Consider the following 57,671-nt stretch of genomic DNA (forward strand, 5'->3'; position numbering starts at 1 on the left):
TTGACCATCCACAAAAGCGGATGATCGCACCAAATAATTGGCACTGACATTCATCGGCACACTGTTGAGTTCTCAAAGAACACGCACACACCATCGCGTTCCAGACTGTGTCTGACCCGCTCCGGGGCAACCGTTCCAATCTATCACCTTCGACCGGCGGACCGCAACTCGTGCGTTCCTCGATCTTCGGCTGTTCTGAGTGACGTTCAGGACACCACTGAACTCCGAACCTCTCGGTCCGGGGCGGTGTCCCTGTCGCTCGAACGAGGACTAAGTTACGCCCACGCTTCCGGGCCGTCAAATCGCCTGGTCAACGGCCCGGAAGCGAGTCAGAACCTTCGCGGTCAGCTGCGGTGCACGCGAACGCCGGCGAAATTACGCTTCCCCCGGCGGATCACGAGCCAGTGCCCGTGCAGGAGCTCTGCGTCGGACGGTGTCCACTCCTCCGACGAGACGCGGACGTTGTTGACCGACGCGCCGCCCTCCTTGACCGTGCGGCGCGCAGCGCCCTTGCTCTCGCACAGACCGGTCGAGACGAGCAGGTCGACGATGGTGTCGGGCTCCCCCGGACGCAGGTCCATCACCGAGGCCTCCGTGAGCGCCGCCGCAAGGGTGGGCTCGTCGAGGTCCGCGAGTTCCCCGCGCCCGAAGAGAGCGCGACTCGCCAATTCCACGGCTGCGGTGTTCGCAGCGCCGTGGACGAGCGTGGTCATCTCCGCCGCGAGCCGCTTCTGGGCCTCGCGTGCATGGGGACGCTCGGCCGTCGCGGTTTCGAGTTCGGCCAGTTCCTCGCGGTCGAGGAACGTGAACCACCGCAGGTACTTGACGACATCGGCGTCCGCGGCATTCACGAAGTACTGGTACCAGGCGTACGGACTGGTCATCTCCGGGTCGAGCCACAGGCTTCCCCCGCCCGTGGACTTCCCGAACTTCTTGCCGTCCGAGGAGGTCACGAGTGGGACCGTCAGCGCGTGGACCGATGCTCCGTCGGTCCGTCGGTTCAGTTCGACGCCGGCGATGATGTTGCCCCACTGATCCGAGCCACCGACCTGGAGCGCGCACCCGTAGTCGCGGCGAAGCTGCACGTAGTCGTTCGCCTGCAGCAGCATGTAGCTGAATTCGGTGTACGAGATGCCGTCGCCTTCGAGCCGCCGCTTGACGGTGTCGCGTGCCAGCATCACGTTCACCGAGAAGTGCTTGCCGATGTCGCGCAGGAAGTCGACCGCCGTCAGGCGCCCCGTCCAGTCCAGGTTGTTCGCGACGACGGCACCGGTCGGCGAATCGTCGAAGTCCACGAAGCGTTCGAGTTGTCCCCGGATCCGATCCGCCCAGTCGGCGACGGTATCGGCGGAGTTCATCGTGCGCTCCCCCACGTCCCGAGGATCGCCGATCAAGCCGGTCGCTCCGCCGGCGAGGACGATCGGACGGTGGCCCGCGCGCTGGAATCGCTTGAGTGCGAGAAGCGGCACGAGGTGACCGGCGTGCAGGCTCGGTCCGGTCGGATCGAAGCCTGCATACAGGGTGATCGGACCTGCGTCGAGATCGCGTCGGAGTGCATCGAGATCGGTCGATTGGGCAATGAGCCCGCGCCAGGTCAGTTCGTCGAGAATGTGCTCAGTCACCGCTCGATCATCCCATTCGTGTTCGGAGTGCCGGCGCCCGTGGGCTCCGTCGATACGCCGAGACCCCCGGAGAGCCCGGAATCCACAGACGCCACGGCCGGTCTGCAGCGACGCTGATACCCACACGCGGGCCGGAGGCGACATCGACGTCGTCCCGTCGCTCGGGTAGTTCGAGGCGAACCCGCGACTGTGGGGAGAATATGTCGAGACCGTTGTCGGAGATATCCAATCCCAGTGCCGCGGCGAGGTTTCCGGGTCCGCGTGCAAGCTTGTCGGACGGCATCCCCGGGGTCCGTCGCCGGCTCGCGCACTGTTCGCCGTCCACGATCTCGCCGCCGCGCAGCAACACGGCGGCGGCCACGCCGTCGGGTCCGACCGAGATGTTGGCGCACAGATGCAGGCCGTAGCTGCGGTAGACGTACAGATGGCCGGCGGGCCCGAACATCACGGCGTTGCGTGCGCTCGGACCCCGATACGAATGAGCGGAGGGGTCGGGCCACGGACCGTCCTCCGGTCCGCCGTACGCCTCGACCTCGGTGAGCCGAATGGCGACATCGCCTACCCGGACCACAGCACCGAGCAGCGCACGAGCCGCCTCGACAGGGTCGAGGGATTCGAGGTACTGCGCGCTCATCGCGGCGGGGTCGGTCAGTCTCGGGTCCAGCCGGGAACACCCCGCGTGACGTAATCCTCGTGCTCTGCGTCACCGACGGCCACGGCCTCGTCGATCAGGAGCACCGGGATGCCGTTCTCGATCGGGTAGGCGCGGCGCAGCCGAGGGTTGTAGAGGACCGTGTCGTCGACGAGAAGCAGCGGCCCCTTGTCCTCGGGGCAGGCAAGAATGTTCAACAGCGTGGGATCGACGGCCACGGGGGTCCTTCCGACTTCGTACACAACGGAACGGGTTCAGCCTACCGGGCGGCGGGCGTGGCTCCCGCCGTGCCCGTTGCCCATTTCGTGGCGACCGCCTTGGTGAACCGCTTGTAGGTGCCGGTGTCCCGGTCCGCGTACCACGAGCGAACGGTCGGGGTCGGCAGGCCGTGTTCGCGCAGCTTGTCGGCGGCGGGACGGTAGGACGGCCCGATCGGGATGGACGGGACGATGTGCACCAGATCGGGGCGCTCCGCTTCGGGAACGACGTCGAGAGCGGCCGTGATCTCCGCTGCCGTCGGGGCCTTCTTACCGCGCAACGTACACGCGGCCACCGCGATATCGCTGTCCCCCAGAGTGATTCCGTACGAGACTGCAAGATCGATACGCGGAATCATCCCGAGCATGTCGATCACCGGCTGCGAGTACACCGGTCCGTGCGCGGTGACGACCACCCCGCGTTTGTTGTCGAGAAGCCAGTAGTCACCGTCCGCGTCACGGCGGAACAGGTTTTCGGTGGCGATCCACACGTCACCCGGTTCGAACACACCGCGCATGACGTCGCCGAGCGCTTCGTTGGACGCACCAGGTTTGCCGAGGAGAAGTCCGACCTCGCCGTCGGCGCACGAGCGTACGAAGCCGCGGTCGTCTTCGATGAGCCGTCCGGTGAGCGGGTCGTAGGCCGCGAGACCGACCGCAGCGCTGCCGGGGAGCGGGCGTCCCTTGGATCCCACTTTCGACCCCGACACGTTGGCGAGGATCACGTCACCTTCGGTGGACGCGTAGAACTCGACCACCCGCGCGGGAGCAAAACGTTCGAGGGTGCGCCACCACAGCCCGGGCGGCATGCCGGAGCCGATGAACAATCGGATGGGGTGGCTGGCGTCGATGTGCAGGGAAGGGCTGTCGAGCACCTCTCGCATCATCGACCACGTGTACGTGACCACCGTGACGCCGTAGCGATGGACTTCCTCCCCGAACTTCGCCGGGTCCAGTCCGTTCGACAAGGCGATCCGCGCTCCACCCGCCAATGCACCGCCGAAGCTCACGAGCAGGCCCGACGAGTGATGCAGCGGTGCCAGGCAATACATCGTGTCGCGTCGCCCGAGCGACGCAGCGGTCGCCGTACCGAACGCCGACAGCGCCCAGCGATAGTTGGTGACCCGCTTGGTTTCGAGTGTCGGACCACTCCCCACGAAGAGGACGAACGCCAATTCGCGGGCGAGGCCCGGATCCGGGACGTACCAGCCCGGCAGGTGCACCCCGGAGATGTCGGTCCGCTCGAGATCGACGACGTCGGCGCCGGGCTCGACGTCGAGGTCGCGGACGTCGCCTCCACCCAGCACGAGAACCGGCAGGCCCGTGCCGATAGCGAGGTCGAGGTTTTCCGGGTCGGAGACGAGTTTTTCCACACCGCCGAGTCGGGCGGCGGCGGCCGCGTCCGGTCCAGGGGGGATCAGGACCGATACCGCGCCGAGACGGGAGACGGCGGCCACCGCCGCCATGGCGCTGGGCCGGACGTTCATGAGCACACCGACACGCATCGCCGGCCGGACGCCGTTGTCGACCAGACCGAGAACGATGTTGTCGATGCGGCGGTTGACCGCTTGGTAGGTGTAGACCCGGTCCTCGAAGATGAAGCACTCGCGCTGAGGCCCTCTCCTTCCCTGTTCTGCGAGGAGGCTGCCGACGGAGACACGGGTGCGGGGCTGGATCTGTCCCAGGCGGGCGAGACGCGGAAGTGCTCGCGCGGCTTCGCCCGACAGGTCGCGGGCACCGCGCACCGCGCCGGCCGCGACCTCGGCGATCCCCTTCCCGATATCGGCGCCGACATCGGCGAGCGTGGCGACCGTGTGCGCCACCCGGCTACTGATGGAGACGCCGGTCGCGCCCTCGTCGCTCGGCTCCGGCGCGGTCATGGGACTGACCCCGACGGGCCGGTCCCCGATTCCCTCCCGCCACTGCACCCATTCGCTCGTCGCAGGCCACGTCTGTTGCGCTGCAACGGATCCGACGACGAGACCGAAATGGCCCGCGCGGAGCGAATATTCGTAGACCTCGGCGCGCGGCGACGCTCTGCGAATTCCGCGTACTGCGAGAGGCTGGCCGATGTCGTCGACTTCTCCGAGGAACGCGAGGATGGGGCAGGTGATCTCCGCGAGCGTCACGGGCTTGTCGTTGATCACGAAGCCCCCGCTGACCATGCGGTTGTGCGCGACGAACTGGCGCAGCAGGTCGGCAACCGCGGGTCCGGACCACGCGACCCAGCCCTCGGTGTCGAGGAACCTGCGCTGGGGCTCCCGCGGAAGGAGAGCTTCGCGGTCGTGGAGCTGCCGGAGGAAGTCGATACGCGACCGCACCGTCTTGACCGGGTCGAGGAACTGGAATCCGGTGCGAGCCATCCAGCCTGTGATCGCGAGACGGTTGAAGACGTGATCGGCCAGGAAATCGGCCGAGAGTGTCGCCACAGGGCCGGGGATGCCGAAGGGCAGTGCGGCGAGGGTATCGACGGGACTGCCGAAGGTGATGAGGCTGGCGATGTTGCGGCTGCGGCGGTAGGCGGCAGCCTGGTAGCAGAACATGCCGCCCTGCGAGTAGCCCCCGAGGTGGACGTCGCGTCCGGTGTACGCGTGAATCCGGTCGACGATTTCGTCGAGAGCGAGGATGTGGTCGGTGAGGGTGCGGTCCCACCCGCCTTCCTCTTGGTCGGGCGAGCCGAAGTCCACCACCCAGGGATCGAGTCCCGCGGCGTGCAGGACACCGACCGCACCGCTGTCGCGGGTGACGTCGTAAACGTCCGCGGACATCATCATCGGCGGCACCAACACCACGGGTGGACCGGACGCGGCGGTGTCCGAGTCGGGGAAATAGCGCCGGAGACGGTACATCCCGCACCGTTCGACGACCTGATACGGAGACGACGAGGTGCCCGGTTCGAGCCCCCCGAAGCGGATGACTTCGAGACCGTTCTGCGCCGTCGCGATGAGCCGACGCATCGGTCCGGTCACCGCTCTACCGTCCAGTCCCACGATCGCTTCCCTCCACGATGCCCATGACCCCGGTACATGACGGGTGTACGCGTAAGCCTGCCATATCCGTGATCCGGTCCCGGGCAATTCGGACGCCGCCCGGTCCCGGGCTATTCGGATGCCGCCCGGGACCGGAAGAGGAACAGACGCAGCGCGGCGCCCGCCTACGCGAGGGGCGTCAGGCCCGCACCCAGGCCCGCAGCGCCGCCGCGGTCTCGCGCACCCTGCCGAGTTGCTCGGCAACGCGGACTCCCGCGGTGCCGCCGCGAGCGTTCCGCGACGCGATGGAGCCCTCGACCGTGAGAACTTCACGCACCTGAGGGGTGAGCGCGGGATCGACTGCCGCTAGTTCGGCGTCGGTGAGGTCTTCGAGCCCCACCCCGCGCGTCTCCGCTGCCCGGACGCAGGCGCCGGCAGCTTCGTGGGCCACGCGGAACGGGACGCCCTGGCGCACCATCCACTCGGCGATGTCGGTCGCCAAGGTGAATCCGGCGGGCGCGAGTTCGGCCATCCGTTCGGTGTGGAACGTCAGCGTCGACACGAGCCCGGTGATCGCCGGAAGCAGAAGCTCGAGCTGGGCGACCGAATCGAAGACCGGTTCCTTGTCTTCCTGGAGGTCCCGGTTGTAGGCCAGCGGCTGTGCCTTGAGCGTCGCGAGCAGGCCCGTGAGGTTTCCGATGAGCCTGCCCGCCTTGCCGCGGGTGAGTTCGGAGACGTCGGGATTCTTCTTCTGCGGCATGATCGACGATCCGGTGGACCATGCGTCGGCGAGGGTGATGTACCCGAACTCCGGTGTGCTCCAGAGGATCACCTCCTCCGCCATCCGCGAGAGGTCGACCGCGATCTGAGCGAAGACGAACGCTGCTTCTGCGGCGAAGTCGCGCGCACTGGTCGCGTCGATGGAATTGTCGGCGGCAGCGTCGAATCCCAGATCGGCGGCGATTGCCTCGGGGTCGAGCCCGAGGGACGAGCCCGCGAGCGCGCCCGACCCGTACGGCGAGACAGCCGTGCGCCGGTCGAAGTCACGCAGACGATCGACATCACGCAGCAAGGGATGCGCGTGCGCGAGCAGATGGTGCGCGAGCAACACCGGCTGCGCCGCCTGCAGGTGGGTCTTGCCCGGCATCACGGCGTCGGGGTGCGCGGCGGCCTGGCCTGCGATGGCCTCGACGACATCGAGCACACCGTCGCCGATACGCCGCGCGCTGTCGCGCAACCACATGCGGAACAGCGTCGCGACCTGATCGTTGCGGGAGCGCCCGGCGCGCAGACGTCCGCCCACCTCGGGGCCGACCCGCTCGATGAGACCGCGCTCGAGTGCGCCGTGCACGTCCTCGTCGGAATCCGACGGGACGAACGCGCCCGATGCGACATCGGCGGCGAGGCCCTCGAGCCCGTCGAGCATGGTCGCGAGGTCGTCGTCACTCAGTAGCCCGGCCCGATGCAGGATCTTGGCGTGCGCCTGGGACGCCCGCACGTCGTAGGGCGCAAGCACCCAGTCGAAGTGGGTCGACTTGCTCAATGCCGCCATGGCGGCGGCCGGTCCGGATTCGAACCGGCCGCCCCACAGCGCACCTTCGTTGGTGCCGTGGGTGGCCATGACTACAGGCCCAGATCGCGCTTCGCGGCGACCTTCGACGACAGGCCGTGGATCTGGACGAAGCCCTTGGCGTTGGACTGATCGAAGCTGTCGCCCTCGTCATAGGTGGCGAGGTTGAAGTCGTACAGCGATTCGGGGCTGCGGCGTCCGTTGACGGTGATGTGCCCGCCGTGCATGGCCATCCGGATGTCGCCGGTGACGCGTTCCTGCGTGTTCTGGATGAACGCGTCGAGCGCGTACTTGAGCGGAGAGAACCAGAGGCCGTCGTAGACCAGCTCGCTCCACCGCTCTTCGACACGGCGCTTGTAGCGGCCGAGCTCACGCTCGAGGGTGACGTGCTCGAGTTCCTGGTGCGCGGTGATCAGCGCGATCGCGCCGGGCGCCTCGTAGATCTCGCGGCTCTTGATGCCGACGAGGCGGTCCTCGACCATGTCGAGCCGGCCGACACCCTGTGCGCCGGCGCGCTTGTTGAGTTCCTGGATCGCCTCGAGCACGGAGACGGGCTTGCCGTCGATCGCGACGGGACGGCCCGCTTCGAAGGAGACGATGAGCTCGTCGGGGGCCTGCCAGTTGAGGGTGGGGTCCTCGGTGTAGTCGTAGACGTCCTTGGTGGGGGCGTTCCACAGGTCCTCGAGGAAGCCGGTCTCGACGGCGCGTCCCCACACGTTCTGGTCGATGGAGAACGGGGACTTCTTGGTGACGTTGATCGGCAGGTTGTGCTCGGCGGCGAAGGCGATGGCCTTCTCGCGGGTCCAGGCGTAGTCGCGCACGGGTGCGATGACCTGCAGGTCGGGAGCGAGGGCGCCGAAGCCGACCTCGAAGCGCACCTGGTCGTTGCCCTTGCCGGTGCAGCCGTGCGAGACGATGGTGCCGCCGTACTCCCGGGCCGCCTTCACGATGTGCTTCACGATCAGCGGACGGCTGATCGCGGAGACCAGCGGGTAGCGGTCCATGTAGAGCGCGTTCGCCTGCACGGTGGGCAGGCAGTACTCGTCGGCGAACTCGTCCTTGGCGTCGACGACGACGGACTCGACGGCGCCGCAGTCGAGCGCACGCTGACGCACCACTTCCATGTCCTCGCCGCCCTGACCGAGATCTATGGCGACGGCGACGACCTCCTTGCCGGTCTCCTTGCCGATCCAGCTGATGGCAACGGAGGTGTCCAGCCCGCCCGAGTAGGCGAGTACGACGCGATCGGCCATTGTCTTGTGCTCCTTCTTTTCTTTCGTGTACGTCTCTCGACGCGATGGTTCAGGCCAGTGATTCGAACAGGGCGGCCAGTTGGGCCCCTGTCATCGGTTCCCGGGCGATCACCGCAATGGTGTCGTCCCCGGCGATCGTGCCGACCACCTCCGGTAATGATGCCCGATCGAGTGCGCTGGCTAGATAGTGCGCTGCCCCCGGTGGCGTCCGGAGGACCGCGATGTTGCCGCTGGCGTCGGTGGAGACGAGCAGTTCACCGAGTAGCCGAGATAGCCGATCCGTGCCGCCGGACACTCCGCGGACGGGGCTGCCGTCCTCGGGCACGATGTACACGCCCGCTCCCCCGTCTGCGCCGCGCAGCTTGACGGCACCGAGTTCTTCGAGGTCACGGGAGAGGGTGGCGGTGGAGACCTCGATGCCTTCGGCCGCGAGGAGTGCCGCGAGTTCGGTGTGGCTGCGCACCGCGCGGGTTGCCAGGAGCGCGGTGATACGCGCCTGCCGCGCGGCCCGAGTCGGGGCGGCGCTGCCGGCCCGTTCGACGGCTCCCTCCGCGGTGTTCACGTTCAGCTCCTGCGCTGCTCGAGCAGCCACACGAGCAGGGCCTTCTGTGCGTGAAGCCGGTTCTCGGCCTCGTCCCAGACGACGGAGCGGGGTCCGTCGATGACCTCTTCCGTGATCTCCTTTCCGCGGTACGCGGGCAGGCAGTGCAGCACGATCGACGCGGGATCGGACAGTGCCAGCAGCGTGTCGTCGAGCTGGTACGGCCGGAAGGGGGCCTCGCGGTCCTTGCCGTCGACTTCCTGCCCCATCGACACCCAGGTGTCGGTGACGAGGACGTCGGCGCCGGTCGCCGCCGCATGGGGATCGTCGGTGACGGTGACGCTGCCGCCCGTCTCCTCGGCCCGCGCGCGGGCTGCCGCGACCACTTCCGGGTCGGGGGTGAAGCCCGTCGGGGACGCGATGGTGACGTGGAGGCCGGCGGTGACGCCTCCCAGCATCAGCGAGTTGGCCATGTTGTTCGCGCCGTCACCGAAGTAGGTGAGTTTCAGCCCGTGGGTTCGGCCCTTGTGTTCGCGGATGGTCTGGAGGTCGGCGAGCACCTGACACGGGTGGAAGGTGTCGGTCAGCGCGTTGACCACGGGCACGGTGGAGTGCGCCGCGAGGGTCTCGATGCGGTCCTGGCCGAAGGTGCGCCACACGACCGCTTCGGCGAACCGGGAGAAGACGCGCGCGGTGTCCTCGAGCGTTTCGCCTTTGCCGATCTGCGTGGAGCCGGCGTCCACGACGATCGCGTGACCGCCGAGCTGGGCGATGCCCGCGTCGAACGAGAACCGGGTGCGGGTGGAGGGCTTGTCGAACAACACCGCCACGCTGTAGGGGCCCTCGAGCGGACGCCGCGACAGCGGGGCTTTCTTGAGTTCCGCTGCCAGATCGAGGATTTCGTTCTGTTCGGCGGGAGTCAGGTCGTCGTCACGCAGAAGATGTCTCAGCACGGTGCTTCAGTTCCCTTCCCGGTCGGCGTTGTCGAGGATGGCGGGTAGCGCCGCGACGAAGCTTTCGGCCTGGCGCTCGGTGAGGATGAGCGGCGGCGCGAGCCGGATGACGTCGGGCGCCGGGGCGTTGACGAGGAACCCGGCCTCGCGCGCGGCGGCTTCGACCGCTGCGGACTTCGTGTCGGTGAGGACCACACCGAGAAGCAGGCCGGAGCCCCGCACGTGCGACACGAGGGGGTGCCCGAGGGACTCGATGCCGGTGCTCAGTGTCTTGCCGACGGCGTTGACGTGGTCGAGCAGGTTCTGCTCGTCGATGGTGCGGAGGACGGCGAGGGCCGCGGCGGCGCACACCGGGTTCCCACCGAACGTGGTTCCGTGCTTGCCCGGCTGGAAGAGGTCCGCGGCCGGCCCGGTCGCGAGGACCGCACCGATGGGCAGACCGCCGCCGAGACCCTTGGCGAGGGTCATCACGTCGGGCACGACTCCGGCTGCCTGGTGGGCGAAGAAGGTGCCGGTGCGGGCGATGCCGGTCTGGACTTCGTCGAGCACGAGCAGCGCGCCGCGCTCACGGGTGATGCGGCGGGCTTCCGCGAGGTAGCCCTCCGGCGGCACGACGACCCCGGACTCCCCCATGATGGGTTCGAGGAACACGGCGGCGGTGTTCTCGTCCACCGCGGCGTCGAGCGCGGCGATGTCGCCGTAGGGAACGAACTCGACGCCGGGGGGCATCGGCTCGAACGGTGCCCGTTTGTCGGGCTGACCGGTCAGCGCGAGGGCACCCATGGTGCGGCCGTGGAACGCCTTCTCACAGGCGATGATCTTCGGCCGGCCGGTGAGGCGGGCGATCTTGAACGCCGCTTCGTTGGCTTCGGTGCCGGAGTTGCAGAAGAAGGCTCGCCCGGGGTGTCCGAAGTGCCCGAGGAGTTGTTCGGCGAGTTCCACTACCGGTGCGGAGGCATAGAGGTTGGACACGTGGCCGAGCTGCCCGAGCTGAGCTGTGACGGCCTCGAGGATCGCGGGATGCCGGTGGCCGAGGCTGTTGACCGCGATGCCCCCGAGCAGATCCAGGTATTGCATGCCGTCGGCGTCGGTGACGACCGCGCCGTCGCCGGCGACGAGCGCCAGCTTGGGGACGCCGTAATTGTTCATGAGCGAGCCTGCCCAGCGTTGCTGCAGCTCGGACGTGCCGGTCATGCGTTTCCTTCCGTGACGGGGAGCACCGTCGGGCTGTGCGTGCCGGTGCCCCGGGCAGGGGTGACCATGGTGCCGATGCCTTCCTCGGTGAACAGTTCGAGCAGCACCGAATGCGCCTGGCGACCGTCGATCACGTGAGCGGTCGGTACCCCGCCCTGGACGGCGCGCAGGCACGCCTCCATCTTGGGGACCATGCCGGAGTCGAGGGAAGGCAGCAGTTCGGCGAGCGTGTCCACGTCGATGGACGAGGTCAGCGACGAGCGGTCGGGCCAGTTCGTGTAGAGCCCCTCCACGTCGGTGAGTACCACCAGTTTCTCGGCGCCGAGGGCCTCGGCGAGCGCGGCCGCGGCCGTGTCGGCGTTGATGTTGTGGACGACGCCGTCGATGTCGGGCGCAACGGTCGACACCACGGGGATGCGACCGGCGGCGATCAGGTCGAGGACGGCGGCGGGGTCGACGGTGGTGACGTCACCGACGAGCCCGATGTCGGTGTCCGTGCCCTCCACGACGACGGTGCGACGGGTTGCGGTGAACAGCCGCGCGTCTTCGCCCGAGATCCCCACGGCGTAGGGGCCGTGCGCGTTGATGAGGCCGACGAGTTCGCGTCCGACCTGGCCGAAGAGCACCATCCGCACGATGTCCATCACCTCGGGGGTGGTGACGCGGAATCCGCCGCGGAATTCGCCTTCCAGCCCGAGCCGCCGCAGCATGGCGTTGATCTGGGGTCCGCCACCGTGCACCACGACGGGGTGGATGCCGACGGTGCGCAGGAACGCCATATCGGCCGCGAACGCCGTTTTGAGGTCGTCGTCGATCATGGCGTTGCCGCCGTACTTCACCACGACGATCTTGTCGCGGAACTTCTGCAGCCACGGCAACGCTTCGGCGAGGACGAATGCTTTCTGCTGTGCGGACAGGTTCGCGATGAGGTCTGCGGCCATGTCGGCTCCGGTCACGTGCGCGGTCACGACGAGTAAGCCGAGTTCTCTTCGACGTACGCGTGCGACAGGTCGGTGGTGCGGATCGACACCTCGGCGTCGCCGAGCCCGAGATCGATGTCGAGCGCGATATCGATACCGGACAGGTCCACCTCGCGGGCACCGGGGGCGCCGACGCCGCCGATGCACACGGGCTGCCCGTTGAACGTGACGGTGATCGTGTTCGGGTCGAGTTCGATCGGGGCGATCCCGATGGCGGCGAGCACCCGTCCCCAGTTGGGGTCGGAGCCGAACAGCGCGGTTTTCACGAGGCTGTCACGGGCTACGGTCCGGGCGCCGATGAGCGCGTCGTCTTCGCTCGCGGCACCGCGCACGGTGACGGTGACGCGTTTGGTGACACCTTCCGCGTCGGCCATCATCTGGTCGGCGAGACTGTCGCAGACGGCGAGGACCGCGGCGTCGAGTTCGTCCTGTGTGGGGCTGACCCCGCTGGCGCCGGAGGCGAGCAGCAAGACGGTGTCGTTGGTGGAGGTCGCACCGTCGATGTCGAGTCGGTCGAACGTCTTCCGGCTGGCGTGGCGCAGCGCCGCGTCGAGTTGTTCCGGGGTGGCGACGGCATCGGTCGTGAGCACGCAGAGCATGGTGGCGAGCGCCGGGGCGAGCATGCCCGCGCCTTTGGCCATGCCGCCGACGTTCCAGTTCGCCGCGTGGTGGAGCGCCGCCTGCTTCGGGACGGTGTCGGTCGTCATGATCGCGTGGGCGGCGTCGGTGCCGCCGGAGATTCCTCCGGCGAGTTCGTGGACGATCTCCTGCACGCCGGTGAGGACCTTGTCCATGGGCAGCCGGTCGCCGATGAGCCCGGTCGAGCACACGGCGATCTCACCCGCGCCGGTCTCGGTGCCCCAGTTGCTCAGTGCGTCGGCCAGCGTTTCGGCCGTGGTGTGGGTGTCCTGGAATCCGCCGGGTCCGGTGCATGCGTTGGCACCGCCGGAATTGAGGATCACCGCGCGCAATGCACCGGTGGTGAGGACCTGCTGGGACCACAGGACCGGAGCGGCTTTGACCTTGTTGGTGGTGAAGACGCCTGCTGCGGCGAGCTCGGGTCCCTCGTTGAGGACGAGCGCGAGATCGGCGTTGCCGTTGGCTTTGATCCCGGCCCGGATGCCGGCGGCGCGGAACCCTGCCGGGGCGGTCACGCCCTGGGTGCGGATGAGCCGTCCTCCGGCGATCTCCTCGGCGTGTGCGTACGCGGCGTCCACGCTGTCCTCCGTGGTGGTGCTGTCGGTCAGATCGGTCACGGCGCCACTCCTACGGTGGACAGGCCGGCGGCCTCGGGCAGCCCGAGCGCCAGGTTCATGGACTGGACCGCAGCTCCGGCGGTGCCCTTGGTCAGGTTGTCGAGCGCGGCGATCACGATCAGCAGGCCCGCGTCAAGGTCGACGGTGACGGCGAGCTGAACGGCGTTGGACCCGATCACCGAGCCGGTGGCGGGCAGCACCCCGTCCGGTAGCAGGTGCACGAATGTTTCGTCCCCGTAGGCCTTTTCGTAGACGGCGCGCGCTTCCTCGGCGGTAGCCGTGGTCGGCGCCGTGCAGGTGGCGAGGATGCCCCGGGGCATGGGTGCGAGAACGGGGGTGAACGAGACGGAGACGTCGGTGCCGGCGAGCACTGAGAGATTCTGCTTGATCTCGGGGGTGTGGCGGTGGGCGCCGCCGATGCCGTAGGCCCGCACCGATCCCATCACTTCGGAGCCGAGCAGGTCGACTCTCGGCGACTTGCCCGCGCCGGAGGCACCGGACACCGCGACGATCTGCACGGACGGTTCCACGATGCCGGCTGCGACCGCCGGAGCGAGAGCGAGCGACGCGGAGGTGGGATAGCAGCCGGGTACGGCGATGCGGGTCGCGCCGATGAGCTTGTCGCGCGCGCCGGGCAGTTCCGGCATGCCGTACGGCCAGGTGCCCGCGTGGTCGGTGCCGTACCAGCGCGTCCAGTCATCGGAGGAGGTCAGCCGGAAGTCGGCGCCGCAGTCGATGACGACGGTGGTCTCGGGCAGTTGCTCGGCGATGACCGCGGAGTGGCCGTGCGGCAGGCCGAGGAAGACGACGTCGTGCCCGGCGAGGCTGTCGAGGTCGGTGGGTGCGAGAACCCGGTCGGCGAGCGGCAGCAGATGCGAATGGAATTCGCGGAGGGTGGCTCCGGCGTTGCTCCCGGCGGTGAGTGCACCGATGACGAGTGATCCGTCCTGGTACGCGGGATGGCCGAGAAGGAGGCGCAGGATCTCGCCGCCCGCGTAACCGCTCGCTCCCGCGACGGCCACCCGGAGCGGCGCCTGCGGCGTCGCCGTGAATACCGGTGAATTACCCATACGACTGATTATGCACGATGATGCAAACTATTTCATCCAGCTCTGGGTCACACCCAGTTCCGGGTCATTCCGAACGCAACGACCGCCGGATCTCCGCGAGCTTGTCGGCCGCGGCTGCCTGCCGCGCCTCGTACTCGTCGTCGAGGGTGCGCCCGGACACGCTTTCCCTCGCCAGTTCCTCTGCGCCGATCGCTGTCGCCGAACGGTGCTCGATCTTCTCTCGCACCGAGTCCAGCGTGGGCACGCCGTCGCGGGTGTACCCGGTGATCTCCTCGATCGTCGGCGCCCGCGTCCCCGAACCGACGGGGCCGGGATCGGTGGCCGGTTCGGGCTCGGCGGGCGGCACGTCCGGGATGTCCGGCGACGGCGGCACGTCGGGCACCGTGGGAGTCGCGGGTTCGGCCGGTGTGACGTCGGGCGCAGGCTCGTCCGGCGTCTCGGGCTCCGGTATCCGGCCGTGGTTCCGTTCGTCGCTACTCATACATCCAGGTTACGTCGGACGGACCGAGAGCGGGGGCGCCGAGCCGTGACCCGGCGCGCCCCCGCCGAGGACAACGTCAGCGACGCATCTCGGCACCCACGGAGGCAGCAGCCGCAGCGACCGCAGCGTCACGGGCAGCGCTCGCCTCGTCCTCGGTGAGCGTGCGATCGGGCGCCCGGAAACGCAACGCGAACGCGAGCGACTTGCGGTTCTCACCCACCTGCGCGCCTTCGAACACGTCGAACAGCCTGATGTCTTCGAGCAGTTCGCCGCCACCCGCGCGCAACGCGGACTCGACCGACGCCGCCGGCACCTCCGCGTCGACCACCACCGCGACATCCTGCAGCACCGCCGGGAACGGCGAGACCACCGGAGCGGGCAGCGACTCGGAGATCGGGAGGGCGTCGAGATCGAGCTCGAAAGCACACGTGCGCGCCGGAAGGCCCGCCCGTTCGACGACGGCCGGATGCAACTCACCGGCGTGGCCGACGACCACCCCGTCGACGAGCAACTCGGCGCAACGACCAGGATGCCACGGAAGATACTGCGCCGCACGCCGTTCCAGCTGCACACCCGCGGCCCTGGCAATGGTCTCCGCGGCCGCGAAGGCGTCGGACGCCTCTGCGGCACGTCCGGATCCCCACGGTCCCGCGGGCTCGCGCATTCCCGCGAGCGCACCGCCGACGTGCACGGGCTGCGCCGGGAGCGACTGCTCGAGGGTCGCGATCTCGTCGTCGCTGGGACGCCGGTCGACCGGCAGCGGCGCGACCGCCACCGTGTCGGGACCCGGCTGCACCACCTGGGCGATGGAGAACAGCGCCAGGTCGCGCTGACCGCGCGAGACATTGCGCGCGAGCACCTCGAGGAGGCCGGGCAGCAAGGTGGTGGCCAGTTCCGGGCGGTCGGATTCGAGCGGGTTGAGCACCTTGGTGGTGACGCGGCGCGGATCGTCGGCGTCGAGTCCCCAGGTGTCGAACACGCCGGTGGGCAGGAACACCGGGGCGAGTACCTCGACGTAACCGTCGTATGCCAGCGCCTTGCCGACGGCGCGGCGACGCTTCTGGCTCGGCGTCAGTCCCCGTCCTGCGGGAGCGGCCGGGAGCACCGACGGGATCTGTTCGAGTCCCTCGAGGCGAAGCACTTCCTCGACGAGATCTGCGGGCTGACGCAGGTCGGGGCGCCACGACGGCGGCGTCACCACGAGCTGACCGTGCCCGTCCTCGCCGACACCGACCTCCACGGCACACCCGATCTGGGTCAGGCGACGGGCGGCGGTGCCGTTCGGGTAGGTGACCCCGGCGATGCGGTCCGGAAGGTCGATGTCCATCCGGATCGACACGGGTTCGGTCGGAACGACGATGTCGGTGAGGGTGGGCTCGACGGTGCCGCCGGCGATCTCGACGAGCAGCGCTGCCGCGCGATCGAGTGCGGCGCGGGCGACGGCGGGGTCGACGGTGCGCTCGAAACGCTTCCCGGCTTCACTGCTGAGCTTGTGACGCCGGTTGCCGCGGAACACGGCGAGCGGATCCCAGGTCGCCGCTTCGAGCAGGATGTCGGTGGTCGCGTCCCCGACTTCGGTGGTGGCGCCGCCCATGATGCCGGCGAGGGAGATGACGCCGGAATCGTCGCAGATCACGACGTCCTCGGGATCGAGGTCGCGCTCGACACCGTCGAGGGTGGTCAGCTTCTCCCCCGCCCGAGCCCGGCGCACGACGATATCGCCCTGCAGGGTGGCCGCGTCGAACGCGTGCAGCGGCTGGCCGAGTTCGAGCATCACATAGTTCGTGACATCGACGGCCGGGGAGATCGGGCGCACACCGGCGGTGTGCAGGCGCCGTTGCAGCCACCACGGGGACACTGCGTTCGGGTCGATGCCCGTTACCCGGCGTGCCGCGAACCGGGTGGCGTCGGTCTCCGGCTCGAGCCGGATCGGGTAGGCCTCGCCACCGTCGGCGGGCAGCGGGGTGACCTGAGCGGGGTCGACGAATTCGAGGTCGAAGCCGCAGGCGAGTTCGCGGGCCAGTCCGCGCGCGGAGAAGCAGTAACCGCGGTCCGGAGTGATGTTCAGTTCGACGACCGTGTCGCCGAGCCCGAGCAATTCGTTCGCATCCGCGCCCTGCTCGGCACTTCCCGGTTCGAGCACCAGAATGCCCGAGTGGTCGGTGCCGATACCCAGTTCGCTCACCGAGCAGATCATCCCGTCGGAGACCTGCCCGTAGGTCTTGCGGCTCGCGATGGCGAACCCGCCGGGAAGCACCGCGCCGGGGAGTGCGGCGACCACGAGGTCACCTTCGGCGAAGTTGCGGGCACCGCACACGATGCCGCGGGGCTCGTCTTCGCCCACCTCGACCTTGCAGAACCGGATGGGCTTCTTGAACCCCTCGAGTTCGGTGATCTCGGCGACCCGTCCGACGACCAGGTTGTCGATGCGTTCGAGGGTTTCGATGTCCTCGACCTCGAGCCCGACCCGGACGAATCCCGCGTCGAGTTCCTCGGGCGTGACGTTCCACTCCGGGGTGGCACGCTGCAGGATCTCGGTCAGCCAGGACTGCGCTATTCGCACTTGGGTTCAGCTTTCTCGTTCGTTCGGGGACGGATGGAGGTGGCGGGCGTCAGCCCTGCACACCGAAGGGCAGGGTGAAGCGCACGTCGCCTTCGACGATGTCGCGCATGTCGGGGATGCCGTTGCGGAACTGCAGCGTGCGCTCGAGACCCATGCCGAATGCGAATCCGGTGTACACGTCGGGGTCGATGCCCGAGGCCCGCAGCACATTCGGGTTCACCATGCCGCAGCCGCCCCACTCGACCCAGCCCGCGCCGCCCTTCTTGTTCGGGAACCAGACGTCCACCTCGGCGGACGGCTCGGTGAACGGGAAGTAGTTCGGACGCATCCGCGTCCGGGTCTCCGGTCCGAACAGGGCACGCGCGAACGCATCGAGCGTGCCGCGCAGGTGGCCCATGGTCAGACCCTTGTCCACCGCGAGACCCTCCACCTGGGAGAACACCGGGGTGTGCGTGGCGTCGAGTTCGTCGGTACGGAACGTGCGGCCCGGGCACACCACGTAGATCGGGATGTCGCGGTGCAGCATCGTGCGCACCTGCACCGGGGAGGTGTGGGTGCGCAGCACCTGACGCGACCCTTCCGGTGCGATGTGGAAGGTGTCCTGCATCGTGCGGGCCGGGTGGTCGGGCAGGAAGTTGAGGGCGTCGAAGTTGAAATGTTCGGTTTCGACCTCGGGCCCTTCGGCGATTTCCCATCCCATCGCGACGAACACGTCGGCGACCTGGTCGGAAATGATGCTGATCGGGTGCCGGGCACCGAGCGGGCGGCGAGTCGCCGGCAGCGTCACGTCGACGGCCTCGGCGACGAGGACTGCCGCGTCACGCTCGGCCTGCAGTTCCTCCTTGCGGGCGTCGAATGCGGCCTGCGCGGCGGTGCGGTGGGCGTTGACCCGCTTGCCCGCGTCGGCGCGCTCCTTGCCCGGCAGCGAGCCGAGCGCACGCTTGGCGAGGGAGATGGGCGCCTTGTCGCCGAGATGGTCGACCTTCGCTCGCGCGAGCGCGTCGAGGTCGGCGGCGGCCGCGAACGCCTCGATCGCAGCCTTCTCGGCCGCAGCGAGGGCCTCCTCGGTCAAGGCGCTCGGATCGACTGCCGGCGGGGTGCCGCCTTCATTCTTGGCCACGACCGGTGCAACTCCTTCTTCGGGCGAACGATGGTTCGAAATGTTCTCGCGGGCGCCGCCGCGACCGGATGGTCGACGGCGCACCGACAAATCCTATGTGATGGGTCCGGAGGCCCGAGTCTGCACCGGGGGCCGGTGCTGCACCCGGGAGCTGGCGTACAGGCAGATCGACGCTGCGGTAGCGAGGTTGAGAGACTCGGCACGACCCCGGATCGGGATACGGACCCGATGGTCTGCCCGCGCGGCGACCTCCGGATCGAGACCGTGGGCCTCGTTACCGAACAGCCACGCCGTGGGACGGGCCAGCAGTTCGTCGGCGTCGTCGAGTTCGACCTCGCCGTCGGCGGCCGTCGCGAGGATCTGCACGCCTGCGCCGGAGAGGGCGTCGAGAACACGCAGGGTGTCCCGCTCCCGCGCAACCGGCAGGTGGAAGATGCTGCCTGCCGACGCACGCACACACTTTCCGTTGTGCGGGTCCACCGAGTCGCCGGCGAGGATCACCGCGTCGGCGCCGACAGCGTCCGCGACACGGATCAGGGTGCCGGCGTTGCCGGGCTCCGCCATCGCGACGGGCACCGCCACGAGCCGGGGGCGCGGCGACAGTGCCGCCTCGAGAGGGACGTCGAGGGTGTCGCAGACGGCCACCAGTCCCGGCGGGGTCACTGTGTCCGACAGACGGGCGGCGGCTTTCTCGGTCACGGTGGCGACGCGCACCCCCGCGCGGTGCGCGGCGTCGACGCAGTCGCGGTAGCGTTCGGCCGCGGCTTCGGTGACGAACAGGTCGTGCACGTGACCGGCCGCGAGCGCTTCGGTGACGGAGTTCTCACCCTCGGCGAGAAACCGCCCGTTTTTGCGTCGTTCCGCGGCCCGCAAGAGTTTCACAGCAGAAACGACCCGCGGGGTGCGCTCGGTGAGCGGATCCACGGGCCGTTCCTGTGTTGTGTCGTCGTTCAGCGTCGTGCTCAGGCAGCCGGAGCGTTGACGTCGGCCGGCAGCGCAGCCTTGGCGAGCGCGACCAGGCCGGCGAATGCCTCGGCGTCGGAGACGGCGAGCTCGGCGAGGATCTTGCGGTCGACCTCGACACCCGCGGCCTTGAGGCCCTGGATGAAGCGGTTGTAGGTGATGTCGTTGGCGCGAGCCGCCGCGTTGATACGGCTGATCCACAGCTTGCGGAAATCACCCTTGCGGGCGCGACGGTCGCGGTAGGCGTAGGTCAGCGAGTGAAGCTGCTGCTCCTTGGCCTTGCGGTACAGACGCGAGCGCTGCCCGCGGTAGCCCTTCGAGGCCTCGAGAATCGAACGGCGCTTCTTCTGGGCGTTGACGGCCCTCTTCACGCGTGCCACTGGTTAAGTCCTGTCAAAGTTCGGGGGACGACATTGTTTCGTCCCCGGAGAGCGGGAAACGGTCGGGGAAGCTCAGAGGCCGAGCAGGCGCTTGACCCGCGGGGTGTCCGCGGGCGCGACCACTGCCACGCCGTCGAGACGGCGAGTGACGGTCGAAGGCTTGTGCTCGAGAAGGTGGCGGCGCCCGGCCTTCTGGCGCAGGATCTTCCCGCTGCCGGACACCTTGAATCGCTTCGCGGTGCCGCTGTGGGTCTTCGACTTGGGCATGGAGTCCTCAGTTCTTGTCGGTGTGTACATCGGTGCTCGCACGCAGCACCGGGTGTGCTGGTTCGAGCGGCTAGCTGCTTGGGGCGTCGCCCTGCTGCGGCGCCGGCGGCGGGGTCGCAGGGGCAGATGCCTGCGTTGCCTGCGCGGTGCTCGAGGGCTGCGCGGTGTTGACCGGTGCAGCATGGGCGGCTTCCTGCGCCTTCGCGCGGGTCTTCGCGCCCTTGTGCGGGGCCAGCACCATGGTCATGTTGCGACCGTCCTGCTTCGCGGAGGTTTCGATGAAGCCGAGTTCGGCGACATCCGCACCCAGACGCTGCAGCAACCGGTACCCGAGTTCGGGACGCGACTGCTCACGGCCACGGAACATGATGGTGACCTTGACCTTGGACCCGGCCTCGAGGAAGCGAACGACGTTGCGCTTCTTGGTCTCGTAGTCGTGATCGTCGATCTTGGGCCGGAGCTTCTGCTCCTTGATCACGGTCATCTGCTGGTTCTTGCGCGATTCGCGCGCCTTCTGCGCGTTCTCGTACTTGAACTTGCCGTAATCCATGATCTTGCAGACCGGCGGCCGAGCGTCGGGCGCCACCTCGACAAGGTCGAGATCGGCTTCGATGGCCAGGCGGAGTGCATCTTCAACACGCACGATGCCGACCTGTTCCCCGCCAGGTCCGACGAGACGGACCTCGGGAACTCGGATGCGTTCGTTGATGCGGGTCTCAGCGCTGATGTGGCCTCCTAGGTAGAACGGTGGGTCGGTGTGACCGCACCGCAGCAGGTGGCCCGAGTTCCTCGACGAAAAGACCCCGCTGTGGTGCCGAGGCTCCACGCGGGGTCCGATACCGACCGGTCGACGAACGGCAGTTGCACTGCACATACGCCCCAGCATCCCGGAGGATGCGGCATCCGCGGTGCGAGCACCGGGAAGACCGGACCACTGAACTGCATCTATGTGCCGCCAGAGGTGGGAGTCGGACTCCACTTTGCTGCCCATGCTGGTATGCATGGGCGGTCGTGGGGACAAGTCTAGCAAAGATGCACGTCGGCATCGAATCGCCCCGCGAGCGACCACCCGAACTGCGTCGCTCCCGGGCGCAGTGGGATCCTCGATGCATGACCGAGGCACCCGATTCCCAGGACCCGAACGTAGCGCCGGACGACGTGCGCGAACTCGCCGAGATCCCGGCTGTCGAGGTGATCAGCCGCGCTGCCGTGATGTTGATGAGTTCGGCCGCCGAGAAGCTGGGCCTCGGCGACGCCGACCCCCAGCAGAGCAGCCACCTCGATCTCGACGAGGCACGACGTGTGATCACTGCGCTGGCCGGCCTCGTCACGGCTTCCGTGGAATACCTCGGACCGCACGCCGGACCGATCCGAGAGGGCCTGCAAGCACTGCAGCGCGCGTTCCGGGAGGCATCGTCGACTCCCGACGAGCCCGGATTCGGTCCCGGCGAGAAGTACACCGGCCCCGTCTACTGATCCGACCCGCACAGCACGACACCCGGGACGCAGCGCTCGGCGCCGCTCCCGGGTGTCCTGCGTGACTATTTCGCCGCGACCTTCTTCTTCGCCGCCCGCTTCCGGGCCGGAGCCTTCTTCGGCGCGGGCGGTACAGGCGCGAGCGCCTCGGCGAGGAAGCGCCCGGTGTAGCTCGCTTCCACCTCGGCGATGTCCTCGGGCGTGCCCTGTCCGACGACGGTGCCGCCCCCGGCTCCGCCTTCGGGTCCCATGTCGATCACCCAGTCGGCCGTCTTGATGACGTCGAGGTTGTGCTCGATGACGATGACGGTGTTGCCCTTGTCGACAAGCCCGTTGATGACGCCGAGCAGTTTGCGGATGTCCTCGAAGTGCAGGCCGGTGGTCGGCTCGTCGAGGATGTACGCGGTGCGCCCGTTCGACCGCTTCTGCAGTTCCGCCGCGAGCTTGACGCGCTGGGCTTCGCCGCCGGACAGCGTGGTGGCCGGCTGGCCCAGCCGCACGTATCCCAGTCCCACCTCGGTGAGTGTCTTGAGATAGCGGTGGATCGAGGTGACGGGCTGGAAGAACTCGGCCGCCTCCTCGATCGACATGTCGAGAACCTCGGCGATCGTCTTGCCCTTGTAGTGCACCTCGAGGGTTTCGCGGTTGTACCGCGCCCCGTGGCACACCTCGCACGGCACATAGACGTCGGGCAGGAAGTTCATCTCGATCTTCAGCGTGCCGTCACCGGAACACGCCTCGCAGCGTCCGCCCTTGACGTTGAAGGAGAAGCGCCCCGGCTGGTACCCGCGCACCTTCGCCTCGGTGGTGGCCGCGAACAGCGTGCGGATCTTGTCGAACACCCCGGTGTAGGTCGCGGGGTTGGACCGCGGCGTGCGACCGATCGGAGACTGGTCGACGCGCACGAGCTTGTCGAGCTGGTCGAGACCGTTGATGCGGGTGTGCCGGCCGGGCACCTGGCGCGCCCCGTTGAGCTTGTTCGCCATCACCGTCGCGAGAATGTCGTTGACCAGCGTGGATTTACCCGAACCGGATACGCCGGTGACGCAGGTGAGCACACCGAGCGGGAACGACACGTCGATGTCGTGCAAGTTGTTCTCGCGCGCTCCCACCACGGTGATCTGCCGCTTCTGGTCCACGGGACGACGGAGTGCCGGGATCTCGATGGCTTCACGGCCGGACAGGTACGCGCCGGTCAGCGACTCGGGGTTGTCGAGCAACTCCTTGTAGGTGCCGCTGTGCACCACCCGGCCACCGTGTTCGCCCGCTCGCGGACCGATGTCCACGACCCAGTCGGACGCGCGGACGGTGTCCTCGTCGTGCTCGACGACGATGAGCGTGTTCCCGAGATCGCGGAGCCGCGTGAGGGTGTCGATGAGCCGCCGGTTGTCGCGCTGATGCAGGCCGATGGACGGTTCGTCGAGCACGTACAGGACACCGACGAGGCCGGAGCCGATCTGGGTGGCAAGCCGGATGCGCTGCGCTTCCCCGCCCGAGAGGGTCGCGGCGGCGCGGGAGAGCGAGAGGTAGTCGAGGCCCACGTCGAGCAGGAACCCGAGCCGCGCTTGCACTTCCTTGAGCACCTGGCCGGCGATGGCCGCCTCACGGCTACCCAGGGTGAGCGTGTCGAGGAACTCGGCGCACTCGGCGATCGACAGGTCGCACACCTCTGCGATCGACCTGCGGTCGTGGTTGCCGGCGGTGATGGTGACCGAGAGGATCTCGGGCCGCAACCGGGCGCCTTTACATGCGGGGCAAGGGATTTCCCGCATGTACCCGTCGTAGCGTTCCTTCATCTGATCGGACTCGGTCTGCTCGAGGCGACGATGCAGGAACGGCATCACACCTTCGAACTCGGCGTAGTACGAACGGACGCGGCCGTACCGGTTCTTGTACCGCACGTGCACCTGGTCGGTGCTGCCCTCGAGGACCGCCCTGCGAACCTTCGCGGGCAGTTTCTTCCACGGAGTGTTGATGTCGAAGCCCATGACGTCCGCCAAGCCGGTCAGCAGGCGCGTGAAGTATTCCGCGCTCTGGCCCATCGACCAGGGCGCGATCGCACCTTCTGCCAGGCTGACGTCCGGGTCGGGCACGACGAGATCGACGTCGACTTCCTTCCGGACACCGAGGCCCGCGCACTCGGGGCACGCGCCGTAGGGCGAGTTGAAGGAGAACGAGCGCGGCTCGAGATCGTCGATCGCCAGGGGGTGCCCGTTGGGGCACGCCAGCGACTCGGAGAACCGGCGCTCGCGATCCGGCGCATTCTCGTCGCGGTCCACGAAGTCGAGGACGACCACGCCTTCCGCCAGGCGCAACGCCGTCTCGACCGAATCGGTCAGGCGCTGCTTGGCGCTCGGCTTCACAGCCAACCGGTCGACCACGACCTCGATGTCGTGCTTCTCCTGCTTCTTGAGCTTCGGCGGATCCGACAGCGGATACACCACGCCGTCGACCCGGACGCGGGAGTAACCCTGCACGGTGAGCTGCTCGAACAGATCCACGAACTCGCCCTTGCGGGTACGGACGACCGGCGCGAGGATCTGGAATCGCGCCCCTTCCTCCATGTCGAGGACCTGATCGACGATCTGTTGCGGCGTCTGCCGGGAGATCTCCTCGCCACACACCGGGCAGTGCGGAGTGCCCGCGCGGGCGTACAGCAGACGCAGGTAGTCGTACACCTCGGTGATCGTGCCGACCGTGGATCGAGGATTGCGGTTGGTGGACTTCTGGTCGATGGACACAGCCGGCGACAAGCCCTCGATGAAGTCGACGTCGGGCTTGTCCATCTGTCCGAGGAACTGCCGGGCGTAGGCCGACAACGATTCGACGTAGCGCCGCTGGCCCTCCGCGAAAATGGTGTCGAACGCGAGGCTCGACTTGCCCGATCCCGACAGGCCGGTGAACACGATGAGGCTGTCGCGCGGTAGGTCCAGGTCTACTCCCCGCAGGTTGTGTTCCCGTGCTCCACGCACGATCAGGCGGTCCGCCACGCCATATCCTTCCTGTAGACACGGCCGAGGTTCGGCCTTGATCCATGGTAGGCGCGGGTACCGACAGAGGCCGGGCGCGCTTCGTCCCCTCCCGGGTGTGGCGGCGGTAGGTTTGCGGGTATGACGCAGCACACCGTGATCATCGAGGACACCTACACCGGCGACGTCACCCCGGGAGGTCCGGCCCAGCGACGCGCAGTCCCCGGCGCGGAGATCGTCAAACTCGCCGTCAGCCCGATGAACAACAACACCTACCTCGTCACCGACACCGCGACCGGCAAATCCGTATTCATCGATGCCGCAAACGAACCCGACACACTGGTGCAGTTCCTGCGCGACAACGCCCCGCACCTCGAACTCATCGTCACGACCCATCAGCACTGGGATCACTGGCAGGGTCTCGAGAAGGTCGCCGCCGAGACGGGTGTCCCCACCGCCGCGCACGCACTCGACGCCGGACCGCTGCCGGTCGCACCCGATCGAATTCTCACCGAGGGAGAGTCGATTCGGGTGGGTGACCTGGATCTCGAGGTGATTCACCTCGCAGGGCACACACCGGGGTCGGTCGCGCTGGTTCTCACCGAACAGGGCACAGGCAAGCACCACATCTTCACCGGCGACTCCCTCTTCCCCGGCGGCGTCGGCAAGACCCCGGACGACGACGCCTTCCGCTCGCTGATGAACGATGTCGAATCGAAGATCTTCGACCGCTTCGGCGACGACACTGTGTTCTACCCCGGGCACGGCAAGGACTCGACGCTCGGCGCGGAGCGTCCGCACCTCGGCGAGTGGCGCGAACGCGGCTGGTGACGGACTGCGTAGCAGGTCATCGGCCCGAGCCTCGACGCCGGCCGTTCGGGGACCCCGCATTCGAGGCGGAGCGAGGTTCCGGGCCGGTGATCCCGTACTGTCAGGTCATCAGGACCGTTCAGGTCCTCGAATGAGGGTGGCAGCATGGCCGACAAATCGCCTCGCAGTTCCATGTCCAAGAAGTCCGGCAAGTCGCTGAAGGAAAAGCGGGCCGACAAGAAGTCGGGCGCGAACTCCCAGGCCGATCCCGAGATCGTCGCGCACGTCAAGAAGCGCTGACACAACTCTCCCTCATCACCAAACCCGCAGGAGCACAACTACATATGCTTGATCTCGGTGTCCTGGCGCACTCTCGGAAGAAAAACGAGCGACGTCTGCCGATCCACCCGCACCACTTTTCCCGGATCGACGAGGATTTGCGTGCCCACATCTATCTGGAGCCCGGCTACGGCACACCCTTCGGTGTGTCCGATACCGATCTGGAGCCCTTCGTCGCGGGATTCCGTTCCCGGGAGCAGTTGATCGCCGACTGCGACGTGATCGCTCTGCCCAAGCTTCAGGCGAGCGATCTCGCGGAGTTCCGGGAGGGCCAGACGGTGTGGGGCTGGCCGCACTGCGTCCAGGACACCGCGGTGACGCAGCAGGCCATCGACCGGCGGCTGACGCTGATCGCCTTCGAAGCGATGAACCACTGGCGCAGCGACGGGAGCTTCGGGCTGCACGTGTTCCACAAGAACAACGAGCTTGCCGGTTACAGCTCGGTGATCCATGGTCTGCAGATCATCGGGTGCACCGGTGACTACGGCCGTCGTCTGCGCGCCGTCGTCATCGGGTTCGGGGCAACGGCCCGGGGCGCGGTCACCGCCTTGAACGCACACGGCATCGACGATGTCCGGGTGCTCACCAACCGTGATGTGGCCGCCGTCGGATCGCCTATCCACTCGGCGCGCATCGTTCGGTTCGAACACGACGCCACCGATCCGCATCGCAGCTTCGTGCTCACCGACGAGGGACGGGTGCCGCTGGCGCCGTACCTCGCGGAGAACGACATCGTGGTCAACTGCGTCCTGCAGGACACCGCGGAACCGCTCACGTTCCTCCACGAAGAAGACCTGGATGCGTTCGCGTCCGGCAGCCTGATCGTCGATGTGTCGTGCGATGCGGGCATGGGGTTCAGCTGGGCGAGGCCCACCTCGTTCACCGAGCCGAGCTTCGTCGTCGGTAACAACATCCACTACTACGCCGTGGATCACAGTCCGTCGTACCTGTGGAACTCCGCGACGTGGGAAATCAGTGCAGCGCTGCTCCCCCACGTGCGGACGGTCCTCTCCGGCCCGGACGCCTGGGCCGGCGACCAGGTCATCGCCCGAGCGATCGAGATTCGCGACGGAGTGATCCGGAATCCGAGTATCACCACGTTCCAGCACCGCGCCGCCGACTACCCGCACGCGATGCTCGCGGAGACGGTGGACGCGACCGCGCGATGACGGGTGCCGCGACCGGCACCCGCCGGTCGCGGTTACGCGATCGCGGGCATCCGGACGACCTGCCCGGCGTACGAAAGCCCGGCCCCGAACCCGAGCAGCAGTGCCGTGTCACCGGGCTTGGACGCACCGGATCGCAGCAACTCTTCCATGGCCATCGGAATCGAGGCCGCGCTCGTGTTGCCCGTTTCCGCGATGTCGCGAGCGACCGCCACGGTGTCGGGTAGTCCCAAGGTCCGGATCAGGGCATCGGTGATGCGGCTGTTGGCTTGGTGCGGCACGAAGGCATCGAGGTCGTCGACCGTGACGCCGGATTTCGCCAGGGCGTCTTTGCACGCCGTCTCGAGGAACGTCACGGCCCAGCGGAAAACGGCCGCGCCGTTCATCCGGATGTACGGGCGTACCGGCGTCTGACCGCCGGCCAGCGCGGCGTCGACCTCGCCGAAATACTGCTGGAAATCCTTGTCCTGCTTGATGGCGTCGGTCTGGCTGCCGTCCGAGCCCCAGGCAACCGGCCCGATCCCTTCCTCCTCGGCCGGGCCCACGATTGCGGCCCCGGCGCCGTCGGCGAAGATGAACGCGCACGTGCGGTCGGTGGGATCGAGCAGGTCGGACAGTCGCTCCACGCCGATGACCAGGACGTTGCGGGCCTGGCCGGCGCGGACGAGACTCGCCGCGTTGCCGAGCGCGTAGCAGAACCCGGCGCAGCCCGCGGAGACGTCGTAGGCGGCGGTGTTCTGCATGCCCAGTTCGGTGGCCACGACAGCCCCCGCGGACGGTCCCAGCACCATCTGCGACGAGGTGGCCAGTACGACGGCATCGATCTGATCGACATCCATGCCCGCCGCGGACAGCGCGTCGCGGGCAGCGGCCGTGCTCATCGAGACGATCGTTTCGTCAGGTTCGGCCCAGTGGCGGGCGGTGATGCCGGAGCGGGTCCTGATCCATTCATCGGTGGAGTCGATGCGCTCGACGATCTCCGAATTGGGAACGACGCGGCGAGGCCGGTAGACCCCCAGACCGAGGAGGGCGGTGTGAACTGTCGGCGGTGCGGTGGTGATGTGTGCGGGCATTCGCACATCTTGCCCCTACCGCGCGCCGTTCGGAAGCACTTCCATGGCATCGCCACAACGCCCCCGCGCGCACGACTGAACGCCGGACAGGACAGCCGGCCGCTCTACTGCCGGTCCGCTTCCGATTCGTCCCCGCGATGTTCGTCGTCAGGCTCGGCGAACGCGGTACCGGAGACCATTCCGTCGGTACCCGGCACGGTTTCGGTGGGCCGTACCCCGGGTTCGTACATCTTGCGGACCTTCTCGGCCTTGTCCTGCGCCTGCCGCTTCGCGTCTTCGTCGAGGTTGTCCCATCCACTCGGATCCTGACTGTCGTCCACGCCGGACTCCCCTCGTTCCGAAGTTCCGCCGGCGGAGACTGCCGGCATCAACAGCGTCCCCCCGATTCCCCTTCCCGGGGCTCGTTTCGTCGGGATCGGCCTTCTGATCCCGGTACGATTCGGTCGCATCAGGCCTCGCTCCTGCGAACTCCGGCACGGTGAACCATGGCGGCACTTCTGCTCGGCCCCGTCCTCAGGCACGTCGGTTCCACGGACGCCACGGTGTGGGTGGAAACATCTGCCCCCTGCACCGTCGAGATACTCGGCCGTTCCGAACGGACGTGGTCCGTCGAGGGACACCATTACGCGCTCGTGGTGATCGACGGCCTGGAGCCGGGTTCCACCACGCCGTACCGGGTGCGACTCGACGACACCGACGTCTGGCCACTCGAGGACGCCGACGCCTCTGTCATCCGGTCCCTGAGCGACGACGCCCGGTTCGATCTCGCGTTCGGCTCGTGCCGGGTCGCCACCACCGGCGCCGAGACCGACGGCGGGGGCGACGAGTCGCTCGGCGCGGACGCTCTCGCGGTTTACGCGCAGCGTATGAGGACGCAACCGCGCGACCTGTGGCCCGACGCGTTGATGCTGCTGGGCGACCAGGTCTATGCCGACGAACTGTCGCCCGAAATCCTGCAACGCGTCGGAGAGCGGCACGACCTGGACGAGCCGCCCGGCGCCCAGGTGCGGGACTTCGAGGAATACACCTGGCTCTATGCCCAGGCGTGGTCGGACCCGGAGGTGCGGTGGCTGCTGTCGACCGTGCCGACCTCGATGATCTTCGACGACCACGACGTGCACGACGACTGGAACACCTCGCAATCGTGGCGCGCCGAATTCGAGGCGAGCAACTGGTGGGAGGAGCGGATCGTCGGGGCGCTCATGTCGTACTGGATCTACCAGCACCTCGGAAACCTCTCGCCCGCGGAACTGCGCCGGAACGAGTTGTACGCCAAGATCCGCGGGACCACCGGCGACGCGACCGCCCTGCTGCGCGAGTTCGCGTCCGAGGCCGACGAGGAGGCCGACGGTGCGCGCGGTGTGCAGTGGTCGTATCGCCGGGATTTCGGGTCGGTGCGTCTTCTCGTGATCGATTCGCGCTGCGGGCGGGTCCTCACCTCGGAACGGCGCGAGATGGTCTCCGATCCGGAGTTCGACTGGATCGAAGACCAGACGGTGGGCGACTACGACCACCTCCTCGTCGGAACGTCGTTGCCCTGGCTGCTGCCCCGCGCGTTGCACGATGCGGAGGCCTGGGACGAGCAGTTGGCGTTCGGTGCGCGGGGACCGCGGCTCGCCCGCTGGGCGGAGAGTCTGCGCCGCGGCGCCGACCTCGAGCATTGGGCGGCGTTCCACGACTCGTTCGACCGTCTCGCGCGACTCTTCGGCGAAGTCGCCCGCGGAGACCGGACCGACGCGTCCGGCATCCCGCCGGCGACGATCTGTGTGCTGTCGGGCGATGTCCACCACGCCTACGCCGCGAGCGCGCGGTTCACCTTCCCGACCGACTCGCAGGTCTATCAGTTGACGTGTTCACCTCTCCACAATCGGGTTCCGGCCGCGGTCCGGGCGGGGTTCCGGGCGGCGTGGAGTCGCCTGGCGGAACGGTCGGTACGCGGGTTGCTCCGGCTTGTCACGCCGGTTCCCCGGTCGCCCGTGGAGTGGGATCGGATCGCCGGGCCGACGTTCGGGAACCAGATCGCGACGCTCCGGTTGCACGGCCGCGCGGCACGACTGTCGATCGAGCGCACCACGAGCCGTGGTAGCGCCGCCCCGTACTTCGAGTGCGTCACCGACCTGGTCCTGTCGCGGGACGACGCGACTACGGACGCGCCGCGACTGCATCGTCCGGACCGCGCGGAGACCTGACCTGCCGTAAATGCAATTCTCACGAAATCGCAACCACATAATCGACGACGACATATCTTGTTGACATCGCACCGTCGGCGATGTTAGACATTCCGCACGTGCCGAACCCGCACGTGTTTGCGCTTTCATTCTCGAACCTGTTGGGGCACAAGCCTTCAGCGGACGCCTGACGGACTGTCCAGGTGAACGGAGAACCTGCCGCATGACACTTCCGCCGTCGTTTTCCCGCATACCGAACCGCCCTCTGCGACGAGCACTCCGGTGACCCGCACGCAGACTCCCCCAGCTGTCCGCGACGACGCCGCCGCGCGCGGGGTAGTCGGCACCTCGGTTCCGCGCATCGAGGATCTCCGCCTGGTCACGGGCGCCGGCACGTTCGTCGACGACGTGACCCGGCCCGGGATGGTGCACGCCTGTTTTGTACGAAGCCCGTTGCCCCGCGCGCGAATAGGCGCGATCGATACATCCGCGGCACTGCAGCTCGAGGGCGTCTTCGCGGTATACACCGCCGCCGAACTGAACACCGTCGCGCACCAGATCTCCTACGCGCTCGACATGCCCGGCATGCCGCCGGTACCTCGGCCACCGCTCGCCGAAGAAGAGGTGCGATTCGTCGGAGACCCGGTGGCCCTGGTCGTTGCCGTCGACCGGTACGTCGCAGAAGACGCCGTCGAACTCGTGGAAGTCGAGTACGAACCGCTCGAACCGGTACTCGATTACGTCACCGCGGATTCGTCACCGCATCTCGTGCACGCCGGGTTCGCCGGCAACTCCGCCGGTGAGATGGCCGGACGTCCGGCATCGGATCTCGATCCGATCTTCGAGGCCGCCGCACATACCGTGCAGCAGCAGATCTTTCAGCAGGCCTACCTACCCGTTCCGATGGAAACCCGCGGGCTGGTGGCGGAGTGGTCGGCCTCGACAGGCGAGATGACGGTGTGGATCTCCACCCAGTCGCCCCACGAGGTGCGCGGCTTCTGTGCCCGGCTGCTGGGCATCGACGAACACCGGGTCCGGGTGATCGCGCGCGACACCGGAGGGGGTTTCGGACTCAAGGTTGCGCCGCTGCGCGAGGAGATCTGCATCCAGCTCGCGGCACGCACGCTCGGCACGGCGGTCAAGTGGATCGAGGACCGGCAAGAGAATCTGATGTCGTCCGGTATGGCGCGTCATGAGCACGCAGACGTGCGGATGGCCTTCGACGCGGAGGGCCGGATCCTTGCGGCGGGAATGGACCATGTGCAGAACGTCGGTGCCTACCCCACTCCTTCGCCTCTCACCGCCGGAGTCGTGGTGGGCATGCTGTTCCCGGGTCCCTACCGGGTCCCGGACGCGTCGTTCAGCGTGAAGTTCCACTACTCCAATACCGTCGGCCGGCTTGCCTACCGTGGTCCCTGGCAGTTCGAATCCGTCGCTCGTGAAGTGCTTCTCGACCATGCCGCCCGCCGGATCGGCATCGATCCCGTCGAGCTGCGACGTCGCAACATGATCCGCCGCGAGGACTTGCCCGCGTTCAACCCGCACGGCATGCCGCTCGATCACATCTCACCCCTCGACACTCTCGAGCAGGCTGTGGCGATGCTCGGCTACGAGGACTTCCGGGAAGAGCAGCAACGCGCCCGCGCCGAGGGACGGTACCTCGGCGTCGGTACGTGCACCTACGTCGAGCCGACTACGGGCGGAACCTCGTTCCACAGCACCGAGGGCGCCACCATCCGGATCGAGCCGACCGGCAAGGTGAACGTCTATGTTGCCGGTGGCTCCGCGGGCAACAGTCTCGAGACGACCGTCGTGCAGTTGACGGCAGATGCCCTCGGCGTTGCGATGGCGGATGTCCGGACGGTCCAGGGCGATACCGCCGTCACGCCGTTCGGGGCCGGCACCGGTGGCAGCAGGTCCGGGTCGATGACGGCAGGTGCGATTGCCGAGACCGCCGCGGGCCTGCGTGAACGGATCGTGGCGATCGCGGCGCACCGGTTGGACACGACTCCCGACGAGATCGACTTCGTCGACAGCACGGCGTCGGCGCGGAACGCACCGGACAAGACACTGTCGCTGGCCGAGATCGCGGATATCGCCTACTTCCAGGGTGAGGCCCTGCCACCGGGTGTCCCGCCGGGTCTGGAAGCGAGCGGGCGCTACCGGACACCACACATGATGATCTGGGCCAACGCCACCCACGTGTGCACCTGCGAGGTGGACGTAGCGACCGGCAAGGTGACTCTGCTTCGCTACATCGTGAGCGAGGACTGCGGCAAGATGATCAATCCGAGCGTGGTGGAGGGCCAGATCTGCGGCGGCACCGTCCAGGGAATCGGCGGCGCACTGTACGAGCATCTCGCGTACGACGACAGCGGCAATCCCGTCGCCACCACCTTCATGGACTACCTGCTGCCGACGGCATCCGAGATTCCGGCGATCGAGATCGGGCACATCGACACCCCGAGCCCGGGGCCCGGAAACTTCAAGGGCGTCGGCGAGGGCGGCGCGATCGGCGCGACGCCCGCAGTGCTCAACGCGGTGATGGACGCGCTTGCTCCGTTCGGAGTCGAACTGAAGCAGCTGCCGCTGTCCCCCTCCGCCGTTCTGACGATGATCGACGACGCGCGCACCGCCGCGAAGGACGACGAATGAAACCCGCCACGTTCGACTATCACGCACCGGAGACGGCCGACGAGGCGGTTCACCTGCTCGCCGAACTCGGTGACGAGGCCAAGTTCATCGCCGGCGGGCAGAGCCTGATGCCGCTGCTCGTCCTGCGGCTCGCCGTGTTCGACCACCTCGTCGACCTCCGGCGACTCACCGATCTGGCGGACATCACGGCCGGCACCGACACCGTCCGGATCGGGGCCACCACCACGCACACGATGGTCGGCCGGTCCGAGACGATCGCCCGAAGCGTTCCCCTGCTCGCCCGCGCGACACCGCTCATCGGGCACTTCCAGATCCGCAACCGCGGCACGATAGGCGGTTCCCTCGCGCACGCAGATGCCGCAGCGGAGTATCCGGCGGTGGCCCTGACCCTCGATGCCGACATCGAAACGCGCTCCCCCCGGGGGCTGCGCACGATCCCCGCCGCCGAGTTCCTCCAGGGGATGTGGACGACGGCCATGGAACCGGACGAACTGGTGACCGCCGTGACATTCCCGGTGTGGGGCGGCCGATGCGGTTCTGCGATCGAAGAGTTCACCCGCCGCAGCGGCGACTTCGCGGTGGCGGGCGCTGCGGTCGCGCTCCGCGTGGATGCGGACGAGCGGATCGAACGGTGCGCGGTCACGGTCTTCGGAATGGGCCCGACACCGATCCGCGCGCGAACGGTCGAAAAGGAACTGCTCGGGCGCGGGGCATCGACGATCTCCGCCGAGGAGGTCGGCCGCAACGCGACCGCACATCTCGACGCGGTTCCGTCGGACGGTCACGGCACGGCCGGGTACAGGCGCCGCGTCGGGTCCGCGATGGTAGCTCGCGCGTGGAACCGCGCCGTGAAGGAGGCACTCGATGACTGACGTCGATATCCGTGTCCGGATCAACGGCGCGACCCGCCACGATCGCGTACCACCGCGCTTGACGCTGGCCGATTACCTGCGCGAGCGGTGCGGCCTGACCGGCACACATCTGGGATGCGAGCACGGAGTGTGCGGGGCGTGCACCGTCCTCTTCGACGGCGAGGCCGTGCGCGCGTGCCTGATCTTCGCGGTCCAGGCCGACGGAGCCGAACTGACGACCATCGAGGGCCTCGCCGGCGCCGACGGGGAACTGTCCTCCGTCCAGGCAGCCTTCCGCGACCAGCACGGACTCCAGTGCGGTTTCTGCACACCGGGATTCATCGTCTCGGCAACCGCTTTCCTGCGCGAGAACCCGTCACCGTCCGACGACGAGATCCGGGAAGCGATCTCGGGCAACCTGTGCCGCTGCACCGGTTACCAGGGCATCGTCCGCGCGGTACGCGCCGCGGCCGGTGGCCCCGACTCCAGCGGCGAGCCCGGCACCGTCGCCGCATCCGGCGCCTGACGCATACGACGACAACACCGAGTGAAGACGATCCCGCCCGAGTATCCCTGTACAGCGAAGGAACAGCTGTGACCATCGATGACGCACCCGTCGACCGGGACCGTAAGCACCCCCGGGCCCATTTCGACCGGCACACCCCGGAATACCGGCATCGGTTCGAGGAGATCACGCATGATCTTCACGCCCGGTGCCCCCTCGCCTGGACCGACACCTACGACGGGCACTGGGTAGCCAGCGGGAGCGACGAGGTCTTCGAGCTCGCACGCAGTGCCGACGTGTCGAACGACCACGACGTTCACGGCACCCGGCGCGGATACAAGGGGATCTCGATTCCCACCGCACGTCGCGCGGCAATGGTGCGCGGCGGCATTCTCGAGATGGACGACCCCGAGCATCGCCTCTACCGGCAGGTCCTCAACCCTTACCTGTCCCCTGCCGCGGTGAAACGGTGGGAACCGTTCATCGACGAAGCAGCCCACGCCGCACTCGACGAGAAGATCGAATCCGGACGGATCGACTTCGTCGACGACCTGGCCAACGTCGTGCCCGCCGTCCTCACCCTCGCCATGCTCGGTATCCCGATCGAGAAATGGTCCGTGTACAGCGAACCGGTGCACGCGTCGGTCTACACACCGGAGAATTCGCCGGACGCCGAGCGGGTCGCCGAGATGCACCGCGCGATGGGGATCGACCTGCTGTCGAATCTGGCCGAGATCAAGACGAACCCTCGTCCGGGACTCGTCAACGGGCTCGTCGAGTTGCGCATCGACGGCGAGCCGGCGCCCGACCTCGAACTGCTGGGCATGCTCGGACTGCTGATCGGTGGCGGTTTCGACACGACGACGGCGCTCACCGCCCACTCGCTCGAGTGGTTGTCGTCGAATCCCGACCAGCGTGACGTGCTCATCCGCGACCGCGAACAGTTGCTCGATTCGGCCACCGAAGAGTTCCTGCGCTTCTTCACGCCGGCACCGGGCGACGGGCGCACCGTCGCGGCCGACTTCGAGGTCGGTGGCACCGAGTTGCGCGAAGGTGAGCGCTTGTGGCTGTCGTGGGCGATGGCGAACCGTGACGCGACGGTCTTTCCCGATCCCGACGAGATCGTCCTGGACCGGAAAGGGAACCGGCACTTCAGTTTCGGTCTCGGAATCCATCGCTGCATCGGCTCCAACGTAGCCCGAACGGTGTTCAAGTCGATGCTCACCGCGGTACTCGACCGCATGCCGGACTTCCGGTGCGATCCCGAAGGGACGGTGCATTACGACACCATCGGTGTCATCCAGGGCATGCGGCACCTGCCCGCGTCCTTCACTCCGGGCCCCCGGAGAGGCCCGGGCCTGAGCGCCACGCTCGAGAAGCTGCAACGGATCTGCGACGAGCAGCAACTGGCCGCCCCGGTGACCGCCCGCCCGGAGGTCGCGCGCATCGATTGACGCGACGACCCTCAGGTCTCGGCCCGGTTGCGCCGGCGGGTGTGCACCCCTGCCGATTCGGGTTATCTAGAAGTTCCGTCCTATGCGAACCCCACTTCTGCGCGGAAAAGGACATCCCGGGCGACACTCCGGGATCCCGGGCATATTCCGGCAGCGGTGGGGGTACACGGGTTGCGGTGGCAACACACCCGACAACGGGAGGAATTACATGATCGTCCGGAGACTCGCGAGGCCGATGCTCGCGTCCATTTTCATTGCCGGGGGCGTCGACGCTCTCCGCAATCCCGCTCCGCGGGCGAACGCGGCTCAGCCCGCGTTGGATCAGGCGGTGAATGTCCTGCCCGCCTCGGTCACCGATCGGCTCCCGAGCAACCCCGAGACGCTGATCCAGCTCAACGCCGCCGTGCAGATCGGTGCCGGCGCGCTCTTCGCGCTCGGTAAGGCACCTCGACTCTCGGCACTCGCCCTCGCAGGTTCGCTCATACCGACCACCGCCGTCGGACACGACTTCTGGAACGCTCAGGATGCGGAAACCCGTTCCAAGCAGCGCACCGAGTTCATCAAGAGTGTCAGCCTGCTGGGCGGGCTCCTCATCGCCGCGGTGGACACCGAAGGCAAACCGTCGCTCGGATGGCGAGGCCGCCGCGCGGCGCGGCACGCCCAGGCTTCCGTGGCAGCGGCTCTCCCCCTCGCAGCTTCCTCCGATCGCGGCACTGCGGAGGCCTTCAGCAACGTCGCCGATCGCGTGAAGTCCCTGACCGGTGACGCAGCCGAACACGGCGGTCATCTGCTCGATGTCGCCAAGGAACGTGGTCCCGTCCTCGCCGAGGTGGCGAAGGAACGCGGCACCGACTTCCTCGAGGTTGCGCGTGATCGTGGCCCCGTACTCGCAGAACGCGCACGGGAGCGCGGCACCGGCCTGATCGACATCGCGAAGGAACGCGGCCCCGTGTTCGCGGACACCGCACGCGAGCGCGGCACCGAACTGCTCGACGTCGCGAAGGAACGCGGCCCCGAGATCGCCGAGGTCGCCCGTGTACGCGGCACCAAGTTCCTGGACACCGCCCGTGATCGCAGCAGCGAGTGGGCACAGCTTGCAGACGAGCGTTCGGCGGTGCTCAACGCCAAGGCGCTCAAGGCCGCTGAGAAGGCACGGATCAGCGCCGAGAAGGCCCGCAAGCAGGCAGAAAAGACCATCGAGAAGAATCGTAAGGCGCTCGAGAAGAAGCGGTAAGACCGCCTCGAGACGAGCACAGCGAGCGGAGTGATCGGCTTCCGCGGCAGGCACGTGGATCCACCCGGATCCGCGTGCCTGCGCTTTGTCTCCGGGTGTTCCTCGACGCCCCCGGCGATCCGACTAGACTTCTCGGGCACTTCCGTCGACGCCCCCACGCGTTCGATCTGTCCCTATCCGAGGAGTTCATGTGCCGGCCGATGGCGCGTCCCACCCAGACCTCGAGCCTGAGCAGGCCTACGTCTCGATGCTCTACCGGCACCTCGACGACCTGCGCGACTACGCGAAGACGAGGCTGACCCGCGTGCTCCGGGAGTCGGGGGGCACCCCGCAGGCACGCTCCGAACGTGAGTCGTTCACCCAGATGTATACCGAGGATCTCGCGAAGTACGACGCCGCGGAACACGGCCTGTGCTTCGGGCGGATCGACGTGCGGGACGACGAGGTCGACAACGACGGGGGCCTCGACAGCCGATACATCGGGCGCATCGGAATTCTGGACGAAGACAACGACTACGAGTCGCTTCTCCTCGACTGGCGGGCACCGCAGGCGCGGCCTTTCTATCTCGCCACGCCGGCAACACCCGACGGCGTGGTGCTGCGTCGCCACATCCGCAGTCGTGGACGTTCGGTGACCGCCCTGAACGACGAATACCTCGATCTCGACGCCGCGCAGGAGCACTCCGACACCCCGGCTGCAGGCGGAGTCGCCGGCGAGTCCGCCCTGCTGGCGGCCCTCAACGCCGCCCGCACCGGGCAGATGCACGACATCGTGGCCACCATCCAGGCCCAGCAGGACGCGATCATCCGCTCCGAGCACCGAAGCGTGCTCGTGGTGCAAGGCGGGCCGGGAACGGGCAAGACTGCGGTCGCGCTGCACCGCGCCGCATACCTGCTCTACACGTACCGGAAGCAACTCGCGAAGAGCGGCGTGCTGATCATCGGCCCGAATTCCACCTTCCTCGACTACATCGGTCAGGTACTGCCCTCTCTCGGTGAGACGGGCGTGCTGCTGTCCACCATCGGCGACCTGTATCCGGGTGTGAAGGCCACGCTGGACGACAGCCGCGAGGCCGGTGAACTCAAGGGCTCGTCGGCCATGGTCGACATCCTCAAGAAGGCGGTGCGGGACCGGCAGGAGGTCCCGAGTTCCGCGGTGCCCGTCTCGTTCGACACCTACCGCCTCATGCTCGACCGGAAATCTGTCTCGCGTGCACGCGGCCGGGCACGCTCGTCGCGTCGGCCACACAATCTGGCTCGTCCGATTTTCGTGTCCGCGGTCATCGAAGCGCTCGCAGACCAGCTCGCCTCCATCATCGGTACCGACCTGGTCAACGGCGGAAACCTGCTCAGCCGCGACGACATCGACGACATCCGGTCGGAGATGCGGGCGGACCGGGACATCGTCTCCGCGATCGACGCCTTGTGGCCGGAATTGACCCCGCAGCAGGTGCTCACGGATCTGCTCGCCTCACGGGAACGTCTCGCCTCGGCCGCTCCGCACTTCTCGGAAGACCAGATCGAGGCTCTCTACCGCCCGGACGGTGCAGGACGTTTCAGCGCCGCCGATGCCCCGCTGCTCGACGAGATCGCCGAACTGCTCGGGGTCGACGACGCGGCGGAACGAGAACGCGCGTCCCGCAGGTGGCGCAGGCAGATCGCCGACGCCCAGGGCGCACTCGACATCCTCACCGGTTCCGCACCGCAGGATCTCGAGGACGACCTCGACCCCGAACTGCTCATGGCGTACGACCTGATCGACGCGTCCCAGCTTGCGGAGCGCCAGGACCACCGGGACCACGAGACCACCGCGGAACGTGCTGCCGGTGATCGGACCTGGACCTACGGGCACGTGATCGTCGACGAAGCGCAGGAACTGTCGGAGATGGCGTGGCGGGCGCTGATGCGCCGAATCCCGAACCGGTGGATGACCCTCGTGGGCGACACCGCCCAGACCGGTGATCCGGCGGGCAGCACGTCGTGGCAGCGGGTCCTCGAGCCGTATGTCGCGAACCGGTGGAAGAAGGCCGAACTCACCGTCAACTACCGGACACCGGCAGAGATCATGCGGGTCGCGCACGCGGTGCTCGCGGAGATCGACCCCGAGCAACTCCCGCCGGAGTCGGTGCGCGAATCCGGCTACGAACCCTGGGCACGTTCGGTGGAGGCCGACAGCTTGGTCGACGCGGTGCGCAGTGCACTGGACGAGGAGTCGGGACCGGGCACGACGGCGGTTCTGGTACCTGCCCGCCTGGTGGCGGAGTGGGCGCACCTCGCCTCACCGTCGGTGACGGTCGCTGCCGTCAAGGACGTCAAGGGCCTCGAGTTCGACGCCGTCCTGCTGGTGGAGCCGTCCGAGATAGTGTCGGAATCTCCCCGCGGCATGAACGACCTCTATGTCGCGCTGACCCGGGCGACCCAGAGACTCGGCGTGCTGCACACCACCCCGCTCCCCCGGGTGCTCGACGGACTCGCCGCCCAGGCCCGGTGTTGAGCGGGGGCCGTCTCGAGGTAGCGGTGTGGAAGCAGCACGCCGTGGATCGGAACGATTCCGTTATGCCGGGAAGGTACGGTCCTGTGCACGGTGCCGTACGCCACGGCACCGCCGACAGAAACGTCCGGTTCGTCGACGGTGTGAGGTGAGGGTGATGGGACGGGGACGGTGGCCGATCGGCGCCGCGGCTCGGGTTCTGCTCGCCGGCGCGGCAGTGCTCGCGGCTGCCGCATGCTCGGCCGGCACAGCCGACCCCGTCGAGGCGGTGGAGACACCCACCGCCACGGCCGCGGCCGAGCCACCGGTACTGGACGCGCGCGCGACACGCATGAAGGAGACGCTGGACGAAGCGGGACTGGTCGCAGATGTTCCGGACGAGACCCTGCTCGCGGTCGCGCGCGGACTGTGCGACCAGCTCGCAGCCGGAATGCCGGAGGAACGCATCCTGGAGACAGCGCGGCCGATCGCGTCGTACGCCGCGGCGGCGACGCATACGACGGTGCCGGGCGACGATGCCGCCCGGCACTATGTCGAGATCACGCGCGAGACCTACTGCTGACTCCCGCGCGTTCGCGGAACTCTGTCAGCGGACGGTGTGCACGACCAGCACGTCGGAGGTCGCTTTCCGGGCCACGTCCGACGGCACCGAGCCGAGGAGCCTGCCGGTGAGGGTGTTCAGTCCGCGGTTACCGATCACGATGAGATCCGCCTCGACCTCTGCGACGAGGGCGAGGAGGGATTCCACGGGCGAACCGACGACGGGCCGTTCGACGATGTTCTTCGCGCCCGCCACGGTGGCCTTTTCCCGTGCCGTGCGGAGGATTTCGTAGGTCGGTGCGGATCCGGTGACCTGGTAGGCCTCGTCGCGCAACACGTCTGCGGCGTGTGCGGTGTCCTTGGGATCGGCCGGGTAGTACGCACAGGCGATCACCAACTTGGCGCCGGCGTCTCCCGCGAGGGCAGCTGCCTTCTCCACCGCCTTGTACGACGATTCCGAACCGTCCGTCCCGACGACAATGGTCCGGTAGGCGCTCATTCGTTCCTCCATCGTGTTCCGGTCACCGGCGCGTGCCGCCGATGGTGCCGGTGGAAGAAATGCGAACCCTCCCCCCGGCGCTGGCGTAGACAGTATCGGGACACCGGGGCGCATGGGGGATTTGGGTCCCACGCCACAGGGACGCGTCCCGGACCCTCGCGGCCGCCGGGAGCGGTTATCCGGATCTACTTCAGACCGGCGGCGTCCATCCCCCGCAATTCCTTCTTGAGATCGGCGATCTCGTCGCGGAGCCGACCCGCCAGCTCGAACTGCAGATCGCGTGCGGCCTGCATCATCTGGTCGGTGAGTTGCTGCACGAGGTCGGCCAATTCGGCGCGCGGCATCGTCGTGGTGTCGCGACCTTCGACGACACCGGAACTCGTCGCGCGTCCCGACTCACCCTGGGCGCGACGTCCGCGCGAGGCATTGCGGCCCGATCCGCCCACCTCGATGGCTTCGGTGTCCTCAGCTTCCTGATACACCTGGTCCATGATGTTGGCGATCTTCTTGCGCAACGGCTGCGGGTCGAGGCCGTGCTCCTTGTTGTAAGCGATCTGCTTCTCTCGCCGGCGGTCCGTCTCGTCGATGGCGCGCGCCATCGAGTCGGTGATCTTGTCGGCGTACATGTGCACTTCGCCGGAGACGTTACGCGCCGCGCGCCCGATGGTCTGAATCAGCGACGTGCTCGAGCGGAGGAACCCCTCCTTGTCGGCGTCCAGGATCGCCACCAGCGACACCTCGGGGAGGTCGAGACCCTCACGGAGCAGGTTGATGCCGACGAGGACGTCGTACTCGCCCAGACGCAACTGCCGGAGCAGTTCGACGCGGCGCAACGTGTCGATGTCGGAGTGCAGGTACCGCACCCGGATACCGAGTTCGAGCAGGTAGTCGGTGAGGTCCTCGGCCATCTTCTTCGTCAGCGTCGTGACGAGCACACGTTCGTCGCGCTCGGCCCGCTCCCGGATCTCGTGGATCAGGTCGTCGATCTGGCCCTTGGTGGGCTTGACGACGACCTTCGGGTCTACCAGTCCGGTCGGGCGGATCACCTGTTCGACGAATTCGCCGCCGGTCCGTCCGAGTTCGTACGGTCCGGGCGTCGCCGACAGGTAGACGGTCTGGCCGATTCGAGAGGCGAACTCCTCCCAGGTGAGCGGGCGGTTGTCGACGGCCGAGGGCAGGCGGAAACCGAATTCGACAAGGTTGCGCTTGCGCGACATGTCGCCTTCGTACATCGCGCCGATCTGCGGCACGGTGACGTGGGACTCGTCGATGACGAGGAGGAAGTCTTCCGGGAAGTAGTCGATCAGCGTCGCGGGTGCGGTGCCGGCGGGCCGGCCGTCGATGTGCCGCGAGTAGTTCTCGATGCCGGAGCAGAATCCGACCTGCCGGATCATCTCGAGGTCGTACTGCGTGCGCATCCGCAGCCGCTGCGCCTCCAGAAGCTTGCCGCGGTTCTCGAGATCGGCGAGACGTTCCTCGAGTTCGGCTTCGATGTCCTTGACCGCGCGTTCCATCCGCTCGGGTCCGGCGACGTAGTGCGTCGCGGGGAAGATCCGCAACGAATCGACCTTGCGGACGACGTCGCCGGTGAGCGGGTGCAGGTAGTACAGGGCCTCGATCTCGTCGCCGAAGAATTCGATGCGGACCGCGAGTTCCTCGTAGGCAGGGATGATGTCGACGGTGTCGCCCTTCACACGGAACGAGCCGCGGGTGAAGGCGAGGTCGTTGCGGTTGTACTGCACGTCGACGAGCAGGCGGAGCAGGGCGTCGCGCGGAACTTCGAGGCCGACCTCGAGCTGGATCGAGCGGTCGAGGTAGGACTGCGGGGTGCCGAGGCCGTAGATGCAGGACACCGAGGCGACCACCACGACGTCGCGGCGGGAGAGCAGCGACGAACTGGCCGAGTGACGCAACCGCTCGACGTCGTCGTTGATCGACGAGTCCTTCTCGATGTAGGTGTCGGTCTGCGCGATGTACGCCTCGGGCTGGTAGTAGTCGTAGTACGACACGAAGTACTCGACCGCATTGTTGGGCAGCATCTCCCGCAGCTCGTTGGCGAGCTGCGCGGCGAGAGTCTTGTTGGGTGCCATCACGAGGGTGGGACGTTGCAGCCGCTCGATGAGCCACGCGGTGGTAGCGGACTTGCCGGTACCCGTGGCACCGAGCAGGACGACGTCTTTCTCCCCCGCCTTCAGCCTGCGCTCGAGTTCGTCGATCGCGGCGGGCTGGTCGCCGGCGGGTTCGTATTCGCTGACGACCTCGAACGGGGCGTCGGTGCGTTCGATCTCCCCCACCGGACGGAACTCGGAATGGGCGACTACAGGATGCTCACTTGCGAACGCCATGTTTCCAGGGTAATTGCTCCCACCGACACGTGCGGCGCGCCGCCGAGCCCGCCGCTCCCCGCCAGGCGCAACGCCCGTTCCCGCGCGGACGGTAACGTGCGGTCATGACGCCGCACCTTCACCCCGTCAAAGAGGAACGTTTCGATGTTCCCGCGCAGACCAACACCGACCCGAAGGGCAATGTGCGGCCGGTGGACGTGTACCGGGTCGAGCCGTGGGGGCTGTACATGGCGCGGCCGGCGGACCACCACGAGTTCGGGTACGTGGAGTCCTGGCTGCTGCCGTCCCGGCATCTACGCGTGACGATCTTCCATTACCGACCCGGGCACGAGCGCGACCTGGATCGGTACGTCGATGTGGGCGAGTACTGGCGAGACGGTGACGTGTGGCATTCGCGCGACCACTACCTCGATCTTCTCGTCCGCACCGGCCGTGGCACCGCGGTAGAAGATGTCGACGAACTGTTCGCCGCCGTCGCCGCGGGTCTGCTCGACACGGACGACGCCGAACTGGCCGTCCTGCGCGCGTTCGAAGCGGTCGACGGCATCGCCGCCCACGGTCACGACGTCGACGCGTGGCTGAGCTCCGTCGGGCTGCCGATCAGCTGGCAGTGACGCCCGCCGCTCCCCTGCTCATTCCCGGGCTCCGGCCCCGCTCGCAGCCGGAGCTACGAGCCGGTGCGGCGACCCGGGACGACCTCGCGACCGAGGATCTCGATCTGCTCGAGCACCACGTCGAGCGGCAGACCGGCGTGATCCATGAGGAACAGCTGACGCTGGTAGTCGCCCGCGTAGTCGGCGAAACCGAGGGTGCGCTCGACGACCTGTTCGGGGGTGCCCACGGTGAGCGGGGTCGTCGCAGAGAATTCCTCGAGGGACGGGCCGTGGCCGTACACCGGCGCGTTGTCGAAATACGGACGGAAGATGCGCCTGGCCTCGGCTTCGGTTCCGCCATGAATACCTGGCCGCCGAGTCCGACGACGGCCTGCTCGGCCGCGCCGTGCCCGTACTGTTCGAAGCGGTTCCGGTACGGGGTGATCATCTGCTGGGTGTGTTCCTTGTTCCAGGAGCCGTCGCCGTAGAACGCTGGCTGTTCAGCGATTCCAGGCCACCGAGAACTACCACCTGCTCCGGCGCCTATGTCGCGAGAGAAGGTCGTCGACTGGGAAGACAAGTTCCGAACCCCGCTGCGGTTACAGTGACGCGTCACCGGTTACGGGTTGGGGCGAACCGTCGGGGACATCGGCTTTCCGGTGCCCGACGTCGAGTACGTCGTTGAGGAGTCCAGCGGACAGTCCCGTCCGCGTGTGGTGGTCGATCATTACTAAGGCCTTCGCGAGTGAACGTCGCGGCGATCAGCGGCCCGGACGGAGCCGGTACAACTTCCAACGAGAGAATCGGCAAAGGACGGTGCTGGCTCATCGGTTCTCGGTGGAGCTGGTGGACGGGCCTCTCGAAATCGAACGTTGTGTGCGAGCACAAGCGCAAGGACCAGTGTGCGTTCGGGTCAGTACCAGCCATCTCGTGAATTCCACCCACCGTGACGTCGACCAGGTCGACGATCCGCTCACCGAGGTGGAGCGTCGGTGGCGCGATCCGCGACAAGTACAACGCGCTCGGTGCGGAAACCGGTCCCCTTAGCTACCCCACGACTGATGAAATCGCCGCCACACCTGAAGAAATGACTTATGGGCAGGTAAAGAACAATTTCATCGGCGGAATTCTGTACTACGACATCTCTAGTCAGCGGGTGCGTCATGGGCGTTGGATCGATGTTTTATTTGATCGGGTAATCGAGGACGATTCGCAACTCCCGACGACAACCTACCCTCCTACTGATGAGCCATCATTCACACCGCGAGTCCAAACACCGTGCGATCCCGCAACAACCGTACATACTGGCCAAGCTGCGGCCGACGGTTGGAACTGCGTCCATCGTTTCGTCGACCTCGGTGGCACCGGCGTCAACGTTAGGAAAGGGACCGTGGCCACCTTCGGACAAGCTCACTATAAACGGCACTGGGTAGAAGATCGTTGGGTGGAGCTATTCCTTCAGGGAAACTATCCGAAGATCCGTAATTCCCCTGTTAAGGGAACTAGAGGTTACTATAAGAGGGAGTTCTTTGTTGGCGACGAATATGACTTTGAAGACCGCCAACTCGGTTTTCAGGTTGGCGTAAAATTCGGGGCCGGTCACCAGGTGGGGGTGATTACGGCATACTGCTACCTTCCCAACGTCTCAAAAGAGATCCCTACATGTCCCGTCAACATGCCTCCGGGTCTCGGGTTTACTCGAACCGTGCCGCTCGGCGAGTGAACCCCGTAGAGGATCCTCAGTAGAGCGCAGCACTGGCTCTACAAATCAGATGATTCTGCCTCGGAGGCCGCAGCACATGGCCTTCGAGGCAGAATCTCTATCTGCATACACCGAAACTGGATTCGGTTCCGTTTATCTGTGGCTATCCGATCCAGTTCGCGAAAACTCCGGACCTGTGGGTCGTGGAGAAAATATATTCCTCCATCATGCCCGTTTCCCTTGGTTGAAATATTTGCTATGCCGACTACACGTGCGTGGATTTCTGGGACATAGCCGCTTTTTCCTGTGTAGTTCGCATACCAGTATGGTTCCAAATAGAAGTACCCATTGACGCGATGCTCCCGCAATTCGGTCACCGAGGTAGAGGGGTCGACTATAGCGGTAGACCCTTCTCCGACGGTTGCCACTACTACAGGTATCCCACCACCTCCGAGAAAATCGGTTACATGCAGAATTTCAATATCTGCCAATATCCCCGAGGCTGGTGACATTTCTTTCCCGAAGAGGACAGCAGGCACATCCAGGGTATCCCCTACTTCAAGACGGTGAGATTCCGCGGATGACTCGATATCGGATATTACCCACACCTGAAGATCTCCTGTCATATCGCCAATTTGTATATGGTACGGGAATGTAATTGTCTTGCACCAGGGTAGCTATGCGAGGGGAGGGGGCGTCGCCAACATGCAGGAGAATTTCTACGACGTCAAGGACGAAGATCGCGGATTCCGTAACCTGCGCCGACGGACCTACCGGCTGGGACCTGTGTACTGGCCGCCGCAGCCGCAACCGAATCCCAAATCGGACAGCGGCGTGACAGTCGGCTGGTCGACCGAATTTGATCGCTTCCCCGACCCTTGGGGGTTCCTCGCCCGGGACCTGACCCAAGCAGGTGAACGGCCCACAATACGACGGCGACCCGGGCCCCGGACGACAGGTCGTTGACCACCGTGATCCGGGCGAGCTGACGGAACGCGCGACCCGCATAGCCGTAGATCTGCTCCGGGCACACACCTGGGGATGCTCACCGGTGCCCGTGCGCGCACCACGTCGTGGGCCGAGCTCGCCGCGTTCCTCGAGGACCCGCACGGCGACGGCGAGAATTTGCGATACGCGGTCGCGAATGGGGAGACTTTCTGGCCATTTGCTCGCTACTCAACGGTCAAGGCCGCTCCCATTACGAGAGGTCTCTTGCGATCCGTGAGGCACTGCGACACGGGTGCGACGAAGACGCGGTGTTTCGCACCAAGACCAATCCAGGCGACTGGCAAGAGACACACTGGCAAGGGGTACTGTTTTGATGTCGGATTCCACGATCGAGAAACGACCGAGGACAATCGTGAGCGGGCGGTTGCACGTGGACAAGTAGTCGTACGACATGACGAAGCATCTGCACCGCCCGAGCGCGCGCGACCTCGAAGTGATCGCGCGGGACCGACACCTCCTTCGCCTGTGTACCGACCGGATCGACACGGCAGCTTCCCTGATGAGTCTTACTCACGTAAATTCCGCGGGGTGATGACAAGACCGGTCGGGCCAGCAATTCTATACGGAATGTTCGCAGCCAACAGTCTCGCAAACGGAATATGGATTGCACTGTGGGCAGTCTACTTTGTCTCTGTTGCAGACGTGAGCCCAGCCGTTGTTTCTACGGTCTCCCTCTTCGGCGGGGTTGCGGGCATGGCTCTTGCATATCCCGTGGGATCACTTGGAGACCGCGTCGATGACCGCTACTTGCTAGCTCTGTTATTAACGCTGCGGGGTATCGCCGCCCTCCTTGTGTCGCTTTCGAGTAGCACGGTCCTGCTACTCGCAGCACTGTTTATTACGCTTGGCCTTCAATCCGCCCAAACAGGCCTATCGACTAGCATCGTCGCGACTCGCGTGGATCCCATGAGCAGAGTGAAATCGCTCTCATGGATCCGGACTCTGCAACATGTGCTCTACGCCCTAACAGCTGTCGCCGCATCTCTTGTTCTCGCCTCCGGCGCTGAGATCTTTTTCCGGATTGCTTTGGCTATTGGCGGCACCATGCTGTTCGCGGGAGCACTTATGTGCACTCGGATAAGCCGCCGGTCAGCTGTGACCTCGTCGCGAGCGGACCGTCGGATCGGTGGCTCGACAGCCGTAAAAGACCAGGCGTTCCTGCTAATGATGCTGGGGTCGAGTCTTCTCATGCTGTGCTGGCCGGTTCTCACTGTCGGATTGCCGTTGTGGATTACCGAATCAACTGTAGCCCCGCCCGCAATGGCGGGAGTTTGTTTGGCGATCAGCGCGATTATCATTATAACTATCCAGATCCCCGTAGGAAACAAAGTCGTGACATTGAAGCACGGCAGATACGTAAACCTGGCCGGATCCATTTTTCTATCCGTAGTATGTGCGGGATTTGTGATCGCAGGCGAAACGGAGTCCACCCGCGTCGCTGTCGCAATAATTCTCGGCGTTACTTTGCTCCACGCTTTGGCCGAAGTTTTGGTCGTAACTTCAAAATGGTATTTTTCTACCAGCATGATGAATGATGACCACGCGGGCGGATATCAATCGATCGCCGCGATTGGAGACGGACTGGCAGTAGCAGTTGGTCCGGCCATCATGATTGCTCTTGTCGGAACGGGTAATACGGGCTGGTGCCTTTTAGGGTTGACGTTCTTCATTGTTGGTGTCTTTCAAGCGATTTACTCTCGGAGAATACTTGTACGTACCGCCGAGCGCGCAGGCCCGTCGATGGCTCCGAAGCCAGAAGCTTGAGGGCTGCATATGATGCGGCGTTGTGACCAAGCAATTCGGCTCGCGTTGGTGGCGGTCGAGTACCTCCTTGCGCTGATCCGCGCCTGGCCCGGCACCCCTGAGTTGCACCAGTTTAGTGTGCCAACCCTGACCGGGGATTCGGGATTTCGAGGGAATCGAGGATGCTCACGGCGTCGTCGGTGAGCGGATCGAGGGCGGCGTGCTCGTGACCGGCGATCGTGACGGTGACCTCCTGCAACGGACGCAGCGTGCGCACGATTTTCCGGATCGACATTCCCGTCGCATCCTGCAGATAGCGCGAGATCGCCAACGCAGCGAACACGATGGTCAGGTGCGCCTCGATCGAATCCCGAGTGTGGCTGAAGATGGGTCGGGCTCGCAGGTCGGTCTTCGACATCCGAAACGACTGCTCGACCTGCCATAGATCGTGGTACTTCTCCATCACCTCATGTGGAGTCATTGGTGACACAGGAAGATTGGTGACGTAGCCTTTGAGTCCGACGAGAGAACGCGCCCTGGCAATGCCTGCCGTATCGAGAGTCTTGCCTTGTGCAGTGGTCTTGACGAACCGCGGAGAGCGGGCAGCGTGGGTGCCGTCGATGACGGCCTGGGCCCGAGCCTCCTGAGCGTTCAACGTCTGGTTGTCGCGCACGGCGCGCTTTTTCGAGTACGCCCAGATCGCCCGCCACGCCGACTTCTCGGAGGGGTCCCAGACGGGCTCGGCGCGACGCGTGAGGTCGTTGACCACGCTCTTCGCGTGTCGCGGGGTGACCGTGTCAATGACCTGCCCATCGGTGAACACGTCACCGTTCCAGTGGAACTGACTGGCCAGGTCCGACGGTGCTTTCATCACGCGCGACCCGACGATGAACTTCAGCCCAGCAGCGTCGAGGTCCTTGAGGTTCGTCGACGACAGCATGCCGGCATCGGCGGCGATGACCATCTCCACACCCTCGAGGTTGTGGCGGGCCTGGAACTGGCGCACGATCGGCACGATGGTGCGGGTCTCGGCGTGGTTTCCTTCGAAACACCCGATCTCCAAGGGGAATCCGGTGCGGTCGACGAGCAACCCGACGACGATCTGCGGATCGACCCGACGTTCTTTCGAGTACCCGACCTTGCGCAGGTCGTCTTCCTTCTCGGCTTCGAAGTACAACGTGGTCACGTCGTAGAGCAACAGATTCAGATCACCTGCGGCGGCGGCATGTTCGAAGCAGCGCTGCGCGATGTCGTCGCGGTAACTGTGGGCGGTGCACCGCCGCAGGGTCCGCACGAAGGTGTTGCGGTGTGCTGAGGCGATGCCGATCTCGCGCAGAACTCTGCCCGCATCCGCGACCGAGGTCGGCTCGACGATACGAGCTGCCACCAGCTGAAAGAACGCCTCGTTGTCGACCACGCCGAACCCGAGGCGCCGCCATGCGGTGTCGATGACCTCGATCAACCAGCGGGATCGCTTACCGGTCATCATCGATGCTCCACCGGTACCCGCGCCGAGGTCGAGGTCGAGTTCTTGCTGGCCGGCGAGCAGTTTCTCGCGGGCTGTCGCGAGAAGGGCGGCGAGTTCACTGTCGGTGTGGGCGGAACCGAGGTGCTCGAGCACTTTGTCTCGGCGGCCTTGCTTGGCTGCGATCTGCACCGCGGTTGCTCCCGAAGCGGTGCGGACTTTGCGGATGTAGGCGGCCACGGGCCGGAGTCTACCGACCCGTTAGTGTGCCAACTCGCAAACCAACACTGCTGTCACCAGCACAAACACCGGATCTGTCCCGAAAATCGGCCAACGTGGTGCAACTCAGGTTGGTGGCGGTCGAGTACCTCCTTGCGCTGATCCGCGCCTGGCCCGGCACCGGCTCGCTACGAGTTCGTCTCGCGTACATTGCACCGACCCCCTAATCGGGAGATGTATGCGGTGTGGCGATGCAGTGCCAGGCCAACCCAACCATCCATGCACTGCGGGCAGCGCTTCCGACGACGCCCTACGCCTCACGGTCGAAACAACAGATCGCACACTCACCGCTCGATAGATCAGCCCGCCCGCAGAGGCGAACATCCCGCCCAGTGGGCGGACTGTTGATAATGGATCACATCGTGCCGACTTCGGTCGAGGACCGACCGCGGCCGCGCCTCACCCGTCCGGTAACAACTCGCAGTGGCGGAAAGTCACGCTGTCGAGCCTGTTGGGCACCACCATCGAGTACTACGACTTCCTGCTGTACAGCACCATGGCCGCGTTGGTCTTCGGGAAGCTGTTTTTCCCTCGTCGAGCCCGGCAGAATCGACGATCGCCGCGTTCGGGACGCTGGCGGTCGGCTACGTCGCACGGCCCTTGGGGGGGTTTGGTATTCGGGCATTGCAGCGATCGGCTAGGCCGCAAGTCGATGCGGCGCGGCGTTGATGGTCGCGGAGCACTCCGGCGCCCGTCGACGGGGCTTCTGGACCGGCCTCATGCAACTCGGCTCCCCCATCGGATTTCTGCTGTCCACCCTGGCGGTCATGCTCGTCACTCTGCTTCCGGACGAATCGTTCGAGTCGTGGGGCTGGCGCATTCCGTTCATTGCCAGCGCGGCACTCCTGGCGATCGTCCTGTACGTCCGCTTGAGCGTCGTCGAAAGTCGGGTCTTCGAAGAGGCCGCGGCGAAGGCACGGCGAGCGCGACACCGCCGGTGCTGCAACTGCTTCGCCAGCCTCGTCCACTCGTCCTTGCCTGCGCAGTGGGCATCGGACCTTTCGCGTTGACCGCGCTCATCACCTCGCACATCATCTCGTACACCACCTCGATCGGGTACGAGTCTTCCACTGTCATGCGGATTCTGGTGGCGATGGCAGCAACCTCGATCATCACGATCCCGCTGTTCTCGGCCCTGTCCGACCGCATCGGCCGGCGGACGGTGAGCCTCACCGGCGCGGCTGTGGCCGTGCTGTATGCGTTCCCTTGTATTCGATGATCGACGCCGGTTCGGTTGCGGTGCTGACCGTCGCGCTGATGCTCGGGCAGGTGGTGCAGTCCGCGATGTACGCGCCCCCCCCCCGCGCCGATGCTCTCTGAGATGTTCGGAACGAACGTGCGATATACCGGGGTGTCGTTCGGTTACCAGTTCGCCAGCCTGATCGGCGCGGGCTTTACCCCGATGATCGCTGCGAGCCTGCTGGTTGCCTTCGACGGCTCGAGTGTGCCGCTGAGCCTCCTACTCGCGGCGACCGCCGGAATCACCATCCTCGCAGCGTGGACCGCGTCGGAAACGAGCGGAAAGAACCTGGAACCAGCAAAATGGAGTAGAGCCCACGACGGACCCGGTGGGTAGGCCCTGTTGTGCAGGGTCTACCCACTGCAAAGGAAAGCCGACACCGGAGAAGGGCGTCCGGCTATGCGCTCCAGCCGGTGTCCTGCGCCCATGCCCACGCGCGGTGGTAAGCGCGGTCGAACCAGGGCGACTTCGCCTCGCTGTACGCCACGGCCGACTCCAACGGATCACCGAATGCCGACGCCGCGTCTGCTGCGGCACGTTTGACGTCGGCGTATTCCGCGGCCGCTTCCGCGTCGGCACGCAGCCAATCGCGTAGCAGCAGCGCGAACTGCTGCCCGGGCCAGCCGTCGACGCGCACCGCGACCCGCGCGGGCTGCCCAGGATCGGCGCTTCCGTGCAACCGCATCGCCCACAACGCAGGGTCCGTCTCACCGCCCGCGCCGTACGAGGGCTTCGGCTGGTCGTGATCGACCTGCTCGATACGAGGGAAACCTGCGACGGCCAGCGGCTCGGCGAGCGCGTCGGCGGCAGCGAGGTCCGGCACCGTGACCTGCAGATCGAGCGCGTCGACTGCGTCGAGCCCTGGCACTGCGGTCGATCCCACGTGGTCGATGCGCAGCGCGCTGCCGCCACAGGCCACGGCGAGCCGGGCGATCAGTCGTTGCGCTGACCGATCCCATTCGGGGCGTGCCGGAACGAGTACCGGCGCCGCTGTCACCGCGGTGCGGGTGCGCACGTTGCGTTCGAACGGCACCAGACGGTCTGCCCACAGCCCCCGTACCCGGCTCACGACATCGTCCGGCTCGCCGGTGTTGTCGAGCCAGACATCGGCCACCACGCGCCGCTGCTCTTCCGTCGCCTGCGCCGCGATCCGGGCACGAGCGTCGGACTCGGGCATTCCCCGGAGCTCTACCAGCCGGCGGAGTCGCTCGTCCTCCCCCGCGTGCACGACGACCACCAGATGGAAGATCGGGGCCATTCCACCTTCGACGAGCAACGGGATGTCCTGTACGACGACTGCATCCTCCGGTGCCGCAGCAACGAGTTCGGCGGTGCGTGCGCCGACGCGCGGGTGGGTGATGGCGTTGAGGACGGCGCGTGCGTCGTCGGTGGCGAACGCTTTGGCCGCGAGCGCGGGACGGTCCAGCGAGCCGTCCGGCCGGAGAATGTCCTCTCCGAACGCGTCGACGAGTTCGGCGAGACCTTCCGAGCCCGGCTCGACGATCTCGCGCGCGATCGCGTCGGCGTCGACGAGCACCGCCCCGAGATTCACGAGTTCCTTGGCGACAGTGGACTTACCCGCGCCGATACCTCCGGTTAACCCCATTCGCAGCACGCCGACCAGTGTCGCACCACACAGCCGGGCACCGTGAGTCGACCCGCCGCTGTCACGGCACAGTCACGGCACGGTCACAAGCTGGTCGCGACCGCGGCCTTCCTGGGGAAACACGGCCTTTCACCTGCGGTAAATGACCGGCAGGGCTCTTCGCGTCCGATATCGTCTTGGCGAAGCGTCCGACTCCGGTTATCCCGTTCATCGAGAAGGCAGGCTATGAGTTCCTCCCCCTCACCTTCCGGTCGACATCGCCTCGGTATGGAACACGGTGTTCACTGCGTCCTCATTCCCGAGGTGGCCGCCGCGCTCGCCGAGCATCGGCGCAACTGGTTCACCACGCTGCTGAGCAATGCGCGGCACAGTCACGCCGCGATGCGTAAGCGCGCGGCCGCACTTCCCGCGCAGTGGGCCACCCCCGCCGTGGGCTGATCCCGCACGGGCCGGACCGCTACGGTCACACACCACAACGGCGACCCCTCCCGACAGGAGGTGGTCGCCGTCGTCGTCCGAGCCCGGGAGCGCCGCATGACGCACCGACGCAACCGGCACCGAACGCAGAAAAGCGGAAGACCCCGCACCGAATCGGTGCGGGGTCTTCCGTCGATCAGAGTCGATCAGATCTGTCAGGCGTTGCCGGACAGCTTCTCGCGCAGTGCAGCGAGCTGAGCATCGCTGGCCAGCGAGCCACCGGTCTGCTCGGCGGGCTCTTCGGCATCCGTCTCGGACGAGTAGTTGCTGCTGGACACGCCGGCAGCAGCCTCGGCAGCCTCGTCGGCGGCCATCTTCTCGATCTGAGCGGTGTGCATCTTGTGACGACGCTCGGCCTCCGCGTAGCGGGACTCCCACTCCTCACGCTGCTTCTCGTAACCCTCGAGCCATTCGTTGGTCTCGGGATCGAAGCCCTCGGGGAAGATGTAGTTGCCCTGCTCGTCGTAGCTGTCGGCCATGCCGTACTTCGACGGGTCGAACTCGGCCGTGTAGTCCTCGTTCGCCTGCTTCAGCGACAGCGAGATACGACGACGCTCGAGGTCGATGTCGATGACCTTGACCATCGCGTCGTCGCCGACTGCGACAACCTGGTCCGGGACCTCCACGTGGCGCTCGGCCAGCTCGGAGATGTGCACGAGGCCTTCGATTCCCTCTTCGACGCGCACGAACGCACCGAACGGAACCAGCTTCGTGACCTTGCCCGGGACGATCTGGCCGATCGCGTGGGTCCGGGCGAACTGACGCCACGGATCTTCCTGCGTCGCCTTGAGCGAGAGGGACACGCGCTCGCGGTCCAGGTCCACGTCGAGAACCTCGACGGTGACCTCGGTGCCGACCTCGACAACCTCGGACGGGTGATCGATGTGCTTCCAGGACAGCTCGGAGACGTGCACGAGGCCGTCGACACCGCCGAGATCGACGAAGGCGCCGAAGTTGACGATGGAGGACACGACGCCCTTGCGGACCTGGCCCTTCTGGAGCTGGTGCAGGAACTCGCTGCGGACCTCGGACTGGGTCTGCTCGAGCCATGCGCGGCGCGACAGGACCACGTTGTTGCGGTTCTTGTCGAGCTCGATGATCTTGGCCTCGATCTCCTTGCCGACGTACGGCTGGAGGTCGCGGACGCGACGCATCTCGACGAGCGACGCGGGCAGGAAGCCACGCAGGCCGATGTCGAGGATCAGGCCGCCCTTGACGACCTCGATGACGGTGCCCTTGACGGCCTCGTCCTTCTCCTTGAGCTCCTCGATCGTGCCCCAGGCGCGCTCGTACTGCGCACGCTTCTTGGACAGGATCAGACGGCCTTCCTTGTCCTCCTTGGTGAGGACCAGAGCCTCGACCTCATCGCCCACGGACACGACCTCGTTGGGGTCGACGTCGTGCTTGATGGAGAGCTCACGGGAGGGGATGACGCCTTCGGTCTTGTAACCGATGTCGAGCAGCACCTCGTCGCGGTCGACCTTGACGATCGTGCCTTCGACGATGTCGCCATCGTTGAAGTACTTGATCGTGGCGTCGATGGCGGCGAGGAAATCCTCGGCGGAGCCGATGTCGTTTACGGCTACCTGCGGCGAGGTGACGGTGGTGGAGGCCATGTGTTGAGTTGCTCCGGACGGGTTGATAGTCGGTTGATGGAACTTCGGTCGGGCATGCGAATCGGGCACTGCGATGAAGCGGTGATCGAATCACGGCGAGCGTCCCCGTCCGACCGATGAAGCCGAGCAGCGGACACTCGCGACCACCAGGCTACGCGTCCGCAGGGGAGCTGGGCAAACCAGGACGCCCCACCCGCGTGCCCGCCCCCGCGAGACCTTTACGCTCGGATCCATGCCCAGCCCCGAAAACTCCTCCGGCACAGCACCTCACCAGTCCCAGCTGTCACCCGAGGAACGGCACGCATCCGCGAACGCGCTCCTCGGCACCGCCAAGGTCGGGCGCCTCCGGCTCGGCTCCCGCGACAGCGAGCGCGCAAGCAGGGCGTGGTGGGACGCCGACGCCGAGGACTACCACCGCACGCACGGCGAGTTCCTCGGCGTCGACTCGGCCGCCGGTGAGTTCGTCTGGTGCCCCGAAGGACTCCACGAGGGCGACGTCCATCTGCTCGGCGACATCGCGGGGCGGGATGTGCTCGAGATCGGTTGCGGGTCCGCTCCGTGCGCGCGGTGGCTGGCCGAGCACGGCGCACACCCCGTCGGACTTGACATCTCGATGGCGATGCTCGAGCGCGGCCTGGCCGCGATGGACGCCACGGACACACCCCGGGAGCGTCGCGTTCCGCTCGTGCAGGCCGGCGCCGAGAATCTCCCGTTCGCGGACGGGAGCTTCGACGTGGTGTGTTCGGCCTTCGGGGCCGTGCCCTTCGTCGCGGATTCGGCGCAGGTCATGCGGGAGGTCGCGAGGGTGCTGCGACCCGGAGGCCGCTGGGTGTTCTCCGTCAATCACCCGATGCGGTGGATCTTCCCGGACGACCCGACCGAAAAGGGACTGGTCGCGATGTTCCCCTACTTCGATCGCACGCCCTATGTAGAACTCGACGACGCCGGCACCGCCACCTACGTCGAACACCACCGCACCATCGGCGACCGGGTGCGCGAACTCGTCGGCGCAGGACTCGAGGTCTACGACATCATCGAACCCGAGTGGCCCGAGCATCTCGACCGCGAGTGGGGACAGTGGAGCCCTCTGCGCGGCGAGTACTTCCCGGGCACCGCGATCTTCTGCAGCCGCAAACGGCACTGACCCGGGCGCCGGCCCAGCTACAGCAGGCGTGACAGGAACCCGCGGGTGCGCTCGTGCTGCGGGTTCGACAGCACCTCACGCGGATTGCCGGCTTCGACGACGACACCGCCGTCCATGAACACGAGTTCGTCGGCGACCTCGCGCGCGAAACCCATCTCGTGGGTGACCACGACCATCGTCATTCCGCCGGCAGCGAGATCCCGCATCACGGCGAGGACCTCACCCACCAGTTCCGGATCGAGCGCCGAGGTGGGCTCGTCGAAGAGCATGAGCTTGGGGTCCATCGCGAGGGCACGGGCAATGGCGACGCGCTGCTGCTGGCCACCCGACAACTGCGCCGGGTACGCGTCGGCCTTGTCGGACAGGCCCACGCGGGCAAGGAGTTCACGCGCACGCTCCACCGCCTCCGCGCGCTTGACCTTCTTCACCAGCATCGGAGCCTCGATGATGTTCTCGAGCGCCGTGCGGTGCGGGAACAGATTGAAGTGCTGGAAGACCATGCCGATCTCGCGGCGCTGCCGGGCGGCGACCTTGGGCGAAAGCTCGTGGAGCTTGGAACCGCGTTCGGCGTAACCGACGAGGTCACCGTCGACATAGAGGCGCCCGGCGTCGACGCGTTCGAGGTGGTTGATGCACCGCAGGAAGGTGGACTTGCCGGACCCGGACGGGCCGATCATGCATGCGACCTGACCGCGTCCCACCTCGAGAGAGATGCCTTTGAGCACCTTGACGGCCCCGAAGTTCTTGCACACGCGGTCCGCGCGAACCATCGGCGTTTCGGTCGAGGTCATGCGAGCCCACCTCCGGGGTGCTTCGGGGTCTTCGGCGCGGCGGCCGGCGTGTCCTGTGCGTCGGCGAGGGCCTGCAACTGGCGGTTCGTCAACTGGCGGCTCAGCCCCTTCGAGTAGTGCCGTTCGATGAAGTATTGGCCCACCATCAGCACGCTGGTGATGGCGAGATACCAGGTCGCGGCGACGAGCAGCAGCGGGATGGGCTGGAAGTTCGCGCCCGAGATGTCTCGCGCTCGGCCGTACAACTCGAGGCTGTAGGGCACCGCCGCCACGAGCGAGGTGGTCTTGAGCATGCTGATCAGTTCGTTGCCCGTCGGCGGGATGATCACCCGCATGGCCTGGGGCAGCACGGTGCGCCGGATGGTCTGGGACCAGGACATCCCGAGCGCAGTCGACGCCTCGACCTGCCCTTCCGGAACCGATCCGATGCCAGCGCGCACGATCTCCGCCATATAGGCGGCTTCGTTGAGGGCGAGACCGACGACGGCGAACAGGAATGCGGCGTTGAGCCCTTGGACGTCGATGTGGACGAACTGGTGCACGAACGGGATGCCGAGATCGATCTGCTTGTAGATCGAGGGAAACAGGCCCCACAGGACGAGTTGCACGTAGACCGGGGTGCCACGGAAGACCCAGAGATACAGCCACGACACCGACTTGAGCACCGGGTTCGGCGACAGTCGCATCACGGCGAGGAGGACACCGAGCAGCACCGCGATCAGCATCGCGAGTGCCGTCAACTGCACCGTCTTCCACGCGGCTGCGGTGATGCGGCTGTCGAAGAGGTACTGGCCGTACACATCCCAGCGGTAGGCCTCGTTGGTGGCCGCGCCCCACAGGAACAGGCCCAGCCCGATCAGCACCAGTGCCCCGGAGATCCAGCGTCCGGGGTGCCGGAGAGGAACCGCCTGGATCGGTTCCGGTTCGGTCGCAGGCGCACCGCTCGGATGCGTGTGCTCGCTCATCGGTTCCCTCTCAGCTCGTTGCCGCATTGATCTGCGACGTGGTGATCGCCCCGACCGACATGTTCCAGCGCTCGAGGATCTCGGCGTAGACACCGGTGTCGATGAGGTACTGGACGGCCTGTTGCAGTACGGGGCCCAGCGGTGATCCCTTCGCGACGACGAAGCCGTACGGCGCCGCGTCGAACAGCGGTCCCGCCGCCTCGAGTCGGTCCTCGCTGCGGGCGATGACGTACGCGGTGACCGGTGAGTCGGCGGACAGGGCGTCGACGCGTCCGAGGATGAGCGCGTTCGCCGCTTCGTCCTGGCTGTCGTACTTGACCTTGTCGATCGGCGGGAGCCCTGCGGCGACACACGCCTCGTTCTTCGCGGGGATTTC

Annotated in this window: 48 protein-coding genes and 2 pseudogenes (1 of these 50 running past the window's edge); 18 read left to right on the forward strand and 32 right to left on the reverse strand. The window is 66.8% G+C overall.

Annotation, left to right across the window (positions count from 1 at the left end):
- Positions 1-344: 344 nt before the first annotated feature.
- The 19 genes from tyrS to infC form a co-directional block, all read right to left on the reverse strand.
- A complete protein-coding gene (gene tyrS / locus ACFWBU_RS12445) occupies positions 345-1,622 on the reverse strand; it encodes a tyrosine--tRNA ligase (RefSeq protein ID WP_296549947.1) in 1,278 nt (425 codons plus the stop codon).
- Positions 1,623-1,629: 7 nt separating this feature from the next.
- Positions 1,630-2,256, reverse strand: coding sequence for a DNA-3-methyladenine glycosylase (locus ACFWBU_RS12450; protein WP_378528407.1), 627 nt, complete (start codon positions 2,254-2,256; stop codon positions 1,630-1,632).
- A gap of 14 nt (positions 2,257-2,270) precedes the next feature.
- Positions 2,271-2,492, reverse strand: coding sequence for a Trm112 family protein (locus ACFWBU_RS12455; RefSeq protein WP_169622996.1), 222 nt, complete (start codon positions 2,490-2,492; stop codon positions 2,271-2,273).
- A 41-nt stretch (positions 2,493-2,533) separates the two neighbouring features.
- A complete protein-coding gene (locus tag ACFWBU_RS12460) occupies positions 2,534-5,521 on the reverse strand; it encodes an alpha/beta fold hydrolase (RefSeq protein WP_378528408.1) in 2,988 nt (995 codons plus the stop codon).
- Between the two features lie 178 nt (positions 5,522-5,699).
- Positions 5,700-7,121, reverse strand: a complete 1,422-nt coding sequence (argH, locus tag ACFWBU_RS12465; protein WP_296549944.1) for an argininosuccinate lyase — start codon at positions 7,119-7,121, stop codon at positions 5,700-5,702.
- Between the two features lie 2 nt (positions 7,122-7,123).
- Positions 7,124-8,323 (reverse strand): argininosuccinate synthase, encoded by a 1,200-nt coding sequence (locus ACFWBU_RS12470; protein WP_296549943.1) that lies wholly within the window; start codon positions 8,321-8,323, stop codon positions 7,124-7,126.
- A 49-nt stretch (positions 8,324-8,372) separates the two neighbouring features.
- Complete coding sequence (locus ACFWBU_RS12475; protein ID WP_169622992.1) at positions 8,373-8,885, reverse strand: arginine repressor; 513 nt, start codon at positions 8,883-8,885, stop codon at positions 8,373-8,375.
- Between the two features lie 2 nt (positions 8,886-8,887).
- Positions 8,888-9,817 carry an ornithine carbamoyltransferase gene (gene argF, locus ACFWBU_RS12480; protein WP_169622991.1) on the reverse strand — a complete coding sequence of 310 codons (930 nt, stop codon included), beginning with the start codon at positions 9,815-9,817 and terminating at the stop codon, positions 8,888-8,890.
- Positions 9,818-9,823: 6 nt separating this feature from the next.
- Entirely contained in the window at positions 9,824-11,011 is a 1,188-nt protein-coding gene (locus ACFWBU_RS12485) for an acetylornithine transaminase (protein WP_169622990.1), read from the reverse strand.
- Positions 11,008-11,952, reverse strand: a complete 945-nt coding sequence (gene argB / locus ACFWBU_RS12490; RefSeq protein WP_378528428.1) for an acetylglutamate kinase — start codon at positions 11,950-11,952, stop codon at positions 11,008-11,010. Before argB ends, ACFWBU_RS12485 begins: the two co-directional genes overlap by 4 nt.
- A gap of 23 nt (positions 11,953-11,975) precedes the next feature.
- On the reverse strand, positions 11,976-13,208 hold the full coding sequence (argJ, locus tag ACFWBU_RS12495; protein WP_378528429.1) for a bifunctional glutamate N-acetyltransferase/amino-acid acetyltransferase ArgJ: 1,233 nt from the start codon (positions 13,206-13,208) through the stop codon (positions 11,976-11,978).
- A 35-nt stretch (positions 13,209-13,243) separates the two neighbouring features.
- Complete coding sequence (argC, locus tag ACFWBU_RS12500; protein ID WP_378528409.1) at positions 13,244-14,317, reverse strand: N-acetyl-gamma-glutamyl-phosphate reductase; 1,074 nt, start codon at positions 14,315-14,317, stop codon at positions 13,244-13,246.
- A gap of 64 nt (positions 14,318-14,381) precedes the next feature.
- Entirely contained in the window at positions 14,382-14,798 is a 417-nt protein-coding gene (locus ACFWBU_RS12505; protein ID WP_296549939.1) for a PspA/IM30 family protein, read from the reverse strand.
- A gap of 76 nt (positions 14,799-14,874) precedes the next feature.
- Positions 14,875-17,361: a phenylalanine--tRNA ligase subunit beta gene (gene pheT / locus ACFWBU_RS12510; RefSeq protein ID WP_378528410.1), complete on the reverse strand. Its 2,487-nt coding sequence runs from the start codon at positions 17,359-17,361 to the stop codon at positions 14,875-14,877.
- A gap of 49 nt (positions 17,362-17,410) precedes the next feature.
- Positions 17,411-18,481 carry a phenylalanine--tRNA ligase subunit alpha gene (gene pheS, locus ACFWBU_RS12515; RefSeq protein ID WP_169622986.1) on the reverse strand — a complete coding sequence of 357 codons (1,071 nt, stop codon included), beginning with the start codon at positions 18,479-18,481 and terminating at the stop codon, positions 17,411-17,413.
- A 93-nt stretch (positions 18,482-18,574) separates the two neighbouring features.
- Complete coding sequence (locus ACFWBU_RS12520) at positions 18,575-19,405, reverse strand: RNA methyltransferase (protein ID WP_169622985.1); 831 nt, start codon at positions 19,403-19,405, stop codon at positions 18,575-18,577.
- A 38-nt stretch (positions 19,406-19,443) separates the two neighbouring features.
- On the reverse strand, positions 19,444-19,824 hold the full coding sequence (rplT, locus tag ACFWBU_RS12525) for a 50S ribosomal protein L20 (RefSeq protein WP_169622984.1): 381 nt from the start codon (positions 19,822-19,824) through the stop codon (positions 19,444-19,446).
- Between the two features lie 72 nt (positions 19,825-19,896).
- A complete protein-coding gene (gene rpmI / locus ACFWBU_RS12530) occupies positions 19,897-20,091 on the reverse strand; it encodes a 50S ribosomal protein L35 (protein WP_072698932.1) in 195 nt (64 codons plus the stop codon).
- 70 nt (positions 20,092-20,161) lie between these two features.
- Complete coding sequence (gene infC, locus ACFWBU_RS12535) at positions 20,162-20,863, reverse strand: translation initiation factor IF-3 (RefSeq protein ID WP_206037422.1); 702 nt, start codon at positions 20,861-20,863, stop codon at positions 20,162-20,164.
- 338 nt (positions 20,864-21,201) lie between these two features.
- On the opposite strand from infC, the gene ACFWBU_RS12540 reads away from it, so the two are divergent.
- The gene (locus tag ACFWBU_RS12540; protein WP_169622983.1) at positions 21,202-21,567 is read left to right on the forward strand and encodes a DUF1844 domain-containing protein; all 366 of its coding nucleotides are present in this window, start codon (positions 21,202-21,204) and stop codon (positions 21,565-21,567) included.
- A gap of 65 nt (positions 21,568-21,632) precedes the next feature.
- Here the strand turns inward: ACFWBU_RS12540 and uvrA are convergent, their stop codons facing one another.
- Positions 21,633-24,557, reverse strand: coding sequence for an excinuclease ABC subunit UvrA (gene uvrA, locus ACFWBU_RS12545; protein ID WP_169622982.1), 2,925 nt, complete (start codon positions 24,555-24,557; stop codon positions 21,633-21,635).
- 120 nt (positions 24,558-24,677) lie between these two features.
- On the opposite strand from uvrA, the gene ACFWBU_RS12550 reads away from it, so the two are divergent.
- The 3 genes from ACFWBU_RS12550 to ACFWBU_RS12560 all read left to right on the forward strand — a co-directional run bounded on the left by ACFWBU_RS12550 (position 24,678) and on the right by ACFWBU_RS12560 (position 26,854).
- Positions 24,678-25,367 (forward strand): MBL fold metallo-hydrolase, encoded by a 690-nt coding sequence (locus ACFWBU_RS12550; RefSeq protein ID WP_378528412.1) that lies wholly within the window; start codon positions 24,678-24,680, stop codon positions 25,365-25,367.
- A gap of 144 nt (positions 25,368-25,511) precedes the next feature.
- Positions 25,512-25,646, forward strand: a complete 135-nt coding sequence (locus ACFWBU_RS12555; protein ID WP_277350493.1) for a hypothetical protein — start codon at positions 25,512-25,514, stop codon at positions 25,644-25,646.
- A 44-nt stretch (positions 25,647-25,690) separates the two neighbouring features.
- A complete protein-coding gene (locus ACFWBU_RS12560) occupies positions 25,691-26,854 on the forward strand; it encodes a N(5)-(carboxyethyl)ornithine synthase (protein ID WP_378528413.1) in 1,164 nt (387 codons plus the stop codon).
- 32 nt (positions 26,855-26,886) lie between these two features.
- Here the strand turns inward: ACFWBU_RS12560 and ACFWBU_RS12565 are convergent, their stop codons facing one another.
- Positions 26,887-27,924: a beta-ketoacyl-ACP synthase III gene (locus ACFWBU_RS12565; protein ID WP_378528414.1), complete on the reverse strand. Its 1,038-nt coding sequence runs from the start codon at positions 27,922-27,924 to the stop codon at positions 26,887-26,889.
- Positions 27,925-28,028: 104 nt separating this feature from the next.
- Positions 28,029-28,244: a hypothetical protein gene (locus ACFWBU_RS12570; protein ID WP_240955183.1), complete on the reverse strand. Its 216-nt coding sequence runs from the start codon at positions 28,242-28,244 to the stop codon at positions 28,029-28,031.
- A gap of 165 nt (positions 28,245-28,409) precedes the next feature.
- Between ACFWBU_RS12570 and ACFWBU_RS12575 the strand changes: the two genes are divergently transcribed.
- The 8 genes from ACFWBU_RS12575 to ACFWBU_RS12610 all read left to right on the forward strand — a co-directional run bounded on the left by ACFWBU_RS12575 (position 28,410) and on the right by ACFWBU_RS12610 (position 39,844).
- Positions 28,410-30,113, forward strand: coding sequence for an alkaline phosphatase D family protein (locus tag ACFWBU_RS12575; protein ID WP_169652892.1), 1,704 nt, complete (start codon positions 28,410-28,412; stop codon positions 30,111-30,113).
- A 261-nt stretch (positions 30,114-30,374) separates the two neighbouring features.
- Positions 30,375-32,747 carry a xanthine dehydrogenase family protein molybdopterin-binding subunit gene (locus ACFWBU_RS12580; RefSeq protein ID WP_296549901.1) on the forward strand — a complete coding sequence of 791 codons (2,373 nt, stop codon included), beginning with the start codon at positions 30,375-30,377 and terminating at the stop codon, positions 32,745-32,747.
- Positions 32,744-33,619: an FAD binding domain-containing protein gene (locus tag ACFWBU_RS12585; RefSeq protein WP_378528415.1), complete on the forward strand. Its 876-nt coding sequence runs from the start codon at positions 32,744-32,746 to the stop codon at positions 33,617-33,619. The genes ACFWBU_RS12580 and ACFWBU_RS12585 overlap by 4 nt, the downstream gene beginning before the upstream one ends.
- Positions 33,612-34,124 carry a (2Fe-2S)-binding protein gene (locus tag ACFWBU_RS12590; RefSeq protein ID WP_296549898.1) on the forward strand — a complete coding sequence of 171 codons (513 nt, stop codon included), beginning with the start codon at positions 33,612-33,614 and terminating at the stop codon, positions 34,122-34,124. Before ACFWBU_RS12585 ends, ACFWBU_RS12590 begins: the two co-directional genes overlap by 8 nt.
- Positions 34,125-34,192: 68 nt before the next feature.
- Positions 34,193-35,557 carry a cytochrome P450 gene (locus ACFWBU_RS12595; protein WP_378528416.1) on the forward strand — a complete coding sequence of 455 codons (1,365 nt, stop codon included), beginning with the start codon at positions 34,193-34,195 and terminating at the stop codon, positions 35,555-35,557.
- Positions 35,558-35,765: 208 nt separating this feature from the next.
- On the forward strand, positions 35,766-36,791 hold the full coding sequence (locus ACFWBU_RS12600; protein ID WP_169622972.1) for a DoxX family protein: 1,026 nt from the start codon (positions 35,766-35,768) through the stop codon (positions 36,789-36,791).
- Between the two features lie 190 nt (positions 36,792-36,981).
- Positions 36,982-39,285 (forward strand): HelD family protein, encoded by a 2,304-nt coding sequence (locus ACFWBU_RS12605; protein WP_378528417.1) that lies wholly within the window; start codon positions 36,982-36,984, stop codon positions 39,283-39,285.
- Between the two features lie 154 nt (positions 39,286-39,439).
- Entirely contained in the window at positions 39,440-39,844 is a 405-nt protein-coding gene (locus tag ACFWBU_RS12610) for a DUF732 domain-containing protein (RefSeq protein WP_378528419.1), read from the forward strand.
- Between the two features lie 24 nt (positions 39,845-39,868).
- On the opposite strand, the gene ACFWBU_RS12615 is transcribed toward ACFWBU_RS12610, so the two are convergent.
- Both ACFWBU_RS12615 and uvrB read right to left on the reverse strand, forming a co-directional pair.
- Positions 39,869-40,321 (reverse strand): universal stress protein, encoded by a 453-nt coding sequence (locus tag ACFWBU_RS12615; RefSeq protein ID WP_169622971.1) that lies wholly within the window; start codon positions 40,319-40,321, stop codon positions 39,869-39,871.
- Positions 40,322-40,506: 185 nt separating this feature from the next.
- Positions 40,507-42,666, reverse strand: a complete 2,160-nt coding sequence (gene uvrB, locus ACFWBU_RS12620; RefSeq protein ID WP_169622970.1) for an excinuclease ABC subunit UvrB — start codon at positions 42,664-42,666, stop codon at positions 40,507-40,509.
- 104 nt (positions 42,667-42,770) lie between these two features.
- Here uvrB and ACFWBU_RS12625 point away from each other — a divergent pair, with 104 nt between their 5' ends.
- Positions 42,771-43,280, forward strand: a complete 510-nt coding sequence (locus ACFWBU_RS12625) for a DUF402 domain-containing protein (protein ID WP_169652895.1) — start codon at positions 42,771-42,773, stop codon at positions 43,278-43,280.
- A gap of 74 nt (positions 43,281-43,354) precedes the next feature.
- Here ACFWBU_RS12625 and ACFWBU_RS12630 read toward each other — a convergent pair.
- A pseudogene (locus ACFWBU_RS12630) lies at positions 43,355-43,788 on the reverse strand (5,10-methylene tetrahydromethanopterin reductase); the annotation flags it as partial.
- Between the two features lie 417 nt (positions 43,789-44,205).
- On the opposite strand from ACFWBU_RS12630, the gene ACFWBU_RS12635 reads away from it, so the two are divergent.
- Positions 44,206-44,982 (forward strand): LGFP repeat-containing protein, encoded by a 777-nt coding sequence (locus ACFWBU_RS12635; protein WP_378528421.1) that lies wholly within the window; start codon positions 44,206-44,208, stop codon positions 44,980-44,982.
- Positions 44,983-45,020: 38 nt separating this feature from the next.
- On the opposite strand, the gene ACFWBU_RS12640 is transcribed toward ACFWBU_RS12635, so the two are convergent.
- Complete coding sequence (locus tag ACFWBU_RS12640) at positions 45,021-45,587, reverse strand: hypothetical protein (RefSeq protein ID WP_378528422.1); 567 nt, start codon at positions 45,585-45,587, stop codon at positions 45,021-45,023.
- 949 nt (positions 45,588-46,536) lie between these two features.
- On the opposite strand from ACFWBU_RS12640, the gene ACFWBU_RS12645 reads away from it, so the two are divergent.
- Entirely contained in the window at positions 46,537-47,733 is a 1,197-nt protein-coding gene (locus ACFWBU_RS12645; protein ID WP_378528423.1) for an MFS transporter, read from the forward strand.
- Positions 47,734-47,845: 112 nt separating this feature from the next.
- On the opposite strand, the gene ACFWBU_RS12650 is transcribed toward ACFWBU_RS12645, so the two are convergent.
- Positions 47,846-49,417, reverse strand: coding sequence for an IS1634 family transposase (locus ACFWBU_RS12650; RefSeq protein WP_378528424.1), 1,572 nt, complete (start codon positions 49,415-49,417; stop codon positions 47,846-47,848).
- Positions 49,418-49,895: 478 nt separating this feature from the next.
- Here ACFWBU_RS12650 and ACFWBU_RS12655 point away from each other — a divergent pair.
- A pseudogene (locus tag ACFWBU_RS12655) lies at positions 49,896-51,032 on the forward strand (MFS transporter).
- Positions 51,033-51,093: 61 nt separating this feature from the next.
- Here ACFWBU_RS12655 and coaE read toward each other — a convergent pair.
- On the reverse strand, positions 51,094-52,311 hold the full coding sequence (gene coaE, locus ACFWBU_RS12660) for a dephospho-CoA kinase (protein ID WP_378528425.1): 1,218 nt from the start codon (positions 52,309-52,311) through the stop codon (positions 51,094-51,096).
- 216 nt (positions 52,312-52,527) lie between these two features.
- On the opposite strand from coaE, the gene ACFWBU_RS12665 reads away from it, so the two are divergent.
- Entirely contained in the window at positions 52,528-52,740 is a 213-nt protein-coding gene (locus ACFWBU_RS12665) for a hypothetical protein (RefSeq protein ID WP_296551249.1), read from the forward strand.
- Between the two features lie 194 nt (positions 52,741-52,934).
- Here the strand turns inward: ACFWBU_RS12665 and rpsA are convergent, their stop codons facing one another.
- Positions 52,935-54,395, reverse strand: a complete 1,461-nt coding sequence (gene rpsA, locus ACFWBU_RS12670; protein WP_072698949.1) for a 30S ribosomal protein S1 — start codon at positions 54,393-54,395, stop codon at positions 52,935-52,937.
- A gap of 232 nt (positions 54,396-54,627) precedes the next feature.
- Here rpsA and ACFWBU_RS12675 point away from each other — a divergent pair, with 232 nt between their 5' ends.
- The gene (locus ACFWBU_RS12675; RefSeq protein ID WP_169620018.1) at positions 54,628-55,539 is read left to right on the forward strand and encodes a class I SAM-dependent methyltransferase; all 912 of its coding nucleotides are present in this window, start codon (positions 54,628-54,630) and stop codon (positions 55,537-55,539) included.
- Between the two features lie 17 nt (positions 55,540-55,556).
- On the opposite strand, the gene ACFWBU_RS12680 is transcribed toward ACFWBU_RS12675, so the two are convergent.
- The 3 genes in view from ACFWBU_RS12680 to ACFWBU_RS12690 are tightly spaced (at most 10 nt apart) and all read right to left on the reverse strand, a layout consistent with a single transcriptional unit that may run on beyond the window.
- Entirely contained in the window at positions 55,557-56,330 is a 774-nt protein-coding gene (locus tag ACFWBU_RS12680; protein ID WP_169620019.1) for an amino acid ABC transporter ATP-binding protein, read from the reverse strand.
- A complete protein-coding gene (locus tag ACFWBU_RS12685) occupies positions 56,327-57,295 on the reverse strand; it encodes an amino acid ABC transporter permease (protein ID WP_169620020.1) in 969 nt (322 codons plus the stop codon). Before ACFWBU_RS12685 ends, ACFWBU_RS12680 begins: the two co-directional genes overlap by 4 nt.
- A gap of 10 nt (positions 57,296-57,305) precedes the next feature.
- Positions 57,306-57,671: the end of an ABC transporter substrate-binding protein gene (locus ACFWBU_RS12690; RefSeq protein WP_296549465.1), read on the reverse strand. It continues 507 nt past the right edge of the window; the window shows 366 of its 873 coding nt (coding positions 508-873); its start codon lies beyond the right edge, outside the window; its stop codon occupies positions 57,306-57,308.

Origin of the sequence: Rhodococcus sp. NPDC060084 (assembly GCF_042730335.1) — a bacterium.
In the GTDB taxonomy this organism is placed as follows: domain Bacteria; phylum Actinomycetota; class Actinomycetes; order Mycobacteriales; family Mycobacteriaceae; genus Rhodococcus.

What these genes read in the sequence shown, in the direction of transcription:
- ACFWBU_RS12575 (WP_169652892.1), top strand. Translation starts at nt 28,410, where the DNA reads ATGGCGGCACTTCTGCTCGGCCCCGTCCTCAGGCACGTCGGTTCCACG.
- argB (WP_378528428.1), bottom strand. Translation starts at nt 11,952, where the DNA reads ATGGCCGCAGACCTCATCGCGAACCTGTCCGCACAGCAGAAAGCATTC.
- rpmI (WP_072698932.1), bottom strand. Translation starts at nt 20,091, where the DNA reads ATGCCCAAGTCGAAGACCCACAGCGGCACCGCGAAGCGATTCAAGGTG.
- ACFWBU_RS12645 (WP_378528423.1), top strand. Translation starts at nt 46,537, where the DNA reads ATGTTCGCAGCCAACAGTCTCGCAAACGGAATATGGATTGCACTGTGG.
- ACFWBU_RS12560 (WP_378528413.1), top strand. Translation starts at nt 25,691, where the DNA reads ATGCTTGATCTCGGTGTCCTGGCGCACTCTCGGAAGAAAAACGAGCGA.
- argH (WP_296549944.1), bottom strand. Translation starts at nt 7,121, where the DNA reads ATGGCCACCCACGGCACCAACGAAGGTGCGCTGTGGGGCGGCCGGTTC.
- ACFWBU_RS12485 (WP_169622990.1), bottom strand. Translation starts at nt 11,011, where the DNA reads ATGACCGGCACGTCCGAGCTGCAGCAACGCTGGGCAGGCTCGCTCATG.
- ACFWBU_RS12625 (WP_169652895.1), top strand. Translation starts at nt 42,771, where the DNA reads ATGACGCCGCACCTTCACCCCGTCAAAGAGGAACGTTTCGATGTTCCC.
- ACFWBU_RS12640 (WP_378528422.1), bottom strand. Translation starts at nt 45,587, where the DNA reads ATGACAGGAGATCTTCAGGTGTGGGTAATATCCGATATCGAGTCATCC.
- argC (WP_378528409.1), bottom strand. Translation starts at nt 14,317, where the DNA reads ATGGGTAATTCACCGGTATTCACGGCGACGCCGCAGGCGCCGCTCCGG.
- ACFWBU_RS12470 (WP_296549943.1), bottom strand. Translation starts at nt 8,323, where the DNA reads ATGGCCGATCGCGTCGTACTCGCCTACTCGGGCGGGCTGGACACCTCC.
- ACFWBU_RS12505 (WP_296549939.1), bottom strand. Translation starts at nt 14,798, where the DNA reads ATGAGTAGCGACGAACGGAACCACGGCCGGATACCGGAGCCCGAGACG.
- ACFWBU_RS12565 (WP_378528414.1), bottom strand. Translation starts at nt 27,924, where the DNA reads ATGCCCGCACACATCACCACCGCACCGCCGACAGTTCACACCGCCCTC.
- ACFWBU_RS12540 (WP_169622983.1), top strand. Translation starts at nt 21,202, where the DNA reads ATGACCGAGGCACCCGATTCCCAGGACCCGAACGTAGCGCCGGACGAC.
- uvrB (WP_169622970.1), bottom strand. Translation starts at nt 42,666, where the DNA reads ATGGCGTTCGCAAGTGAGCATCCTGTAGTCGCCCATTCCGAGTTCCGT.
- ACFWBU_RS12615 (WP_169622971.1), bottom strand. Translation starts at nt 40,321, where the DNA reads ATGAGCGCCTACCGGACCATTGTCGTCGGGACGGACGGTTCGGAATCG.
- ACFWBU_RS12585 (WP_378528415.1), top strand. Translation starts at nt 32,744, where the DNA reads ATGAAACCCGCCACGTTCGACTATCACGCACCGGAGACGGCCGACGAG.
- ACFWBU_RS12600 (WP_169622972.1), top strand. Translation starts at nt 35,766, where the DNA reads ATGATCGTCCGGAGACTCGCGAGGCCGATGCTCGCGTCCATTTTCATT.
- ACFWBU_RS12675 (WP_169620018.1), top strand. Translation starts at nt 54,628, where the DNA reads ATGCCCAGCCCCGAAAACTCCTCCGGCACAGCACCTCACCAGTCCCAG.
- ACFWBU_RS12680 (WP_169620019.1), bottom strand. Translation starts at nt 56,330, where the DNA reads ATGACCTCGACCGAAACGCCGATGGTTCGCGCGGACCGCGTGTGCAAG.
- ACFWBU_RS12450 (WP_378528407.1), bottom strand. Translation starts at nt 2,256, where the DNA reads ATGAGCGCGCAGTACCTCGAATCCCTCGACCCTGTCGAGGCGGCTCGT.
- rpsA (WP_072698949.1), bottom strand. Translation starts at nt 54,395, where the DNA reads ATGGCCTCCACCACCGTCACCTCGCCGCAGGTAGCCGTAAACGACATC.
- ACFWBU_RS12685 (WP_169620020.1), bottom strand. Translation starts at nt 57,295, where the DNA reads ATGAGCGAGCACACGCATCCGAGCGGTGCGCCTGCGACCGAACCGGAA.
- ACFWBU_RS12550 (WP_378528412.1), top strand. Translation starts at nt 24,678, where the DNA reads ATGACGCAGCACACCGTGATCATCGAGGACACCTACACCGGCGACGTC.
- ACFWBU_RS12555 (WP_277350493.1), top strand. Translation starts at nt 25,512, where the DNA reads ATGGCCGACAAATCGCCTCGCAGTTCCATGTCCAAGAAGTCCGGCAAG.
- ACFWBU_RS12590 (WP_296549898.1), top strand. Translation starts at nt 33,612, where the DNA reads ATGACTGACGTCGATATCCGTGTCCGGATCAACGGCGCGACCCGCCAC.
- ACFWBU_RS12610 (WP_378528419.1), top strand. Translation starts at nt 39,440, where the DNA reads ATGGGACGGGGACGGTGGCCGATCGGCGCCGCGGCTCGGGTTCTGCTC.
- ACFWBU_RS12665 (WP_296551249.1), top strand. Translation starts at nt 52,528, where the DNA reads ATGAGTTCCTCCCCCTCACCTTCCGGTCGACATCGCCTCGGTATGGAA.